35 protein-coding genes are annotated in these 51,719 nt (G+C 76.6%); 20 read left to right on the top strand and 15 right to left on the bottom strand.

Features of this window, described 5'->3' with window-relative positions; genetic code table 11:
- The 7 genes from ACIRBY_RS37520 to ACIRBY_RS37490 all read right to left on the bottom strand — a co-directional run.
- Window positions 1-9,140 (bottom strand): type I polyketide synthase (locus ACIRBY_RS37520; protein WP_403909542.1); only part of this gene is annotated, 9,140 nt, incomplete at its 3' end.
- Between the two features lie 174 nt (window positions 9,141-9,314).
- Window positions 9,315-10,907: a GMC oxidoreductase gene (locus ACIRBY_RS37515; protein WP_403909548.1), complete on the bottom strand. Its 1,593-nt coding sequence runs from the start codon at window positions 10,905-10,907 to the stop codon at window positions 9,315-9,317.
- Between the two features lie 217 nt (window positions 10,908-11,124).
- On the bottom strand, window positions 11,125-11,337 hold the full coding sequence (locus tag ACIRBY_RS37510) for a ferredoxin (protein WP_403909539.1): 213 nt from the start codon (window positions 11,335-11,337) through the stop codon (window positions 11,125-11,127).
- Entirely contained in the window at window positions 11,334-12,512 is a 1,179-nt protein-coding gene (locus tag ACIRBY_RS37505; RefSeq protein ID WP_403909536.1) for a cytochrome P450, read from the bottom strand. The genes ACIRBY_RS37510 and ACIRBY_RS37505 overlap by 4 nt, the downstream gene beginning before the upstream one ends.
- 237 nt (window positions 12,513-12,749) lie before the next feature.
- Window positions 12,750-16,001, bottom strand: a complete 3,252-nt coding sequence (locus tag ACIRBY_RS37500) for an AAA family ATPase (protein ID WP_403909533.1) — start codon at window positions 15,999-16,001, stop codon at window positions 12,750-12,752.
- Window positions 15,998-18,922: an AAA family ATPase gene (locus tag ACIRBY_RS37495; RefSeq protein WP_403909531.1), complete on the bottom strand. Its 2,925-nt coding sequence runs from the start codon at window positions 18,920-18,922 to the stop codon at window positions 15,998-16,000. The genes ACIRBY_RS37500 and ACIRBY_RS37495 overlap by 4 nt, the downstream gene beginning before the upstream one ends.
- Before the next feature lie 441 nt (window positions 18,923-19,363).
- Complete coding sequence (locus tag ACIRBY_RS37490; RefSeq protein WP_403909528.1) at window positions 19,364-22,201, bottom strand: LuxR C-terminal-related transcriptional regulator; 2,838 nt, start codon at window positions 22,199-22,201, stop codon at window positions 19,364-19,366.
- A 368-nt stretch (window positions 22,202-22,569) separates the two neighbouring features.
- Between ACIRBY_RS37490 and ACIRBY_RS37485 the strand changes: the two genes are divergently transcribed.
- Window positions 22,570-23,391, top strand: coding sequence for a 4'-phosphopantetheinyl transferase family protein (locus ACIRBY_RS37485; RefSeq protein ID WP_403909525.1), 822 nt, complete (start codon window positions 22,570-22,572; stop codon window positions 23,389-23,391).
- Between the two features lie 57 nt (window positions 23,392-23,448).
- On the opposite strand, the gene ACIRBY_RS37480 is transcribed toward ACIRBY_RS37485, so the two are convergent.
- Complete coding sequence (locus ACIRBY_RS37480; protein ID WP_403909522.1) at window positions 23,449-23,823, bottom strand: VOC family protein; 375 nt, start codon at window positions 23,821-23,823, stop codon at window positions 23,449-23,451.
- Window positions 23,824-23,856: 33 nt separating this feature from the next.
- Window positions 23,857-24,789, bottom strand: a complete 933-nt coding sequence (locus tag ACIRBY_RS37475) for a LysR family transcriptional regulator (RefSeq protein ID WP_403909520.1) — start codon at window positions 24,787-24,789, stop codon at window positions 23,857-23,859.
- Between the two features lie 149 nt (window positions 24,790-24,938).
- On the opposite strand from ACIRBY_RS37475, the gene ACIRBY_RS37470 reads away from it, so the two are divergent.
- Window positions 24,939-25,991 (top strand): YncE family protein, encoded by a 1,053-nt coding sequence (locus tag ACIRBY_RS37470; RefSeq protein WP_403909517.1) that lies wholly within the window; start codon window positions 24,939-24,941, stop codon window positions 25,989-25,991.
- A gap of 143 nt (window positions 25,992-26,134) precedes the next feature.
- Here the strand turns inward: ACIRBY_RS37470 and ACIRBY_RS37465 are convergent, their stop codons facing one another.
- Window positions 26,135-26,785: a maleylpyruvate isomerase family mycothiol-dependent enzyme gene (locus ACIRBY_RS37465; RefSeq protein WP_403909514.1), complete on the bottom strand. Its 651-nt coding sequence runs from the start codon at window positions 26,783-26,785 to the stop codon at window positions 26,135-26,137.
- Window positions 26,786-26,966: 181 nt separating this feature from the next.
- Here ACIRBY_RS37465 and ACIRBY_RS37460 point away from each other — a divergent pair, with 181 nt between their 5' ends.
- The 9 genes from ACIRBY_RS37460 (at window position 26,967) to ACIRBY_RS37420 (ending at window position 35,022) form a co-directional block, all read left to right on the top strand.
- Window positions 26,967-27,194 (top strand): hypothetical protein, encoded by a 228-nt coding sequence (locus ACIRBY_RS37460; RefSeq protein ID WP_403909512.1) that lies wholly within the window; start codon window positions 26,967-26,969, stop codon window positions 27,192-27,194.
- A 106-nt stretch (window positions 27,195-27,300) separates the two neighbouring features.
- Window positions 27,301-27,975: a hypothetical protein gene (locus ACIRBY_RS37455; protein ID WP_403909509.1), complete on the top strand. Its 675-nt coding sequence runs from the start codon at window positions 27,301-27,303 to the stop codon at window positions 27,973-27,975.
- A gap of 141 nt (window positions 27,976-28,116) precedes the next feature.
- Window positions 28,117-28,335: a hypothetical protein gene (locus ACIRBY_RS37450; RefSeq protein ID WP_403909507.1), complete on the top strand. Its 219-nt coding sequence runs from the start codon at window positions 28,117-28,119 to the stop codon at window positions 28,333-28,335.
- Between the two features lie 135 nt (window positions 28,336-28,470).
- Complete coding sequence (locus tag ACIRBY_RS37445) at window positions 28,471-29,844, top strand: cryptochrome/photolyase family protein (RefSeq protein WP_403909505.1); 1,374 nt, start codon at window positions 28,471-28,473, stop codon at window positions 29,842-29,844.
- Window positions 29,845-30,078: 234 nt separating this feature from the next.
- Window positions 30,079-30,747 carry an RNA polymerase sigma factor gene (locus ACIRBY_RS37440; RefSeq protein ID WP_403909502.1) on the top strand — a complete coding sequence of 223 codons (669 nt, stop codon included), beginning with the start codon at window positions 30,079-30,081 and terminating at the stop codon, window positions 30,745-30,747.
- A 55-nt stretch (window positions 30,748-30,802) separates the two neighbouring features.
- The gene (locus tag ACIRBY_RS37435) at window positions 30,803-32,068 is read left to right on the top strand and encodes an NAD(P)/FAD-dependent oxidoreductase (protein WP_403909500.1); all 1,266 of its coding nucleotides are present in this window, start codon (window positions 30,803-30,805) and stop codon (window positions 32,066-32,068) included.
- Window positions 32,065-32,847, top strand: a complete 783-nt coding sequence (locus ACIRBY_RS37430; protein WP_403909497.1) for a DUF1365 domain-containing protein — start codon at window positions 32,065-32,067, stop codon at window positions 32,845-32,847. Before ACIRBY_RS37435 ends, ACIRBY_RS37430 begins: the two co-directional genes overlap by 4 nt.
- Window positions 32,844-34,148: a class I SAM-dependent methyltransferase gene (locus ACIRBY_RS37425; RefSeq protein WP_403909494.1), complete on the top strand. Its 1,305-nt coding sequence runs from the start codon at window positions 32,844-32,846 to the stop codon at window positions 34,146-34,148. The genes ACIRBY_RS37430 and ACIRBY_RS37425 overlap by 4 nt, the downstream gene beginning before the upstream one ends.
- A 103-nt stretch (window positions 34,149-34,251) precedes the next feature.
- The gene (locus ACIRBY_RS37420; protein WP_403909545.1) at window positions 34,252-35,022 is read left to right on the top strand and encodes a DUF1295 domain-containing protein; all 771 of its coding nucleotides are present in this window, start codon (window positions 34,252-34,254) and stop codon (window positions 35,020-35,022) included.
- Between the two features lie 2 nt (window positions 35,023-35,024).
- Here the strand turns inward: ACIRBY_RS37420 and ACIRBY_RS37415 are convergent, their stop codons facing one another.
- The 3 genes from ACIRBY_RS37415 to ACIRBY_RS37405 all read right to left on the bottom strand — a co-directional run bounded on the left by ACIRBY_RS37415 (window position 35,025) and on the right by ACIRBY_RS37405 (window position 38,171).
- Entirely contained in the window at window positions 35,025-36,077 is a 1,053-nt protein-coding gene (locus tag ACIRBY_RS37415) for a MerR family transcriptional regulator (RefSeq protein ID WP_403909491.1), read from the bottom strand.
- Window positions 36,078-36,218: 141 nt separating this feature from the next.
- Window positions 36,219-36,857 (bottom strand): carbonic anhydrase, encoded by a 639-nt coding sequence (locus tag ACIRBY_RS37410; protein ID WP_403909489.1) that lies wholly within the window; start codon window positions 36,855-36,857, stop codon window positions 36,219-36,221.
- A 177-nt stretch (window positions 36,858-37,034) separates the two neighbouring features.
- Window positions 37,035-38,171 (bottom strand): hypothetical protein, encoded by a 1,137-nt coding sequence (locus ACIRBY_RS37405; protein WP_403909486.1) that lies wholly within the window; start codon window positions 38,169-38,171, stop codon window positions 37,035-37,037.
- Window positions 38,172-38,293: 122 nt separating this feature from the next.
- Here ACIRBY_RS37405 and ACIRBY_RS37400 point away from each other — a divergent pair, with 122 nt between their 5' ends.
- From ACIRBY_RS37400 to ACIRBY_RS37380, 5 genes are all read left to right on the top strand, one after another.
- A complete protein-coding gene (locus ACIRBY_RS37400) occupies window positions 38,294-39,595 on the top strand; it encodes a DUF2716 domain-containing protein (protein WP_403909483.1) in 1,302 nt (433 codons plus the stop codon).
- A gap of 68 nt (window positions 39,596-39,663) precedes the next feature.
- The gene (locus tag ACIRBY_RS37395) at window positions 39,664-40,506 is read left to right on the top strand and encodes a DUF4232 domain-containing protein (protein ID WP_403909480.1); all 843 of its coding nucleotides are present in this window, start codon (window positions 39,664-39,666) and stop codon (window positions 40,504-40,506) included.
- Window positions 40,507-40,593: 87 nt separating this feature from the next.
- Entirely contained in the window at window positions 40,594-41,352 is a 759-nt protein-coding gene (locus tag ACIRBY_RS37390) for a hypothetical protein (RefSeq protein ID WP_403909477.1), read from the top strand.
- A 30-nt stretch (window positions 41,353-41,382) separates the two neighbouring features.
- Complete coding sequence (locus ACIRBY_RS37385; RefSeq protein ID WP_403909475.1) at window positions 41,383-43,350, top strand: hypothetical protein; 1,968 nt, start codon at window positions 41,383-41,385, stop codon at window positions 43,348-43,350.
- Between the two features lie 195 nt (window positions 43,351-43,545).
- Window positions 43,546-44,580: a helix-turn-helix transcriptional regulator gene (locus ACIRBY_RS37380; RefSeq protein WP_403909472.1), complete on the top strand. Its 1,035-nt coding sequence runs from the start codon at window positions 43,546-43,548 to the stop codon at window positions 44,578-44,580.
- Here ACIRBY_RS37380 and ACIRBY_RS37375 read toward each other — a convergent pair.
- Entirely contained in the window at window positions 44,571-45,530 is a 960-nt protein-coding gene (locus tag ACIRBY_RS37375; protein ID WP_403909469.1) for an SDR family oxidoreductase, read from the bottom strand. The genes ACIRBY_RS37380 and ACIRBY_RS37375 overlap by 10 nt on opposite strands.
- A gap of 142 nt (window positions 45,531-45,672) precedes the next feature.
- Between ACIRBY_RS37375 and ACIRBY_RS37370 the strand changes: the two genes are divergently transcribed.
- The gene (locus ACIRBY_RS37370) at window positions 45,673-46,887 is read left to right on the top strand and encodes a glycosyltransferase (RefSeq protein WP_403909466.1); all 1,215 of its coding nucleotides are present in this window, start codon (window positions 45,673-45,675) and stop codon (window positions 46,885-46,887) included.
- Between the two features lie 48 nt (window positions 46,888-46,935).
- On the opposite strand, the gene ACIRBY_RS37365 is transcribed toward ACIRBY_RS37370, so the two are convergent.
- Window positions 46,936-47,631, bottom strand: a complete 696-nt coding sequence (locus tag ACIRBY_RS37365; RefSeq protein ID WP_403909463.1) for a TetR/AcrR family transcriptional regulator — start codon at window positions 47,629-47,631, stop codon at window positions 46,936-46,938.
- Window positions 47,632-47,751: 120 nt separating this feature from the next.
- Between ACIRBY_RS37365 and ACIRBY_RS37360 the strand changes: the two genes are divergently transcribed.
- The 3 genes from ACIRBY_RS37360 (at window position 47,752) to ACIRBY_RS37350 (ending at window position 51,518) form a co-directional block, all read left to right on the top strand.
- Window positions 47,752-49,407, top strand: a complete 1,656-nt coding sequence (locus ACIRBY_RS37360; protein WP_403909459.1) for an ABC-F family ATP-binding cassette domain-containing protein — start codon at window positions 47,752-47,754, stop codon at window positions 49,405-49,407.
- A gap of 62 nt (window positions 49,408-49,469) precedes the next feature.
- Window positions 49,470-50,390, top strand: coding sequence for a virginiamycin B lyase (locus ACIRBY_RS37355; RefSeq protein ID WP_403909456.1), 921 nt, complete (start codon window positions 49,470-49,472; stop codon window positions 50,388-50,390).
- 189 nt (window positions 50,391-50,579) lie between these two features.
- Window positions 50,580-51,518, top strand: a complete 939-nt coding sequence (locus tag ACIRBY_RS37350; protein ID WP_403909453.1) for a phospholipase — start codon at window positions 50,580-50,582, stop codon at window positions 51,516-51,518.
- Window positions 51,519-51,719: the final 201 nt, after the last annotated feature.

Genomic DNA, 51,719 nt, shown 5'->3' with positions numbered 1-51,719 from the left:
CGGAACAACGCCACCTCCACCGCGAACAACGCCGGCTGGGTGAACCGCGTCTCGTCCAGCAGCTCCGCATCCTCCCCGAACACCACCTCCCGCAGAGGCCGTTCCAGGTGGGCGTCCAGGTGGGCGCAGACCTCGTCGAAGGCGTCGGCGAACGCCGGGAAGGCGGCGTACAGCTCGCGGCCCATGCCCGGGCGCTGGCTGCCCTGCCCCGAGAACAGGAAAGCGGTGCGGCCCGGTCCGTGGCCGGTGGCCGGGTCGGTGCCGCCGGTGACGACGTGGGCGGCGGAGCCGGCCGTGTCGTCGTCGGCCAGGGCGTCCAGGCCGCGGAGGAGTTCGGCGCGGTCGGTGCCGAGGACGGCCGCGCGGTGCTGGAGGGCCGCCCGGCCGGTGGCGAGGGAGTAGCCGATGTCGGCCGGGCCGGCCTCCTCGTGCTCCTGCGCGGTGAGGTGGGCGCTCAGGCGCCGGGCCTGGGCGCGCAGTGCGGTCGGGGTCTTCGCGGAGAGCAGCCAGGCGACGGGGGTCCGCGCCGCGGCCGTGGCGTCCGCCGTCTGGTCGTCCCGGGTGTCCTGCGGGTCCCCGGGGGTCTCGGCCGCGGCCGGCACGGGGGCCTGTTCGATGATCACGTGGGCGTTGGTGCCGCTCACGCCGAAGGCCGAGACGCCGCCGCGGCGGACGTGCCCCGGGGCTTCGGGCCAGGCCACGGGGGCGTCGAGCAGTTCGACCGAGCCGGCCGTCCAGTCGACGTGCGGGGTCGGGGCGTCCACGTGCAGGGTGCGGGGGAGTTCGGCGTGCTGGAGGGCCAGTACCAGCTTGATCACGCCGGCGACGCCGGCGGCGGCCTGGGTGTGGCCGATGTTGGACTTGAGCGAGCCCAGCCACAGGGGCCGGTCCTCGGGGCGGTCCTGGCCGTAGGTGGCGAGGAGGGCCTGGGCCTCGATCGGGTCGCCGAGCCGGGTGCCCGTGCCGTGGGCCTCGACGACGTCGACGTCGGCGGGCGCGAGCCCCGCGTCCGTGAGGGCCTGGCGGATGACCCGCTGCTGTGAGGGCCCGTTGGGGGCGGTGAGGCCGTTGGAGGCGCCGTCCTGGTTGATGGCGGAGCCCCGTACGACGGCCAGCACCCGGTGCCCGTTGCGGCGGGCGTCGGAGAGCCGTTCCAGGAGCAGCATGCCGGTGCCCTCGCCCCAGCCGGTGCCGTCGGCCGCGGCGGCGAAGGCCTTGCAGCGGCCGTCCGGGGCCAGTCCGCGCTGGCGGCTGAACTCGACGAAGATGCCGGGGCCGGACATGACGGTGACGCCGCCCGCAAGGGCGAGTTCGCATTCGCCCTGGCGCAGGGACTGGACGGCGAGGTGGAGGGCGACGAGGGAGGAGGAGCAGGCCGTGTCGACGGTCAGCGCGGGCCCTTCCAGGCCGAAGGTGTAGGCGAGGCGGCCCGAGACGACGCTGGCGGCCCGGCCGGTCAGCAGGTAGCCCTCGACGCCTTCGGGGGCCCGGCGCAGGCCCGAGGCGTAGTCCTGCCCGTTGGAGCCGATGAAGACGCCGGAGCGGCTGCCCTTGAGGGTGGCGGGGTCGATGCCGGCGCGTTCGAAGGCCTCCCAGGTGGTCTCCAGCAGGAGCCGCTGCTGCGGGTCCATGGCCAGGGCCTCGCGGGGGGAGATCCCGAAGAAGGCGGCGTCGAACTCGCCCGCGTCGTGGAGGAACCCGCCTTCGCGGGCGTAGGTGGTGCCGGGGTGCTGCGGGTCGGGGTGGTAGAGGGCGTCGAGGTCCCAGCCGCGGTTGGCGGGGAAGGCGGAGAGGGCGTCCTCGCCCTCCGAGAGGATCTTCCACAGGTCTTCGGGGGAGGTCACGCCGCCGGGGAAGCGGCAGCTCATCGCGACGATGGCGATGGGCTCGTCGTCGGCGGGCCGGGCGGCCGGCGCGGCGGCGGGCGCGGCGGCCTGCGGGCTGCCGACGAGGAGGGTGTCGAGGTGGGCGGCGAGCTCGGCCGGGTTGGGGTAGTCGAAGACGACGGTGGTGGGCAGCCTCAGGCCGGTGGCGCCGGCCAGCCGGTTGCGGAGTTCGATGGCGGTGAGCGAGTCGAACCCGGTGTCGCGGAAGGCCCGCTCGGGCTGGACGGCGCCGGCGCCGGCGTGGCCGAGGACCGTGGCGGCCTGGGTGCGGACGAGCTCGACCAGGGCCCGGAGGCGGTCGGCAGCGGGGAGTGCGGCCAGCTGTCCCGCGAGGGCGGGGCCGCCCGCGGCGGGGCCGTTCGGGCCGGCGGGCGCGGCGGCCCCGTCGAGGATCCGGCGGGCTTCGGGCAGGCGGTGCAGGAGCGGGTAGTCGCCCGTGGGGGCGAAGGCGCGGACGAAGCGTTCCCAGTCGATGTCGGCGACGGTGACGGCCGCGTCCTCGTGCTCGATGGCGCGGCGCAGGGCGGCGATGCCGAGGTCGGCGGGCATGGGGAGGATGCCGCGCCGGGTGAGGTGTTCCTCGGCGTGGCGGCCCATCATGCGTCCGCTGCCCCAGGAGCCCCAGGCGATGGCGGTGGCGGGCAGGCCCTGGGCGCGGCGGTGGTGGGCGAGGGCGTCGAGGTGGGCGTTGGCGGCGGCGTATCCGCCCTGGCCCCCGTTGCCGACGATGCCGGCGATGGAGGAGAACAGGACGAAGAAGTCGAGGCGGTGGCCGGCGGTGAGCTCGTGCAGGTGGAGTGCGGCCTCGGCCTTGGGGCGCAGGACGTGTTCCAGGCGGTCGGTGGTCATGGCGTCGAGGACGCCGTCGTCGAGGGCGCCGGCGGTGTGGATGACGCCGCTGAGGGGGTGCTCGGCGGGCAGGGAGCCGAGCAGCTCGGCGAGGGCGGCGCGGTCGCTGACGTCGCAGGCGGCGATCGTGGCGCGGCAGCCGAGGGCGGCGAGTTCCGCGCGCAGTTCCGCGGCGCCTTCGGCGGCGGGGCCGCTGCGGCTGGTCAGGACGAGGTGGGCGGCTCCGGAGCGGGCGAGCCAGCGGGCGACGTGGGCGCCGAGGGTGCCGGTGCCGCCGGTGACCAGGACGGTGCCGTGGGGGCGGGCGAGGGCGTGCTCGCCGGTGGGGGCGGCCGCGTCGGCGGTGGCGCGGACCAGCCGGCGGGCGAGGGTGCCGGTGGCGCGGACGGCGAGCTCCTGCTCGCCGTCGGGGTCGGCGAGCAGGCCGGTGAGGAGGTCGAGGGCGCGGGCGTCGAGGGTTTCGGGGAGGTCCACGAGGCCGCCCCAGCGCTGGGGGTACTCGGCGCCGGCGACCCGGCCGAGGCCCCAGAGCTGGGCCTGGGCGGGGTGGCGGGGCGGGTCGGCGGGACCGGTGGCCACGGCTCCGGAGGTGGCGCACCACAGGGGGGCGCCGATGCCGGTGTCGCCGAGGGCCTGGACGAGGGCGAGGGTGGCGGCGAGGGCGGCCGACACGTGTCGGCCGGGCGCGTCGGCGGGGTCCTCGGCCAGCAGGGAGAGCACTCCGGTGACCTGGTCGGCCTCCAGGGCGGCCTCGGCGAGCCGGTCGGTGAGGAGTGCGGCCGCGGTCTGCCGGTCGGGGTGGGAGGCGGGGTCGAGGGGGATGCGGACGACGCGGGCGCCGCGGGCGGTGAGGGCGTCGTGGACGGCGGTGGCGGTGGCGCCGTCCTGGTGGGCGGCGGTGGTGACGAGCAGCCAGGTGCCGGTGAGCGGGGCGCGGCTGCCGCGCCGGGCCCGGGTCTCGGTGGGGGTCCAGGTGATCCGGTAGCGCCAGCCGTCGATGCGCGCGGTCCGGGTGGAGCGGCGGCGCCAGTCGGCGAGGCGGGTGACCACGCTGTCGAGGGAGGCGTCGGGGGCCAGGTCCAGTGAGCTGGTGAGGGCATCGACGTCGGTGTTCTCGACGGCGGCCCAGAAGCGGGCCTCGTCCTCGCTGTGGGCGGGGCCGGTCTCGGAGGTGGTGGCCGGGGCGGCGGCGTCGAGCCAGAAGCGGCGCCGCTGGAAGGGGTAGGTGGGCAGGTCGGCGGGGCGCGGGCGCGGACCGGCGAAGGCGGCGGCCCAATCGGCGGGGACGCCCCGGGTCCAGGCCTCGCCGAGGGAGGTGAGGAAGCGGGCGGTGCCGCCGTCGCCGCGGCGCAGCGAGGGGAGGACGTCCACGGTGGCGGCGGCGTCCTCGGCGGTCTCCTGGAGGCCGATGGCGAGCACGGGGTGGGGGCTGCATTCGACGAGGACCTGGTGGCCGTCGGCGATCAGGCGGCGGGCGGCGGGTTCGAAGCTGACTGTGGTGCGGAGGTTGGTGTACCAGTAGGCGGCGTCGAGGGCGGCGGAGTCGACGGGTTCGCCGGTGACGGTGGAGTAGAACGGGACGTGCGGGGTGAGCGGGGTGATGCCGGCGAGGGCTTCGGCGAGTTCGGCCTCGATGAGCTCCACGTGGGCGGAGTGGGAGGCGTAGTCGACGGGGACCCGCTTGGCGCGGACCCCGTCGGCGGTGCAGGCGTCGAGGAGTTCGCCGAGCGCGTCGGCGTCGCCGGAGACGACGGTGGAGCGGGGTCCGTTGATCGCGGCGATGCCGAGCCGCTCGCCCCACTGCTCCAGGCGCCGGGTGACGTCGGCGAGGGGTTCGGGGACGGAGACCATGCCGCCGAGTCCCGCGAGGCGGGCGAGGAGGCGGCTGCGGAGGGCGACGACCCGGGCGGCGTCGTCCAGGCCGAGGGCGCCGGAGACGGCGGCGGCGGCGATCTCGCCCTGGGAGTGGCCGATGACGGCGGAGGGCTCGACGCCGAAGGAGCGCCAGAGTTCGGCGAGGGAGACCATGACGGCCCACAGGGCGGGCTGGACCACGTCGTCGGCGCTGTCGAGGGCGGGGGCGCCGGGGGCGCCGCGCAGGACGTCCTCCAGGGACCAGTCCACGTACGGGGCCAGGGCCCGGCCGCAGGCGCGGATGCGCTCGCGGAAGACGGCGGAGGTGTCGAGGAGTCCGGCGGCCATGCCGGCCCACTGGGAGCCCTGGCCGGGGAAGACGAAGGCGACGCGACGGCCGTCGGCGGCCGTGCCCCGGGCGGTGCGGGGCGTGGAGCCGCCGGCGGCGAGGGCGCGCAGGCCCTCGGTGAGTTCGGCTTCGGTGGCGCCGGTGACGACGGCGCGGTGTTCGAAGGCGGTACGGGTGGTGGCGAGGGCGTGGCCGATGTCGGCGGGGCGGGCGCCGGGGTGCGCGGCGGTGTGCGCGAGGAGGGCTTCGGCGCGGGCCGCCAGGGCCTCGGGGCTGCGGGCCGACAGGATCCAGGGCACGTCGACGGCGTCGGCGGGGGTGTCCGCCTCCGGGGCCGGGTCGGCCGCAGGGGGTTCGGCGGGGGCCTCTTCGAGGACGGCGTGGGCGTTGGTGCCGCTGATCCCGAAGGAGGACACGCCGTAGCGGCGGGGGCGGCCGGTCGCGGGCCAGTCCACGGCGTCGGTCAGCAGCCTGACCCGTCCGGCGGTCCAGTCCACGTGCGGGGAGGGGACCTGGGCGTGCAGGGTCCTGGGGAGGACGCCGTGCTGGAGGGCGAGGACGGACTTCAGTACGCCGGCGATGCCCGCGGCGGCCTGGGTGTGGCCGATGTTGGACTTGAGGGAGCCGAGCCACAGCGGCCGGTCCTCGGGCCGGTTGCGGCCGTAGGTGGCGAGCAGGGCCTGGGCCTCGATGGGGTCGCCGAGGCGGGTGCCGGTGCCGTGGGCCTCGACGGCGTCCACGTCGGCGGCCGTCAGCCCGGCGTTGGCGAGGGCCTGGCGGATGACCCGCTGCTGGGCGGGGCCGCTGGGCGCGGTGAGGCCGTTGGAGGCGCCGTCCTGGTTGATCGCGGAGCCGCGCAGGACGGCCAGGACCCGGCGGCCGTTGCGGCGGGCGTCGGAGAGGCGCTCCAGGAGGACCATGCCGGTGCCTTCGGCGAGGCCGAAGCCGTCGGCGTCGGCGGAGAAGGCCTTGGAGCGGCCGTCGGGGGCCAGGGCGCGCTGCTTGCTGAACTCGACGAAGGAGCCGGCCGTGGGCAGGACGGTGACGCCGCCGGCCAGGGCCAGGGAGCATTCGCCGGTGCGCAGCGACTGGGCGGCCAGGTGCAGGGCGACCAGGGAGGAGGAGCAGGCGGTGTCGACGGTGACGGCGGGGCCTTCGAGGCCGAAGGTGTAGGCGAGGCGGCCGGAGGCGACGCTGACGCTGTTGCCCGTCAGCAGGTAGCCGCTGATGTCCTCGGGCGCCTCGTGGAGGCGGGGGCCGTAGTCCTGGTTCATGGCGCCGACGAAGGTGCCGGTGCGGGTGCCGCGCAGGGTGGCGGGGTCGATGCCGGCGCGCTCGAGGACCTCCCAGCCGGTCTCCAGCAGGAGCCGCTGCTGGGGGTCCATGGCGAGGGCCTCGCGCGGGGAGATCCCGAAGAACTCCGGGTCGAAGTCGGCGGCTTCGGGGAGCATGCCGGCTTCGCGCTGGTAGTAGCGGCCGGGCCGGCCGGGGTCGGCGTCGTAGAGGCCCTCGACGTCCCAGCCGCGGTCGGCGGGCAGGGCGGACACGGCGTCGCGGCCCTCGGTGAGCAGCTGCCACAGGGCTTCGGGGGTGTCGGTGCCGCCGGGCAGGCGGCAGCTCATGGCGACGATGGCGACGGGTTCGTCCCAGGCGGCGGTGGTGGTGTCCTCGTCGGCCGGGTCCTCGTGGGTGCCGAGGGCCTCGGCGAGGATCCGTCCGGTCAGGGCGGCCGGGGTGGGGTGGTCGAAGACGACGGTGTGCGGCAGGGCGAGTCCGGTGGCCTCGTTGAGGCGGCCCCGGAGTTCGACGGCGGTGACGGAGTCCAGTCCGAGGTCGCGGAAGGCCTGTCCGGGGGCGACGGCGTCCGGGCCGGGCAGCCCCAGGAGGGCGGCGGTGAGGGAGCGGACGAGGGCGGCGGCGGTGTGCTCGCGCTCGGCCTCGGGCAGCTGGGCGAGCCGGCCGGCCGCGGCCGGGCCGTCGGCGGCGGACCGCTGGAAGGGGTAGGTGGGCAGCTGTGTCCGGCCCGCGGGGGCGGAGGGGAAGGCGGTCGACCAGTCGACGTCGACGCCTTGGACGCAGGCCTCGGCGAGGGCGGTGCGCAGGCGGCGCAGGCCGCCCTGGCCGCGGCGCAGGGTGGCGATGGTGACGGCGTGGCGTCCGGCGGCCGCGGCGGTCTCCTGCATGGCGGCGGTCAGCGAGGGGTGGGGGTTGATCTCCACGAGGGCCTCGTGGCCGTCGGCCAGCAGGGCGTGGGTGGTCTGCTCGAAGCGGACGGGGCGGCGCAGGGCCTCGAACCAGAAGCCGGCGTCCAGGGTGCGGCCGTCGACGATGCCGCCGGTGGCGGAGGAGTAGAGCGGGGTGTGGCCGCCGCGGGGGGCCAGGCCGGCGAGGGCGGCGAGCATCCGGTCGCGGACGGCGTCGGCGTGCGCCGAGTGGGCGGCGGCGCCGAGGCGTACGCCGCCGCAGCGGACGCCGTCGGCCTCCAGTTCGGCGCGCAGGGCGCGCAGGGCGTCGCCGTCGCCGGACACCACCTGGGAGCCGGGTCCGTTGTGGGCGGCGATGACCAGCCGGTCCGCCCAGGGGGCGAGCCGTTCCTGGAGCCGGTGGCCGGGCAGGCTCACGGCGAGCATGTCGCCGCCGTGCCGGGCGAGTTCGGCCAGGGCGTCGCCCCAGGCGTGGATGGTGCGGGCGGCGTCCTCCAGGGTGAGGGCGCCGGCCAGGTGGGCGGCGGCGACCTCGCCGATGCTGTGGCCGGCGTAGGCGCGGGGGCGGACCCCGTGGGCCGTCCAGGTCTCGGCGAGGGCGATCTGGACGCCGAAGGTGGCGGGCACGCTGACGTCGGGGGTGTCCAGGGCGGGGGCGCCGGGGGCGCCGCGCAGCACGTCGGTGAGGAGCCAGCCGGTGAAGGGGGCGAGGGCCTGCTCGCAGCGCAGGGCGGCGGTGCGGAACTCGGTTGAGGAGTCGAGGAGTTCGGCGGCCATGCCGGGCCACTGTCCGCCGATGCCGGACAGGACGAAGGCCGTCGGGCGGGCGGCGGCGGTGCCGCGGACCACGTCGGGGGCGTATCCGCCGGCGGCGAGGGTGGAGAGGGCGTCGAGGAGCCCGGCGGGGCCGTCGCCGAGCAGGACGGCGCGGTGCGGGAAGTGGTGCCGGGTGGTGGCCAGGGCCCGCCCCACGACGGCCGGGTCGAGGCCGGGGTGCGCGGTGAGGTGCTCGTGGAGCCCGCGTGCCCGGGCGCGCAGGGCCTCGGGGCCGGCGGCGGAGAGGATCCAGGGCACCGGCTCACCGATGGCGGCGTCGGCGCCGAGGACGGCGGCTGCGGAGGCGCGTTCGGAGCCCGTGCCGGCGCCGGCAGCGCCGTCGGCGGCGGGTCCGTCCTCGGGGCCGGGGGTGTCGGCGCCGGCGGCATCTCCGGTGGCATGGCAGGTGTCCGCCACGAGGGCGGGGGTGTCGGCCCCGGCGGTACCTCCGGTGGCATGGCAGGTGTCCGCCACGAGGGCGGGGGTGTCGGCCCCGGCGGTACCTCCGGTGGCGTGGCCGGTGTCCGCCGCGAGGGCGGGGGCGGAGCCCGGGCCGAGGTTCCAGCCGAGGTCGGCGGCCGCGGTGAAGCGGCCGTCGGCGCCGAGTACGGCGAGCACGCGGTCGCCGTCGGCCCGGGCCCCGGCGAGGGACTTCAGCAGGACGGCGCCGTAGCCGGCGGGCGCGTCCTGCGGTGCGCCCGGCGGGCGGACGCCGGGGCCGGCGGCCAGGGCGAGGGCGCTCTCGCCCCGGCCGAGGCTGTCGTGGGCCGCGCGCAGGGCGTCGGCGCCGGTGGGGAGGAGGCGCAGCAGCGGGGCGGCCGCGGCGGGGAGCCGCAGGACGGCGCCGACCGCGGCGGCGGCGTCCTCCTCCCCCGGGAGCGGTGCGTCTTCCTCGCCGGGGAAGGCGAGGAAGACGCCGGTGCGCGGCGCCGGGGCGGCGGCCAGGACGACTCCGGCGTCCTCCAGCGCCTCCCACCAGGCTTCCGCCGCGGCCGGGCCGTGCGGCAGGGCGTCGGTCCGGGCGGGGTCCGACGGGTCTCCGGTGGCGTCCGCGAGGAATTCCGCGTCGAACGCCCGGCCCGCGCCGGTGTCCTGCGGCGTGCGGTGCGCCGATCCGATCGCCACGATCACCTCGTGTGCGTCGTTCCCGGATTCCTCCGGCATCGCAACAGACTCGCGCATCATGTGTGCTCCATCGACCCGTTGAACTACTGCTGGTTTGCTGGTTCCGCAGCGCCTCGGGGCGTGCGGGCATGCCGGGGAGGGCCCCCGTGCTGTTCCCCCTGCGTGCCGGACCGGACGGCCCTTCCGGACCGGACGACCCCGCGGGCCCGGCGGACCGGCGCCCGCCGCCGGCTACGCGGCGGTGACGTCCTGGCGGATCACGCGCTCGATGTTCCGTTCGGCCAGGGCGGTGATGGTGACGAACGGGTTCACGCCGATCGAGCCGGGGATGAGCGAGCCGTCGGTGACGTAGAGGTTCTTGTAGCCGTTCACCCGGCCGTAGTCGTCGGTGGCCCGGCCGAGGACGCAGCCGCCGAGCGGGTGGTAGGTGAAGTCGTCGGAGAACGCCTTCAACTGCTTGCCGAAGAGGTCGTAGCGGTACATCGTCGTGTTCGCCTTGTTGATGCGGTCGAACAGCGACTTCGCGGCGTTGACGGCGGGGGTGTTCTGGTCGCGGGTCCAGCGCAGGGCGGCCCGGTCGGTCGCCGCGTCGTAGGCGAAGGTGCCGCGTTCGGGGTTCTTGGTGATCGCCAGGTAGAGGCTGACCCAGGTCTCCACGCCCGCCGGCATGGGGGCGATCTCGGCGAAGACGGGGTTCTGGGGGTTGTCCCAGTCGTCGATGCCCAGGGCGGGGATGGAGGACTGGTTGCCGCCGGTGGGGTTCCACACGTGGTTGGCGCGGGCGGTCATGATGTTGCCGTTCGGGCCCCAGCCCGCGCCGATCTCGGAGCTCAGGTTCGGCAGGGTCCCGGTCTCGCGGGCGCGCAGCAGCAGTTCGGTGGAGCCGAGGCTGCCGGCGCCGAGGAACAGGTGGCGGCAGGAGATCTCCTTGGTGGCCAGCAGCCGGCCGTCGGCGTCCCGCTGTTCGACGGTCAGCAGGTAGGTTCCGTCCTTCTGCTGCCGGATGGTCTTGGCCTGGTGCAGGGTCTCGATGGTGACCTTGCCGGTGCCCAGGGCGGCGGCCAGGTAGGTCTTGTCCAGGCTCTGCTTGCCGTGGTTGTTGCCGTAGATGACCTCGCCGCCCAGCGCGGACTTGGGGGCCTCCCCGGCCGCCTCGCGCCGCATGTGGTCGAAGTCGTAGACGTTGGGGACGTGGACGGTGCCCAGTCCGGCCTTCTGGGCCTGGTCGCGCGAGACCCGGGCGAACTTGTACCACTCGGTGCTCTCGAACCAGCCGGAGTCGATGTGGTTGACGCGGAGCATGGAGTTGGCGCGCGGGAAGTAGCGGGCGTACATCTCGGCGGCGTCGACCCGCGGCAGCACCTCCTCGAAGTAGGAGCGCTTCGGGGCCACCGCCATGCCGCCGTTGACGAGGGAGCCGCCGCCGACGCCGCGGCCCACGTACACCGACATCTGGTCGAAGTTGACCCGGTCCAGGACACCGGCGTACGGGTCGATGTCGCGGTTGGCCAGGTCGAGCCACAGGAAGCTGCCGAGGGGGGCCTCGGTGCGGTTCTTGAACCAGCTGGAGCGCTTGTCGGGCTTGAGCATGCCGGAGAAGACGTTGCCGTCGGGGCCCGGCTGGTTCCACAGCTGGCCCATTTCGAGCATGACCGTGCGGACTCCGGCCTCGCCCAGGCGCAGGGCGGAGACGGCGGCGCCGTAGCCGGTGCCGATGACGACGGCGGGGACGAACGCGACGCCGTCGGCGCGGTCGGCGGCCAGGGCCCGGGGGGCGCCGATGGTGGTGCTGCCCGCGAGGGCCGCCGCGCCGAGGGCCGTCATGCCGAGCAAGCGGCGGCGCGAGAGGTGCTGTTCCACGGTGGGTTCCTGACTTTCGGGATGACGATGGAGGGAACGGGCTGTGGTGCGTGGAGCGCCCTCGCACGGCGGGCGCGGCGGGGCGTCGGGGAAGCGGCAGGCCGGGGGACGCGGGCGGCCGGGCGCGGCGTCGTGGGTGACGCGGGGCCCCGCGCGGGGCGCGGGAGCCCTTCGGGAGGCGTCAGTCGGCGGTGTGCAGGGTGATCGCCGAGCAGGGGCACTGGTCGGCGGCCTCGCGCACGGCGGCGTGCGCGGCGGCGGGCGGGCCGGGGTCGAGCAGGAGCACGAAGCCCTCGTCGCACTGGTCGAAGACCTCGGGGGCGAGCAGGGCGCACATCCCGGCGCCGCAGCACAGCCGCCGGTCGACCCCGACCCGCAGCGGGCCGTCCGTCACCAGGCGACGGGCAGCGCGTACACGCCGTACACCTGCATGTCGTGGCGGAGGCGGATCTCCTCGGGCGGGCAGGCCAGGCGCAGCTGCGGGAAGCGCTCCAGCAGGGCGGTGAACCCGACCCGCAGTTCGATGCGGGCCAGCTGCTGGCCCAGGCACTGGTGGATGCCGTGGCCGAAGCCGAGGTGGCCGGCGGCGCGGCGGGTCACGTCGAAGGACTCGGGGTCGGGGAAGCGTTCGGGGTCGCGGTTGGCGGCGGCGAGGGAGACCATCACGACCTCCCCCTCCTTGATGAGGGTGCCCTCGATCTCCACGTCCTCCAACGCAGCCCGGGTGGGGCCGTGGTGGACGATGCTGAGGTAGCGCAGGCTCTCCTCGACGGCGCCCTCGATCAGCGAGGGGTCGGCGCGCAGCGCGGCCAGCTGCCCGGGGTGCTCCAGCAGGGCGAAGGTGCCGAGGGCGAGCTGGTTGGCCGTGGTCTCGTGGCCGGCGACCAGCAGCAGGAAGGCGATCGAGGTGAGTTCCTCGTCGGTGAGGTCCGGGTCGGCCGTGACCAGTCCGCTGAGGATGTCGTCGGCGGGTTCGGTGCGCTTGAGGCGCACCAGGCCGCCGAGGTAGGCCCCCAGTTCCAGGAAGGCGGCGGTGACGTCCTCGGTGGACTCCCCGAAGCTGCTCCAGACGTGGGTGTGGTGCTGGAAGGTGGCGCGGTCGGCGTAGGGGACGCCGAGCAGTTCGCAGATGACGAGGGAGGGAATGGGCAGGGCGAAGTGCTCGAAGAGGTCGGAGGGGGAGCCGAGGCGCTCCATCTCGTCGAGCCGCTCCGCGGTGATCTTCTCGATCCACTCGGTGAGCAGGCGCATGCGGCGGACGGTGAACTGCCCGACGAGCAGCTTGCGGTAGCGCTGGTGCTCGGGGTCGTCGTGCTGGATGAACATGCCGGGGGGCGCCGCCGGGGCCTCGTCCAGGGTCGCGGCGCGCGGGACCGGCGGGTGCTTGAGCTCCCCGCGGGCGCTGAACCGGGCGTCGGCGAGGACGGCCCGGGCGGCGGAATATCCGGTGACGAGCCATCCGAGGTGGCCGTCGGCGAATTCCATGCGCGTCAGCGGTTCGGTCCGGCGCAGCGCACGGGTCGCCGGGGGCGGGTTGAAGTATCCGTCCCGGACAGTGGTAAAGGTCACCGGTAAACCCTGGCTCATATATGCCCTTCCTTGGCTGGCCCTATCGCGGCCGAACCCCCCGGAAACGCGGCCTCAATACGGCGTCAACGCGTTCTTAACACGGCGCTCTGCAATTCGAACTCCGCAGTGCGCGCAGTTCGATCAGCGCCACCACGACGGTATGGAGACGCCGTGAAAGGTGTCAACGAAATCAATCCCCGGCGCACTAACCCTGTGGGCGCGGGCCGGGGGGTACGGTTACGGGCGGTACCGGGAGGCTTCGGTTCGGTACGGTGCGGACCCCCCGCCGGACCCCCGCCCCTGCGCCGTCCGCCTCCGGGCTTCGGGACACTCCTCGGCGAGCAGCCGTGCCATCGGGACGAGTGCGGCGCGGCCGTCGATGCGCAGCTTGCGGTAGGCCTGGGTGAGGTGCTTCTCGACCGCCCGGGCGCTGACCTCCAGCCGTTCGGCGATGGCCCGGTTGGAGGTGCCGCCGGCGGCCAGTGCGGCCACGCGGCGTTCGGTACGGGTCAGCGCGGCGACCGCGTCCGCGCCCCGGGACCCGGCGATGGTGTGCAGCGCCCGGCCGGCCCGGTCGGCGATCCAGGGCGCCCCGCAGGCCAGGCCCTGCTCCCGGGCCCGGGTCAGCCGGTGCTCGGCCTCGGCCTCCCGGCCGACGGCCAGCAGCCGTCTGCCGAGGAGCAGGGAGGTGCGGGCCTGTTCGAGGACGTGGGCGGTCCGTTCCAGGGTGGCCGCGGACTCGCGCAGCAGGGCGAGTCCCCGTTCTCCCCCGGTGATCGCGCCCCGGCCGCGCTGGGCGCGGCCGATGGCCACCGGGCTTCCCCAGCTCACGGCGCGCGCGTACTCCTCGTCCATCAGGTCGTGGGCCTGGCCGGGGCGGCCCGTGCGGTAGTGGAGCGCGGAGACCCAGGAGCGCCAGGGCGCGACGGCCGGGTTGCGCCAGTGGGCGCGTTCGGCCGTGCGGCCCCAGTCGAGGTAGCAGCCGAGGGCGGTCGGCAGGTCGTGGCGCAGGGCGGCGGCCGTGCCCCGGATGAGCAGCCGCAGGGAGGGCAGGTGGCCGTGCGCGGCGTCCGGCGCGGAGCCGGACAGCAGCCGTTCGCACAGGGCGGTGTCCCGGGCTTCCAGGGCGGCCAGGACGACGGCGGCCAGGGTACGGAGCGTGGCCCAGCCGGTGGCGTCCAGGTCGAGGGCCTCCGCGGCGTGGGTGCGGGCCAGTGCCAGGTCCCCCCGGGCCAGGGCGAGGTGGGCCAGCTCGACGGCGATCAGGGCGCGCGGGACGGTGGCCCGGTCGCGGCGGGCCCGGTCGTAGGCGGTGTGCAGCCAGGGGCCGATCGTACCGAGGGAGTCGGCGGCGACCAGGACGTCGGTCAGCAGGGGCAGGGCGGTGTGGACGTGGTCCGGGGTGGCCGGCTCGTGCTGGAGCAGCCGCTCGGCGAGGGGCACGGCCTCGGCGGCGGTGACCCGTTGGGCCAGGACGGCCCCGTGCAGCAGGACGGTGACCCGTTCGCGGTCCGCGGCGCTGTCCAGGCAGGGGACGGGGCCCAGGGCCCGCAGCCGGTCCGCGGAGGCTGCCAGTTCGGCCGGCGCGGCCACGGCGGCGTGCCGGAGCCGGGCCTCCAGCCGCAGGGCGCTGCGGCGGGCGGTGCCGGTGAGGCCGACCGCGTCCCCCAGCCCGGCGGCCGTCGCGGAGACGGTGTCAAGGACGGCGGGCGGGCAGTCGTCGAGGAGGAACGGAGGTATCCGGCCCGCCACCCGGGCGCGGCGGGCCGGGTCCGGGAGGAGGAGCAGGGCCTGGGTGAAGTGGCGCAGCGCCGCTCTGGGGGCGAAGTCCCGCTCGACGGTGGCGAGTTCCACGAGGAGCTCGGCGCGGGCGGGCCCGTCGGGCGGACTGAGCAGCAGGGCGCGGCGCAGGTGGCGGGCGGCGGCCTCCGGATCCGCGCGGCGCAGGGCGGCGGTGGCGGCGGCCCGCAGGACCTCCTGCGCCCAGGGCTCCCCGCAGGAGGAGACGGCGAGCAGCTGTGCGGCGGCCCGCTCGGCGGGGTGGCCGCCCTGGTGCAGCAGGAGGGCGGCGCGCAGCCGCACGTCCTCGGCCTCGGCGGGGTCCATCGCCTCCTCCACGGCGTCCGCGACGACCGGGTGGACGAACCGGGGTACGGGGTCCTCCGCCAGCAGGCCGAGCCGGCGCAGCGCCCGTACCGCCTCGGCGCGGCCGGTGGCGTCGAGGCCGGCGAGCCGGGCGGCGGGGTCCTCCCCGGGCTCGGCGTCCTCCGCGTCGGCCGCTCCGGGGGCACCCGCGTCCGCGGTGCCCCGGGCGGGGCCGGTGCCCCGTGCGGGGCCGGTGCCCCGTGCGGGGCCGGTGCCCCGGGCAGAGCCGGCGCCCCCGTCGGGGCCGGTGTCCCGGGCGGGGCCGGTGCCCCCGTCGGGGCCGGTGCCCCGGGCGGGGCCGGTGTCCCGGGCGGAGCCGGCGCCCCGGGCAAGGCCGGTGCCCCCGTCGGGGCCGGTGTCCCGGGCAAGGCCGGTGCCCCCGTCGAAACCGGCGCCCCGGGCAAGGCCGGTGCCCCCGTCGGGGCCGGTGTCCCGGGCAAGGCCGGTGCCCCCGTCGGGGCCGGTGTCCCGGGCGTCCGCGGCCGCCCAGGTGTCCTCGCCGAGCACGGCGAGGGCCTTCGCGAAGCGCCACACCGGCGGCCGCTGGCCGCGCAGGACCACCGCGAGGCGTTCGCGCAGGCCGTCGGGCCGGATCCCGCGGATCACCCGTGCGTCGGGCAGCCGTCCCCCGCGGTCCTGCGCCCCGGCGGCGGTCAGGGCGTCGAGCGTGGCCGTGAGCAGCAGGGGGTGACCGCCCGTCGCCTCCTGGCAGGCGCGGGCGCAATCCTGGTCCACGGGCCGGCCCAGGCGGGCGGCGACGAGGTCGGCCGTGGCCCCGATGGACAGCGGGCGCAGCCGCAGGACGGCGGCGGCGCGACCCGTGAGGTGGTGCAGGCGGGGTTCGTCCTCGCCGGGGTCCCCTTCGCGCAGGGCGGCGACCAGGGTGACGCGCATCCGGGGCAGCCGTCCGGCCAGCCGCGCGAGCCAGCGCAGCGAGGGGGCGTCGGCCCACTGGAGGTCGTCCACCAGCAGGAGCAGGGGTTTGCGGTCGGCGTGTCCGGCGACCAGGGCGAGCAGCTCGGCGTCCTGCCCCGAGCCGTCGGGGGCGTCGGCGGGGTCCTCGGGCGGGGTGACGGCGCCGCCGTCGGCGGGGAGGAGCGGGGTCAGCAGCTGGCTGAGCACGCCGAAGCCGAAGGCCTGTTCGTGCGGGGATCCGCTGGCGGTGAGGACGCGGACGCCCCGGCGTTCGGCGAGATCCGGCAGGGCCCTGAGCAGGGCGGTCTTGCCCATGCCGATGCCCCCGGTCACGACCGTCAGGGACCCGCCTCCGGCTCCGCGGCCGGTGGCGTCCAACGCCGCCGTGATCAGGTCGAGTTCCTGCTGCCGGTGGAGCAGGTGCGTCATATCGGTTCCTCCGTCGCTGTTCGTTCCAGTGCCGCGGCCAGCTGGGGTCGCCCTCGGATGCCGAGCTTCCGGTAGGCCTTCGTCAGGTGTTGTTCGACCGTGCGGGGGGTGACGGCGAGTTCCCCGGCGATGGCCCGGTTGGGCAGGCCGCCGGCGGCGAGCGCCGCGACCCGGGACTCGGCGTCGGTCAGCAGGGCGGCCGCCGCTCCCGGAGCCGGAGCCGCGCCGCGCCGGGGGCTCTGCGGGCCGCCGTGCGCCGGGGCGGGCCGCGGCCGTTCGGGCCGCGCGCCGAGGTCCGCGTCCGGTGCCGGATGCCCGGCCCCTGCCGGTCCCCCTGCCGCTCCCCCTTCCGGTGCACCCGGGTCCGGTACGGGGCCGGCCGCGGACCGGTCGTCGTCCAGCAGGGTGTCGACGGTGAGGTGGCCCGAGAAGGGGGCCGTGCCGAGGGCCACCAGCGCCTGCCGGTACTGCCAGCCGGCCGCGCGCCCCCGGGCCCGCGCCGCCGCACCGGGTGCGCCGGCTCCGCCGGGGCGCGGGGCCAGCGCCGTGGCCAGTGCGACGGGCGAGCCCCAGAGCAGGGCCCGGCGGCGCTCCTCGGCCAGCAGCCGCACCGCCAGGGGGTCCTCGGGGTCGCGGGTCCGCGCGGCCGCCGAACGCCAGGGCAGCAGGGCGGGGTTGACCGCCTGCCGGGCCAGCAGCCGGCGCCCGCACTCCAGCAGGTCGGCGAGGGCCCCGTCCGGCTCGCCGGCCGCGAGCCGGACCCGTCCGCGCGCGTAGAGGAGGTAGGCCCAGGCCAGGCCTCCCTCGGCGGCGGGCGGGAGCCGGGTCTCCAGGATCCGCGCGGCGGCGTCCGCGTCCCCCCGGCGCAGGTCCAGCAGGGCCCGCAGGGCGAGGGGGCCGGGCGCCATGAGGGGGTGCCAGAGGCGGCCCGGCATGACCTCCTCGCACCGGTCCAGTGCCTCGGAGGCGGCCGCGTCCCGTCCGCCCCACAGCTCGGCGAGGCAGGTGACGAGCAGGGCCGCACCGGCCACCGGCCGGGCGTCCCGCCGTCCGGCGCACACCAGGATCCCGTCGAGCGCGCCGCGGGCCTCCTCCGTGTCCCCGCTCAGGACGAGCGCGTACGCCGCGGCGGTCCGGACGGCCGGCGGCACGTGCGTTCGGGCCTCCGGTGCCAGGGCGGCCCGGGCGAGCGCGCGGGCGCGCGTGATGTCCAGGCCCCGCTGCGCGGTCCGCCAGGCGGCCACGGCGGCCTCGGCGGCCTGCTGCGGCCGGGCGGGCCAGGCGTCGGGCAGCGGCGGCCCGCAGCCCTCCTCCGGGTCGGGACGGCCGTGTTCGGCCATCCAGTGCAGGGCCCTCAGCGCGGAGTGCTCGGCGGTGCCCGGCTCCGCGTCGGCGGCGGCCCGGGCGATACGGGCGGCGGGGGTGAGGACGTCACCGCGGGCCACGAGGAGTTCGGCCGCGCGGAGCCGGGCCCGGACCGTGCCGGGGTCGGCGGGCGCGGACGGGTCCGCGCCCGCCGGGGGGTCCAGGGCGCGGTACAGGTGGCGGCTCGCGGCCTCGGGCGAGGCGGGGAGCGTGGCGGTGCCCAGTTCGGTGAGCAGCCGGACCCGCAGGGCCTGCGGCACCGGCTCGCGCAGGGCCCGCTCCAGCAGCCGGGCGGCCCGGGCGTGGCGGCCGGCCGCCCGGTGCTCCGCGGCCCGGCGGCGCAGCGCCGCCACGGCCCAGGGGGCGCCGATCCGGCCGGCGCCCAGCAGCATCCGGGCCACGGCGCGGTCGGGCAGGGCCGCCCGGTGGGCCCAGGCGGCGGCCCGGGCGTGGAGGTCCTCCCGCTGCCCGGTGTCGAGGTCGGCCAGTACGGCCCGGGCCGCGGCCCCACTGCGCAGGGCGGGGCGGGGGCCGTCGGCGAGCAGGCCGGTGCCGGACAGCAGGGTCAGGGCCCGGGCGGTGCCCGGGGTGCCGGGGCCGGCGGCCAGCGCGTCGATCAGGCCCGGGGTGCAGTCGGGGCCGGCGACCGCGATCGCCCGCAGTACGCCGAGGAGTTCCGCGGGCAGCAGGGGAAGGGTGCGCACGGTGCGTTCCCTGACGGCTTCGGCCGTGCTCTCCGCGAGGTGGTCGAGGTGGCCGGTCCGGGGGGTCCAGCCGTGCCGGGTGAACCGGGCGACGACCGAGCGCAGGAGGGCGGGGTTGCCGTCGAGGCACCGGGCGGCCTCCTGGTGGAAGGCCGCGTCGATGCCGTCGGGCCAGGCGGCGTCGAGGACCCGGCGGACGGCTGCGGTGGACAGCGGGGGCAGGTCGAGGGCGTACCGGGCCACGGAGCGCCCGTCGGCCAGCGGGCAGGGCTCGATCCGGTCGTGGGGGTCCGGCCGGGCGGCGCTGTTGCGGGAGGTGAGCAGCATCAGCGGCACCCCGGCCTGCCGCCGGGCCAGTGCCTGGAGCAGGCGCAGTGACGGGGGGTCGGCCCACTGGGTGTCGTCGACGACGAGCAGCAGGGGGTGGCTGCGGGCGGCGGCCAGGAAGGGGCCGCAGAGGTCGGCGGGCGGGCGGGCCCGTACGCCGCCGGGCCGTGCGGGGCCGGGCGGGAGGTCCGGTGCGGCGGTCCCGGGGAGCAGCTGGGCGTGGAGCTGGGCGGCGATCCCGTGGTGCAGGCAGGTCTCCGCGGGCGAGGCGGCCGCGGCGGCGACCCGTACGCCGGCCTCCTCGGCGAGGGCCGCCGCATGGTCCAGCAGCGTGCTGCGTCCGATGCCGGGCGGCCCCTGGACCGCGACGACCGCGGGCCGGCCCCGCCGCAGGTCGGCCAGCAGGCCGCGCAGCAGCCGGTCCTCGGTGTCCCGTCCGATGGGCACCGCCGGGCAGCCCGGGCCGGGGTGCGGGCCGGGCGGGCCCGCCGCGGGGCCGGGCGGGGCGGCTGTCGTCCGTGGCATGGCTGTCCGTCCTCCTGGGTGTCGTGTCGGTGGGTCTCCCCCGCCGGCCCCGTGCGGCGCTCCGCGGGGGCCGGCGGGCCCTGCGCCCTCCGGTCGGGCGGCGGGCCCGGGCGGCGGCCGTGCGCCCCCGTCCGGGAACGGTCCCGGACGCGCCGTCAGAGCCCGTCGCCGAAGCCCCCCGCCGCCGAACTCCCTCCCGCCCCGCGGCGACGGGCGCGTGCTCCCGGCGCGCCGGGCGTACGGCCTCGTGGCCGCGTACGCGGTCGTGCGGCCGGTGCGGCGGGAGTGCGTGCCCGGGGGCACCTCCCAGCGGTGGCCGGGAGAGCGTCGCGGGGCGGGCGGGATTGCGGCGACGGTCCCCAGGCCGTGTCGTTCGGATCGGGCCGGACCCCCCGGCGTCCGGCACCGCGGGCTGATCCGGCCTGATCCGAAGGACACGGCTCAGGGCGTGGCCGACACGCCGTCGGCCGGGTGGGGCACGGTGGAGCGGACGGCGGGGCGGGCGCGGGAGCCGAGGCCGTGCGGCAGGTCGCCGCGGCCCCGGACGTCGAGCTTGCGGTAGACGTTGGTCAGGTGCATCTCCACCGTGCGCGGGGTGATGAACAGCGCCTCGGCGATCTTCTTGTTGCTGTGGCCGCGCTGGGCCAGGGTGGCGATCCGGCGCTCGCTGGGGGTCAGCGAGTCCACGGGGGCCGCGGCCAGCTGCGGCATCCGTCCGCCCGCGGTGACCAGCGTGTGGCGGGCGGTGGCGGTCAGTGCGTGGGAGCCGCAGCGGGTGGCGTGTTCGATGGCCTGGCGCAGGTGGCCGCGCGCCCCCCGGGCGTCGCCGAGGGCGAGCAGCTCGCGGCCCAGCTTGTACTCGGCCCTGGCCAGTTCCAGCCGGGCCGGCGAGGCGGCCAGCGTCTCCACCGCCTCGGCCAGCAGCTCCGTCCGGTCCCGGCCCCCGACGACGGAGGCCGCCGCGACCAGGCCCAGCCCCAGGGCGCGCGGGGTGCCCCAGCTGCGGGTCCGCTCCAGGGCCTCCTCGACGAGCCCGGCGGCCTCGGCGCCGCGGCCCAGCCGGCCCAGCGTGGTGGCGGTCGGCAGCCACCAGGGGGCGAGGACCGGGTTGGCGATGCCCGCCTCCTCCTGGCTGCGCCCGCACCGGCGCCACAGTGCGAGTGCCCCTTCGAGGTCGCCCCGCTCCCGGCGGACCTCCCCGGAGGTGTACAGGAAGAGGTGCCGTTCCCAGACACTGCGGTCCAGGTGGCGCGCGGTACGGGCCAGTCCGTCGAGCACGGCGCCGGCCCGGGCGGCCTCTCCCTGGGAGAGCAGGACGGAGCTCAGTGCGAGGTGGGCGAGGGGCGGTGCCCCGGCCGGGCCGGTGATCTCGGTCGCGGCCCGGGCGTCGCGCGCCGCGGCGGCGACGTCGCCGATGCCGTGCAGGATCAGGGAACGGCCGGCGAGCGCGGCGCGCCGGGGCCACAGCGGGGGGTGCTCCTGGGCCGGCGACAGCGCGCGGTCCAGGGCGGCGAGGGCTTCGTCCACGCAGTCGGCGAGCGCGAGGACGGCGGAGGAGCAGAACACCCCCCAGCCGGCGGTGCCGGGTTCGTCGGCGCGCAAGGCCTGGCGGGCGAGGGCGGAGGCCCGGGCCGCCGATCCGCCGTCCAGGGCGGCGAAGGCGCTGAGCGCCGCGAGCAGACGCCGGTCGGCCGGGCCGTGCCCGGTCGGTACGGGCAGGGCGGCGGCCCGGGCCCGGGCGGCGGGCAGCGCCGTCCGGTCGTTGACGGCGGTGGCCAGCAGGGCGGATTCGACGGTCGTGCGCAGGTCCCGGTCGGCGGGGCCGGCACCGTCGGCCGCGGGGCAGGCCAGGCCGTCCAGCACCTGCTCCAGTAGCCGCAGGCCTTCGGGGGCCCGGCGGGTGCCGAGCGCCATCATGGCGTACTGCACCGCCACGGGGGCCTGTCCGCGCGCGTCGGGGGTGAGGGCCAGGGCCCGGCGCAGGTGCCAGAGGGCGTGGGCGGGGGTGACGACGGTACGGCTGGCGGCGCGGGCCAGTTCCACGTGGAGCCCGCCGCGTTCGGCGTCGGTGAGGGCGCGGCCGGCCTCGCCGCGCAGCCAGCGCCCGGCGGCCCTGACGGTCGCCCGGGTGGGGGCCTCGGCGGCGGCGTCGCGCAGGACCGCGAACATCCACGGTTCGTCGATCCGGTCCAGCGGGGCGAGCTGCTCGGCGACCTCCGGGGCGGGCCGGCCGGCGTCGCTGAGGACCCGGGCGGCCCGGATCCGCAGGTCCCGCAGGTCGGGTGCGGGCAGGCCGGCGAGGACCCCGGCGCGGACGCCCTCGCTCATGTGCGGCGGGGAGCCCGGTTCCACGGCCTCGATCCGGCGCAGCGCCGTCAGCGCGCCCTCCACGGCCCGGACGTCCAGTCCGCAGAGCGCCGCGAGCAGGTCGGGAGCGGCCCGGCCGAGGACCGCGAGGGCGGTGGCCACCTGCCGGGCGCGGGACGGGCCGGCGGCCAGCAGCTCGGGCACCCGTGAGGCCCGCACGCACTGGTGGACGGCGTCCAGCCGGTGGACGGCGTCCGCGACGGGCGGGATGCCGAGGGCGTGCAGGGCGGTGAGCATCCGGTCCAGGAGCAGCGGGTTGCCGCCGGTGAGCTCGGCGCAGCGCCGGACGAACCGCTCGTCCGCCGGCCTGCCGTGGATCCGGGCCGCGAGGTGCGCGATGGCGGGGGCGGCGAGCGGGGAGGGTTCCAGCAGGGTGCAGCGGCCCCGGGCGAGGATCTCGGCGAGTACGGGGGTTCCGGGGCCGGGGGCGTCGGTGCGCTGCGCGAGGACCAGGAGCAGGGGCCGGGCGGCGGCGTGGCGCAGGATGAACTCGGCCGAGCGCAGGGAGGCTTCGTCGCACCACTGGGCGTCGTCGACCACCAGGGCCAGGGGGCCGGCGGCGAGCAGGTCGAGGGCCCGGTGGTGGACGTGCCGGTCGTGGCAGAGGTCGCGGAGCCCGGTGGCGGGGGGCGGGGAACCGGGCCCGGGCGGCAGCAGGGTGTCCACCGCACGGGTGCGGGCCGGGCCGTCCTGCGGGGCGGCGGCATGGCGCACGGCCCAGCCGCCGGCCTCCAGGTGCCGCCGCGCGAGGGTCAGCAGCCGGGTCCTGCCGATTCCGGCGGGGCCCCTGACGAGGACGGCCCGCGCGGTGCCCGTACGGGCCTCGGCGGCGTGGCGCAGCAAGGTTTCGAGTTCAGGGGTGGGGACGTCCGGGGTCGGCACCGGGCCCCGCGCCATTCCAGCGGTGAACACCACTGCATTTCCCTCTTCCTTCGTGGAACCGCCTCTGGTCATCCGGCGATACGACGCCGGAATGTCCCTGCGTGACCAAGATCGTAAGGGATGTGCCGTCGGAACTTGCGGACGATCAGCTCGATTTGAGCCAGAATGGACTGGACCTTGGCCGGGGCACATGCCACCGCGAGCCGCCTGCCGGCGGAGAAGCGCACGGATTTCAGCCTTTCCTTGCACCCGAATTCCCTTATCCCCGCGGTGCGCAGGGCGCGGGGCAGGGGTCCGCCGGAACGGTTCAGCCGATATTCGGCCATCAATTCCCGTTTCCCCGGGCTGGGTTATCGTGCCGGGACAGGAGTTGGCCGCCGAACCCACCGGAGTGTCGCGTGCTGTCCCACCTGGAGCCGTCCCGCCCGCCGTCATGCCCGCCACCGGGATGGCCGCCCGCACCCTGGCCGGGGCCCCGCTCCCGGCCGGCCGGGGACTCGCTGGACCTGTGGCTCTTCCACGTCCCGGACGCGGGGCTGCGCTCCGTCGTCCTCGACCGGTCCCCGCTGGACGCGCAGGAGCGCGCCCGGGTCGCCGCCTTCGTGTACCCCCTCGACCGGAGCCGCTACGTGGCCGCGCACCTCGCGCTGCGCCGGGTGCTCTGCGCGTACGAGGGTGTCGCTCCCGGGGAGTTGCGCTTCGTGTCCCGGTCGTGCCCCTGCTGCGGCGGACCCCACGGGCGCCCGGCCCTGGACGGCTCCGGCGCACCGCACTTCTCCCTGTCCCACACGGGCGGACTGGTCCTGATCGGGGTCGCCGGGCGGCCGGTCGGCGTGGACGTGGAGGCGCTGCCGGCGCCGCACCGGGCGACCACCGTGGCCGAGGCCCTGCACCCCGCCGAGCAGCGGGCCATCCGCGCCGCCCAACCCGCCCTGCGGCCCGCCGTCTTCGCCCGGCTGTGGGCCCGCAAGGAGGCCTACCTCAAGGGGCTCGGCACGGGGGTGGGCCGCAATCCGAACCTGGACTACCTGGGCGACCCCGGCCTCGGGGCGCCGGCCCGGCCGCCCGGGTGGACGGTCCGGGACGTGCCGGTGGGGCCGGAGCACGCGGCGGCCGTCGCCCTGCGACGGGCGCCGGGCGCCGACCCCGGGATCACGCTCCGCACCCACTACCTCGGGGTGCTGGACGAGACCGCCGCCGACGCCCTGTCCGGCCGCTGACCCCCCGCCCGCCGGAGGCCCGGGCCGGCGCCGGGCCCGCTCCGCCGGAGCCCGACGTCAGTGCAGGCAGAGGCAGAAGGGGTGGCCGGCCGGATCCGCGTAGACCCGCCAGTTGGCGTCCGCGCGGAGCTGGTCCGTCCGTTCCAGCAGGGTCGCGCCGAGGGCGAGCGCCCGCTCCTCCTCCCCGTCGAGGTCGTCGACGTCGAAGTCGAGGTGGATCTGCTGCGGGCGCTGCCGGCCGGGCCATTCGGGCGGCCGGTGGCCGTCCACGCGCTGGAAGGCCAGCGGCGTTCCCTCGAATCCGTCCACCACGACCCACTCGGGATCGTCCGGGTCGACCACCACCCGGCCGCCGAGCAGACCTGCGTAGAACTCCGCCAGCGACACCGGATCGGCACAGTCCAGCGCGACCGCCTGCAGCTTTCGAATCACTTCCGACACCCTGTCCCTCGGACGCTCCCGTGATCACCCGTACCCGGGGGTCGTACCCATCTCCGCGGCCGCCATGCCCGGCGGAACACCGACGGCGGCCGCGAGGTGCTCGCGGAACCAGCGGTGCCCCGGATCGGCCGAGTTGCGGGGGTGCCAGGCCATTCCCAGGTCCAGGGGCTCCAGGTCCAGGGGAACGGGGAACGTCCGCAGGCCCATGGCCTCGACGGTGTCGGGGAGCCAGCCGGCGAGGCTGAGCGCGACGAGGTCGCTGTCCCGGGCGAGCATCATCGCGCTCGTGTGGCTGGGTACGACGACCGCGGTCCGGCGGCGCAGCCCGAGCTCCGCCAAGGCGCCGTCGATGGGTCCGAGGCGTTTGCCGAGCCGGGAGATGCCGATGTGGTCGGCCTCGGCGAATCGGCGGGCGTCGACCGGTCCGTCGAAGAGGGGATGGCCGCTGCGGGCGATCCCGACCAGCGGCATCCGGGCCAGCGGCCGGGTCCGGATCTCCGGGTCCAGGTGCCCGAGGACCCCCAGTTCGACGTCCACCCAGCCCTGCCGCAGCCCGGGACCTCCCTCCACCGCCTCCGGCAGGAAGACCACGTCCACCTGCGGGGCCTGCGCGTGGATCCGCTCGATCAGGCTCCCGGCCAGCCCCACCAGCAGCAGGTCGGCGGCCTGCACGGTGAAGGTGCGCTGGAGGTGCACGGCGTCGAACCCCGCGCCGGGCCGCAGCACGCTGTCACAGCTGCGCAGCAACACGCCCACCTCCTCGCGGAGTTCCACGGCGCGCGGGGTGGGGACCAGCCCCTGGCCGGCCCGGACCAGCAGCGGGTCTCCGACGGTGCGGCGCAGCCGCGCCAGGGTCCGGCTGACCGCCGCGGGCGAGGTCCCGAGGCGCTCCGCGGCGCGGGTCACGCTGTTCTCCTGGAGCAGGGCGTCCAGCACGCGCAGCAGGTTGAGATCCATCGACACACATCTCCTGAACTGCGTTCTTACGTTCACGGCAATGATTAGGTGTCAATCTTTGCATTGCTGCCCCACCCCCCGGCACCGGACAGTGGGCATGCCCGCGAAAACGCGCGGCATCCCCGTTCCGCCCCGTTCAAGGAGCCGCTGTGCAGCAGTCCCCCCGTGCCGGTCGAGAAGGCGACGTGCTCGCCGTCGTCAGCCAGAGCGGACCGACGGTCTCGTTCTTCGACGCCGCCTCCGACCGGCACCTCGGCGACGTCCTCGTCCCCGCCGAGCCGCACGAGTTGTGCTACGACCCGACGCAGCGGCTGCTGTGGTGCACGCTGACGTACCACTCGGGCTACTACCACGCGAACGGCGGCCGCCGCACCGAGCTCGCCGTCATCGATCCCGACAGCCGCCGCATCGTCGACATCGTCGACCTCGCACCGGAACACGGGCCGCACGGCCTGGCGCTGGACACGGTGCGCGGGCGGCTCTACGTCAGCGTCGAGAGCGGGGAGGACCGGCCCGGCGGCGTCGTGGTCGTCGACACCGCCTCCCGCCTGCCGCTGGGCAGGATCGACACCGACGCGCCCGGCCCGCACTGGTTCGCGATCGATCCGGCGGGGCGGACCGGCTTCGCCACCAACAAGGAGGCGCCGTTCGTGTCCGTCGTGGACCTCGAACGGGGCGTCCTCACCGCGAAGGTCGAGGTCCCGGGCAGCGAGGGGCTCGCGGTCTCCGCCGACGGCACGCACGCCTTCGTCGCCGCGCCGTACGGCAACTTCGCCGGCGGCGCCGAGGAGCGGCCGGCCACCGGGATCCGGGTCGTCGACGCCCGGACGGCGTCGGTCGTCGACACCCTCCCCACGGAGAACGTCGTCCTACCGGTCCACCTGACGTCCACGGGCAAGCTCCTCGCGGGCGAGCTGCGCATGACGGCCGAGCCGGGGGCGCAGCTCGGTCGCCACGCACCGGGCCTCCTCACGGTGTTCGACGCCGGCACCCGCAAGCGGCTGGGCGAGGTCGAGGTCGGGCTCTTCCCACTCACCATCACCTCCTCCCCCGACGGCCGGCTCGGCTACGTGTCCTGCGTCGTCTCCTCCACCGTCGACGTCGTCGACCTGGAGACGCTGGAACGCCTGGCCCGGCTGGACATCGCCAAGCTCGCCGAACCCGGCGCCCACGGCCTGGCGTACGTCCCCCGCCCCGCGTAACCGACCGGGACCGGCGGGCACGGCACGGCAGGCCGGCGCGCGCGGAACAGGCCCGCGCCCGCCGGCCTGCGGGGATCAACCCCGGGCGGCCGCTCTCGGGCGCAGGGGGACGGAAACGACGTACGGGGGCCCGGTCACGGCGGTCACCGGCGGGTGAAGCGGTCGGCGGCTCCGCCGTGGAGGCGGCCCGGCGGCAGGCGGCGGCCGAAGGTGACGAGGAGGAGGTCCTGGGCGGCTCCGTACACGGGGGCTCCGGCGCCGTAGGACCAGTCCGCGTCCTCGGCACAAAGCCGCACTCCGGTGAGGTCGACGCCGAAGAACCGCAGGCCGCCGGGTCTGACGGCGTCGAGCAGGACGGGCAGCCGGTCCTCGGGGACGCGCCGGTCGAGCCCGAGGGCGGTGGTGACGTCCAGCCCGTGGACCACGTCGTGCCCGAGGGCGGACGTGAGCCCGCCGACCGGCGGGGTCCACGGATGGTCGGCGTTGTCGCGCAGGAAGCCGCTGAGCTCGGCGGCGGAGTGGGCGGCCGCGTCCCGGCGGGCGACGCGGCCGGTCATGCGGTGCAGGTTCCCCCGGGCCTTGACCAGTTCGGCCAGGGTGGCGGGCAGGGAGAGCCGGAACCCCATGGACATGTGCGCGACGACCTCGCGGACCGACCAGCCTTCACAGAGGCTGGGCGCGTCCCACTCGTCCTCGCGCAGGCCGTCGAACAGGTCGGCCAGTCGGCGGCGTTCCGCGGCAATGACCGCCTTGAGGGCGGTCCGCCCTTCTCGGGGATCCGTCACGTTTCGCATGCGTTCCAGCCTGGCGGCAGCCGGCTCCCGTGGCCAATAGAGGGTCCTGCTGCCGTCCAGCACCAGGGGTTATGGCCCGGCGCCGGCCACCGGTCCCGGTGGGCGACTGCATCCTTCGGCCTACCGCGCTTTCGGCCCTGCGGAGGACGATCTCGCGGCGCCGCCGTAGGAGGGTTGGTCCGTGCGAACAACCATCGGATACACCGTCGAAAGCATCGGGTACGTCGTAGGGGCCCAGGGGCTCGTCGGCTTCGTCTCACAGACCTTCTTCGGCACGGAGTGGGGCTGGCTCCACAAGGTCGTCGACCTTCCGTCCGGCGCCCACCTCGGCGTCGCCGTCGTCGGGCTGGCGCTCGTCCTCGGCGGAGTGCGGACGCGGAGGGCGCCCGGGCGCCAGGAGGCCGCCTGACCGCCGGCCCGGGGCCCGGGGGTCCCGGAGACCGGGACCAACCTCCCGCGCAGGGCGGGCCGTTCGGCCCTGCGTCCGGGTGAGCGGGAATCCGTAGGCTCGTCCCATGGAAATGATCAAGAAGGTCCGGCTGGTCCCCCTCGTCTGCCTGGCTCTGGGCGGCGTGCTCGTCCCCGTGCCCGCTGCCGCCTCGGCCGCCGCCCCGGGGGGCACGTCGATGGCCCCCGCCGGGCACCGGTTCGACGCCGTCACGGACGGGCCCGTGACCTTCGAGGCCGGGCCGATCACCGTCACCTGCGCCCGTTCCTCCTCCTCGGGCAACACGGTTCCCTCCGGCTCCGCCGCGACCAATCCCGCCGGCCCGGTCTCGCTGCGGATCAGCCCGCCGGTCTTCAAGGAGTGCAGCACCGACGCGCCGGGGCTGCGCGTGGCGGTGGAGACGAACGAGGACCGCGGGCCCTGGGAGGTACGGCTCCAGTACGCGGCCGCGGGCACCACCGGGCGGCTGTCCATGCCGGCGGGCGGCTTCGTCCTGCGGACCAGCGGCCTGCTGTCCTGCGCCGTCACGGCCGCCCCCGGCTCCGCCGCCCTCCTCCCGGCCCGCTGGGACGCCGGGGCCGCCGACCCGGCCCTGGGACTGGCCGCGGCGCCCGTGCCGATCAGGCTGGAGGGCGGCTTCTTCTGCCCCGCCTCGATCACCTCGGCCACCATCTCGGCCACGTACACGGTCCACGACACCACCGATCCGGGCCGGCGCATCACGGTCGGCCCGGCCGCCTGACTCCCCCGACCGCCCGGCGGCGGGCACGGCCCGAAGACGGCGCAGGAGCGGCAGGGGCCCGGCGCCGTGAGGCTCCGGCGGCGCGTGCGCCGACCCGGCCGGCGGGCGGTGACCGTCGGGGCGGCCGGGCGTTGTGACGGCATGGACGAAGACTTCCTGGACGTGCTCCTCGACGCCACGGCCGAGACCCGCCTCAAACTGGTGACCGCGGACGAGGCGCGGGCGATCGTGGTCCTCCTCGGCGTCCTGGAGGACGCCGACTGCTCCCCGGACCAGCGCCTGGCCGCCCGGGAGATGCGCCTGCGCCTCGGGTCGCGCCTGTCTCCCCCGCAGGCTCCGCCCGCCCCCCGGGCGCTCTGAGCGAGGACAGCGGTCCGCGCGGGCGGCCGCCGGTGCATCCGCCGGGCGGCGCAGGACGGAATGCACTGCGTCAGTCGTCCTGTCCTGCCGGCACCGCCCTGCGCGTGGCCGCGGGCCGATCACCGGGAGTGGCCCATGGCCGTCGCCGTCGTCCTGTTCACGTCCGACCTGCGGGTGCACGACCACCCGCCGCTGCGCGCCGCGCTGGAGGGCGGCGGGGAGATCGTGCCGCTGTTCGTGCGCGACCCGGCCGTGGACCGGGCCGGCTTCGCCGCGCCCAACCGGCTGGCCTTCCTCGCCGACTGCCTCACCGACCTCGACGCGTCCTTGCGCAGCCGCGGCGGCCGGCTCGTCGTGCGCACGGGCGAGACGGTGGCGCAGGTGTGCCGGGCGGCGCACGAGGCGGGGGCCGTCGAGGTGCACACGGCGGCCGGGTACACGGCGTTCGCCCGGGCCCGGGAGACCCGGCTGCGGCGCGCCCTGCAGGCGCAGGGCTGTCGTCTCCTGGTCCACGAGGCGGTGAACACCGTGGTGCCTCCCGGCGCCCTCACCCCGCAGGGCTCCGACCACTTCGCGGTCTTCACCCCGTACTTCCGGCGCTGGAGCACCGAACCGCTGCGCACTCCGTGGCCCGCTCCCCCGGTGCTGCGGGTCCCGGCCCTGCTGCGGTCGCAGGACGTGCCGACGCGTTCGGCGCAGGCCGGCCTGTCGCCGGGGCTGGCCGCCGGCGGCGAGCGGGAGGGGCGCGGACTCCTGCGGTCCTGGCTGTCGCACCACGTCGGGGGGTACGAGGAGCGGCACGACGACCTGGCGGGGGACGCCACCTCCCGGCTCTCGGCCCACCTTCACTTCGGAACCGTGTCGGCGGGCGAGGCGGTGTACCGCGCGCACGGGCACGGCGGCGCCGGCGCCGCGGCGTTCATCCGCCAGCTGTGCTGGCGGGACTTCCACCAGCAGGTGCTCGCGGCCCGCCCCGACTGCGCCGGCCGGGACTACCGCACCCGCGACGACCGCTGGCGCCGGGGCCGGGAGGCCGAGGAGGACCTGCGGGCCTGGAAGGAGGGCAGGACGGGGTACCCGGTGGTCGACGCCGCCATGCGGCAGCTCGCCCACGAGGGCTGGATGCACAACCGCGGCCGGCTGATCGCCGCCTCGTTCCTGGCCAAGACGCTCTACGTGGACTGGCGCGAAGGAGCACGCCACTTCCTGGACCTGCTGGTGGACGGCGACATGGCCAACAACCAGCTCAACTGGCAATGGGTGGCCGGCACCGGAACGGACACCCGGCCCAACCGGGTCCTCAACCCGGTGCTGCAAGGCCGCCGCTACGACCCGGACGGCGCGTACGTCCGGCGCTGGGTCCCCGAGCTCGCCGGACTCGACGGCGCGGCGGTCCACGAGCCCTGGCGCCTCACCGGACTCGAACGGGCGGCCTACGACTACCCGGATCCCCTGATCGCCCTCACGGACGGGCTGGCCCGGTTCCGGCACGCCCGCGGGATCCACTGATCCGGATCCGCCGGAAGGCGGAGGGCGGAAGGAGAGGGGGGAAGGGGGAAGGGGGGAAGGGGGAAGGGGGAAGCGGGAGTTTTCGATGCACAACCGCTGCGAGTTGATAGGGCTGCCGTGGTCCCGGGAGGCTGACCCCATCGCGTCCACCGGCTCCGGAGGCACCTCCTTCCGTGCGCGGGGGACCCCCGCTCCGGCGGACGCGACCCATCGCGGACCGGAGGAGGAGGCGTCATGGCGGTACCGACGGCTCGCACCGGGAGCACCGGGAACGCCGTGAGTCCGGCCCGCCCGGCGGGTGCCCGGGCGGACGGGGCGCTCTCCGACGCGGCGATCGCCGCGCTGCTGGTCCAGGACGACGAACGCTGGCTGCCCCTCGCCCACCAGCGCTGGAGCCGCCTGGTCCACGCCCAGGCCCACCGCGCCCTGGGCGACTGGCGCGAGGCGGAGGACGTCGCCCAGCAGGTGTTCGTCGCGGCGTGGCGCGGACGGTCCGGGTTCCGCCCGGACCGCGGCACGCTGCCGGCGTGGCTCCTGGGGATCACCCGCCGCAAGACGGCGGACGCGCTGGCCGCGCGGACCCGGCGCCTGGACCTGATGGCCGCCGCGACCGCCCTCCCCCTCCCGGACGACCCGGACGCGGCCCCCGAGCGGGCGGTCGACCGGATCGTGGTCGCCCGGGAGCTCTCCCTCCTCCCCCGGCTCCAGCGCGAGGTGCTGGCCCTCGCCTACTACGCCGACCTCACCCAGGTACAAATCGCCGATCGCACCGGGATGCCGCTCGGCACCGTCAAGAGCCACGCCCGCCGGGGCATGCGCAGGCTCAGGCTCCGCGCCGCCTCCGCCGCCGGGGAATCCGGCACCGACAGCGGCCCCGTCCCGGCGGGCCGCGACACCGCATAGTCCGACGCACACCGGGCCCGGCCGCAGGCGTTCCCCGGGCCCACGACACCAGGGGGTGGAGAGGTTGGAGCGACCCGGCATCGCAGTGGTGGGAGCCGGAGTGTCCGGGCTCACGGCCGCGTACGTGCTGTCCCGCACCCACGACGTGGTCCTCTACGAGGCCGACGGGCGCCTCGGCGGCCACGCGCACACCCACCGGCTGCCGTCGGCGGGCGGCGGGACGGTCGGCGTGGACACCGGGTTCATCGTCCACAACGAGCGGACCTACCCCAGCCTGCTGCGCCTCTTCCGTGAACTGGACGTGGCCACACAGGACTCCGAGATGAGCATGTCGGTCCGCTGCGACGGCTGCGGCCTGGAGTACGCCGGTGCCCGGGGCCCGCGCGGGCTGCTCGGCGGCGGGAACCTGCTGCGCGGCCGCCACCTGCTGATGCTCGCCGACGTGCCCCGCTTCCACCGCGCCGCCCGCCGCCTGCTGGCCTGCGGCGACACGACCGCGACCCTGGGCGGCTTCCTGCGCGGCCACCGCTTCCCGCCCTACTTCGTCAGCCACTTCGCAGTCCCCCTGGTCGCGGCCGTCTGGTCCTGCGCGCCCGACACCGCCCTGCGGTACCCGGCCGCGTACCTCTTCCGCTTCCTCGACCAGCACGGCCTGCTGTCGGTCACCGGATCCCCCCGGTGGAAGACCGTGACCGGAGGTTGCGGAACCTACGTGGAGCGGGCCGCCAAACCCCTCGCCTCCGTCCGGACCTCGACGCCCGTCCGCAGGGTCGTCCGCGGAGCCGACGGCGTACGCGTGGTCACCGAGGACGGGGAGGCGTCCGCGCACGCGGCCGTCGTGATCGCCGTCCACCCCGACCAGGCCCTGCGCCTGCTGGCCGACCCCACCGAGCGGGAGCGCCGCGTCCTCGGCGCCTTCACCTACTCCCGCAACCCGACCGTGCTGCACCGGGACACCTCGCTGCTGCCCCGCGGCCGGCACGCCCGTGCCTCCTGGAACTACTGGCTCCCCTCCTGCTCGGCCCGTCCCGGCTCCGTGCAGGTCAGCTACGACATGAACCGGCTCCAGCGCCTGCCGGACGGCGAGCCGCACCTCGTCACCCTCAACCCCGGCGACCGTATCGACGAGACCACCGTCCTGGCCCGGATGACGTACGAACACCCCGTCTACACGCCCGAGTCCGTCGCGGCGCAGCGCCTGCTGCCCTCCCTGAACGACCGGGTCACCGTCTACGCGGGCGCCTACCACGGGTGGGGGTTCCACGAGGACGGCTGCCGCTCGGGCGTCGAGGCGGCCAGGTCCCTCGGGGTGACCTGGTGAGCCCCCGACCCGCCCCCGCCGCCCGGACCCGGGCGGCGTCCCGGCTTCCCGCCCTGTACGCCGTCGAGGTGCGGCACACCCGCGTGACGCCCTTCCGGTACGCGCTCGCGCACCGGACCTACCTGTGGCTGGTCGACCTGGACCGGCTCCCGGTACTGCCCCGCGCCCTGCGACCGCTCGCCCGCTTCGACCCACGGGACCACTTCGCGGGCGACGCCCCGACCCTGCGCGCCGCACTCGACGCCCACCTCGCCGCGCACGGCGTGCACGGCGCTGACGGGCAGGTGGTCATGCTGGCCCACGCGCGCGTCCTGGGACACGTCTTCAACCCGCTGACCCTGTACTGGTGCCACGACCGGGCCGGCCGCCCCGTCTGCGTCGTCGCCGAGGTCCACAACACCTACGGGCAGCGCCACTGCTACCTGCTGCGCCCCGACGGGCACGGCCGTGCCGACGTCGCCAAGGACTTCCCCGTCTCCCCGTTCTTCGGCGTCGAGGGCGGCTACCGGATGAGGCTGCCGCTGCCCGGCGACCGGCTGGACCTGACCGTCCAGCTCTGCCACGGCGACGGCTCGCGCCCCCTGACCGCGACCGTCCGCGGCACCCGCCGCCCGGCCGGAGCCGCCGGCCTGCTCGCCGCCGTCCTGCGCCACCCCTGGTCGACCCTGGGGGTGTCGCTCGGCATCCGGCGGCACGGGATCCGCCTCTACCTCAAGGGCCTTCCGGTCCTGCCCCGGCCGGCCCCCGCGGCCCATCCCGTCCAGGAGGACGCGCCGTGACCCTCACCCTGCCCCCGCCTCCCCACGACGGGAGCCGCACCGGACGCCACCTGGTCGACGCCGCCGCGTGGCCGGACGTCGCCCGCCTGCCGCGGGCCTCGGCCCTGCGGACCGCCGTCGCGCGGCGGATCGTGGAACGCTCCCTCGCCCGCCTGCCGCTGCGCGTGCGCACCCCCGGCCGCGCGCCCGTGCTCCCCGGACAGCCGCGCGCGGCGGCCGCGCCCGCCCCGGTCCTGGTGCTGCACGACCCCGCGGCGTTCCACCGCCGGATCGGCGCGGACGGGCTGATCGGCTTCGGCGAGTCCTACATGGCGGGCGAGTGGGACAGCGACGACCTGGTCGGCGTACTGACCGTCCTCGCCCTCCACGTCGACGAGCTCGCGCCCCCGGCGCTGCGCCGGCTGCGCCGCGCGTGGAACCACCGGCGGCCCGCCTCGGACCTGAACACGCCCGGCGGGGCCCGCCGCAACGTCCAGCGCCACTACGACCTGTCCAACGAGCTCTTCGCCGCCTTCCTCGACCCCACCCTCACCTACTCGTCGGCCGTGTTCGACTCCCTGCCCGCCGACGCCGGACACCTGACGGCGGCCCAGCACCGCAAGATCGACCGGCTCCTCGACCTGTGCGGGACCGGGCCGGGCACCAGCCTCCTGGAGATCGGCACCGGCTGGGGCGAACTGGCCGTCCGGGCCGCCCGGCGCGGCGCCCGCGTCCGTACCGTCACCCTCTCGCGGGAACAGCGCGACCTCGCCCTGCGGCGCGTCGCGGACGCCGGTGTCGCCGACCGGGTGCGCGTCGAGCTGTGCGACTACCGCCGGATCGACGGGGTCCACGACGCGGTCGTGAGCGTCGAGATGATCGAAGCCGTGGGCGCCGCGTACTGGCCCGCCTACTTCGGCGCCCTGCGCAGCCTGCTGGCCCCCGGCGGCCGCGCCGCGCTCCAGGCCATCACCATGCCGCACGCACGGATGATGCACACGGCCCGCACCCACACCTGGATCAGCAAGTACGTCTTCCCCGGCGGCCTCATCCCCTCCCGGGAGGCCCTCGTACGCGAGAGCGGGCGCGCCGGGCTGCGGATCGTCCAGGACAGCGGCTACGGCGACCACTACGCCGAAACGCTCCGGCTGTGGCGGGAGGGCTTCCTCCGCGAGTCCGCCGCGGTCACCGCCCTCGGCTTCGACCGGACCTTCCGCCGGATGTGGGAGTTCTACCTCGCCTACTCCGAGGCCGGCTTCCGCTCCCGCTACCTCGACGTCCGCCAGCTCGCCCTCGCACACACCGGGCCGGGGCCGGCATGACGGCCGCACACCTCCACCCGAAGGGGCCGCCGCCGTGAGCGCCGTCGACGCCGGAGCCGTCACCACCGTCCTGGCCGCGTCGGCCGCCACGGCGCTGGCCGTCATGCTGCTGACGTTCGCCGTCGCCACCGTCAAGGGCGTCCACCGGATCGTCGACACCGCCTGGGGCCTGGCCTTCGCGGCCGTGGCCGTCGTCGCCTGGTTCCTCTCGGCCCCCTACGGCGACCCCGCGCGGCGCACCGCCGTGGCCGCCGCCACCCTCGTGTGGGGGCTGCGCCTGGCGGTGCACATCGCACGCCGCGGACGCGGGCACGGGGAGGACCCGCGGTACGCCCGCATGCTCGCGCGGGCCCCGGGCAGCCCGACCCTGTACGCCCTGCGCACCGTCTACCTCCTCCAGGGCGCCCTGGTCTGGCTGGTGTCCCTGCCCGTGCAGGCGGCCGTGCTGCTGCCGCGGCCCCTGGACGCCACGGCCGTCCTGGGCCTCGTCGTGTGGGCCTGCGGGCTGTTCTTCGAAGCGGTCGGGGACCACCAGCTCGCCCGGTTCAAGGCCGATCCCGCGCACCGGGGCCGCATCATGGACCGCGGGCTGTGGGCGTGGACCCGACACCCCAACTACTTCGGCGACTTCCTCGTCTGGTGGGGCCTCTACCTCACGGCCTGTGCCACCTGGCAGACGGCGGCCGCCACCCTCGTCTCCCCGCTCGTCATGAGCGCCCTCCTCGTCAAGGGCAGCGGAAAGCGGCTGCTGGAGGCCCATATGGCGGACCGCCCGGGGTACGCCGCCTACCGGGCCCGCACCAGCGGATTCCTCCCCCGCCCTCCGCGCCGGCCGACGAGCGGCGGCCCGCGGCCGGGCCGGCCGGCGGACTGACCTCAGGGGCCCGGCGGCACGCCCCCGCCGGCGCCCGCCACGACGCCCGCGTCCCCGTAGAGCGCGGCGATGGCGTCCAGGGCCTCCCGCAGCCCGTGGGGACGCGCCATGCCCGCGGTCAGGGCCCGTACGGACCAGCCGGGGCCCGCGAGCAGGACCAGGGGCGCGGTCCGCGCCCCCTTGAGGCCGAAGGCCGTGGCCGCCATGTACCGGGCCAGGGCGGTGTCCGCGGTCGAGCGGGACTGCGACCACAGCACGACCGCCGCCGGACCCGACCGGTTCACCGCCGCGCGCAGCGCCTCCGCGGGCACGGCCGCGCCGAACATCCGCGTCGGCAGCCCCCGCTCGGCGAGCCCGGCGGCCAGGGCCTCCAGCGGCAGCGTGTGCTGCTCACCGGGCACGCAGGCCAGCAGGACGGGGGCGGCGCAGTGGGCCGAGGGGCTGGGCGCCGTGACCGCGGCCCGCCTCAGCGTGGTCGACACGTGCCAGGACAGCAGGTGCTCCACCTCGACGTAGCGGTTGTCGGTGGATTCCCATTTGCGGCCCACGGCGTGGAGCGTCGGCACCATCACCTCGTTCCAGGCGGTCACCAGCCCGTGGGTGTCCACCGCCTGCTGCAGCAGGGCCTCCATGGCGGGCCCGTCGAGCCGCACCGCCGCGCGCGCCAGCCCCCGGCACTCCTGGCGGACCTCGCCGAGGGGCAGCCCGTTGCCCGAGCCGGGCTGACGGGCCCGCCGCGGGCCGCCCGGCGGCGCCTGCGCGGCCTGCGGCTCCCGCGGTGTGCGCGGCGGATCGGGGCGGACGTCCTCGTCGAGCCTGAGGCGCACGGCCAACGCGGCGCGGGCCGCCTCGGCGGGCGGTATGCCCGACGAGGTGAGCCGGCACATCTCCTCCAGCATGGCGACGTCCTCGGGCCTCCAGCGCCGGTGCCGGCCGTCCTCGCGCACCGCGGGCCCGATCCCGTACCGCTGCTCCCAGGAGCGCACGGTGGTCGGCGAGACTCCCAGGCGCCGTGCCACGGCACCCGTCGAGACACCGAGGGCCGCTCCGGACATGCGCCCATCCTACGATGCGCGATCGATGCGAGTCCGGAAACGGCCGACCCCGGGCAGCGGTCCTCCGGGGGCGCGCCCGGGTGCGTCCGGGCGCAGGGCCGGGCCCCCGCACCCCCGGCACCGCCGTCCCGGCGGCGGGGGTCAGCCCGCGGCGCCCGCCGGTGCTTCCAGACCCCGGGCGGTGATCAGCTGGGCGGTACCGTCGGCGAGGCGGTAGGAGAGGCCCACCACCGCCACCTCGCCGGCCTCGACCCGCTCGGCGAGCAGGCGGGAGCGGTCCAGCAGCAGGTCGACCGTGTGCCGTATGTGCTCGGCGATGAAGTCGCCGTCCTCGCTGTAGCCGGCGGCCCTGGCGGCCAGCACGCTCGGGGTCACGCGCTCGATCACGTCGCGCACGAAGCCGCCGGCGGTGGCGCCCTCCTCCACCGCCGCCCGCGTCGCCGCGACCGCGCCGCAGGCGTCGTGGCCGAGGACCACGACGAGCGGGCAGCCCAGCACGCTCACGCCGTACTCGATGCTGCCGAGGACCTCCGTGCCCACGACGTGGCCCGCGGTGCGCACCACGAAGAGGTCGCCCAGGCCCCGGTCGAAGATGATCTCGGCGGCGAGCCGGGAGTCGGCGCAGCCGAACAGGACGGCGAACGGCGTCTGCGCGGGCGCGATCTCCGCACGGCGGGCCGCGTCCTGGTTGGGGTGCACGGGCGCACCGGCGACGAAGCGCTCGTTGCCGGCCAGGAGTGTCGCCAGGGTCTCCTGGAGATTCATTCGATCAGCGGTCATGGCCGCAGACTACGCGGAATCGGGCCGCCCAGCCGTGTGAGGAAGATCCCCCCGGCGATGGGCGGCGCCCGACCCGCCGGGACCGTCGGCTGTCGGAGCGGAAGGCCCCGTGGACGCGGCGGTGTCCCGGCCCCGCGCCCACGCGGGTCAGGGTGCGTCCACGTCCGCCGCCGCGGGTCACCGGCCCCCGGTCAGGGCCTGCGGCAGGGTGTGCAGCAGTTCGAGCCGGCGTTGCACGGCTTCCGTCGCGCCCGGCCGCCGCCCCGGGACCCGGCGGCGCAGGCCGACCAGGCGCGGTCCGAGTTCCCGGGCTCGCGCCGCGTCGCGCACGGCCTGCCACTGGTGGTGGGCCCGGTCCACCGCGGCCTCCACGTCCGGGTCGTCCGGGGCCTGGCGGCGGGTGAGCCGCGCGTCGACCGCCGCCATCCACAGCTCGCAGCTGCCGGCCGCGTCGCCCGCGATGCGGGCCAGGTCGGCCCGCACCTCCAGCCACTGGACCGCCTGGGCGGAGCCGCGGCCGTAGCTCTGCACCGCCCAGCCCTCCCACCGCGCGGCGAGCGACGCCGCGTGGTCGTGGTGGCCCGCGCGTGCGGCGGCGAGGATCGCGGGGAGCGGGTCGGCGGCCGTCTCGGCGTCGGGCTGCTCCCTGCGCGCCGGGACCGGGGCGGACACGGCCTCCGCGGTGAGGAACAGCGCCCCGGGCCGGCCCACTTGGGCTGCGGCCTTCGCGTGGAGCTCGGCCAGCGGCGGTGTCAGACCGCTCCGCCAGATGCTCGCCACGGCCTGGAGGTAGACGGGGTCCGTGACCCGCTGGCGGCGCGGTGGCGGGGCGATGCGGCCGTAGAGCGCGATCCCGGGGCCGAGGGTCAGGCCCTCCGCGCCGATCCGCTGCCAGGTGTCGGCCGTCGCGACCAGGTCGACGAGGAGGGTCGTGCTCCCCGGCCGGCGCGGCTTGAGCTCGCTCGCCAGCCAGGCCCACGGAAGTCCCGTGTAGCGCACGGTGGACGGGGTCGTTCGGGCGAGGGCCATGTGGATCGCGCCCTGTCTGGTGTCGAGCTGGAGCTGGCCCGCGAGGAGCAGGGTGAGGGGGCCGGGGGTGGCCGCGGCGGCACGGATGCGGGTGAGGACGGTCTGCTGATCGGTGGGATCGGCCAGTTCCACGATGGTCCCGGCGGCCGTGCGCGTCAGGGAACCGGGCGGGCAGGCCGCCAGCGTGGACAGGACGCGGGCGGCGTCGATCAGTCGGCCCTTGCCCACCGGGGCGGCCGCCAGGAGCAGCGCGGTCCCGGGTGCGTTCGTCTCGCCTGTGCTCACACCAGCACGGTACGCCCTCAGGGGCAGCGCCGTGGCATATGAAGATGATCACATGGGATGCCGAAGTCGCCACCCCGTCGCACCTCTTCGGACGACCGGCCCGTCTGGCTAGGCTCCCGGGCATGGAGACGGGCGAGCGGTGGACGCGGTGGAACGGACTGCGGGGACGGGTCCCCGCGTGGCATCCCGTCGGCGTGGTGGTCGAGTCCGACGGGCCGGTCGTACGCCGGCACTACGGGACGCACGGCACGGTCGAACACGCCCCGCTCGTACCCGGTACCGATCCGGCCGCACTGGTCGGGCGACAGCAGGACGCCTTCACGGAGCGCGGCGAGCCGGTGGAGTGGAAGGTGTACGGACACGACTCGCCGGACCTGGCCCCGGCACTGACGGCGGCGGGGTTCCTCCCGGGACCGGAACGCTCCGTACTGGTCGCCGCTCCCCGGCGCGCCGGGGAGCCCGGGCGCGTGACCGGGCCTCACCTGCCGGACGTGCGCCACCTCCACGCCGTGCGGGAGCAGGCCGAGCGGGCCTGGAAGCTCGCGGTCGGCTCCCCCGGCCCGCACGCGCTGCCCTATGCCGAGATGAGCGCGGACGGCGCCTCGGACGACGGGGACGTGTACACCGAAGTCCTGCTGGAGGACGGGCTCGTCGTCGCCGTGGCGTGGATGCACGCCGACGCGGGCGCCCCCTTCGCCACCGTCGGCGGCCTGACCCGGGACGACGCGGATTTCGTGACGGCCTGCACCGACGAGTGGCGCGGCCGCCGGCCGCGTACGGCCCTCCTCGCCGAGGCCGGGGGCACCCTGCGCACGGGCCTCCTGGAGGCCGGCTTCACCGAGGCCACCACCGTGCGCTCCTACCACTGGAGTCCGCCGGGCACGCCCGAACCCGACCGGCCCGCGCAGTTCCTCGACTGGCTCCACGACGATCTGCCGCTGTGGGACCGCTTCTGCGCGGACTTCGACTTCACGCCGAGCATGACCCACCGGCCCGCGATCACGGAGCCGTCCCCGTCGGCCGTCTGGAACCTGCACTCCCACCACCGCATCGTCGCGGACCTCGCGGCGGAGCTCGACGCCGTCGTCCAGCGCGGACTGCTCGCCGCCACCGGGCCCGGGGAGTCGGTGTACTGGCTGGACTGGCAGCACGACGGCTACCGCTACGACCCCCGCCGCACCGGTGTGCCGGGCCGGCCGCCCCGTCCGGGCCCGGGCACCTACCCCGACGGCGACTACTACCTCCACCTCACCCACGACCTGCGCCTGGGCACCTTCGGCCACCCCTGGGAGCAGACCCTCACCATCTGGGGGCCCGCGCTCCTCGCCGCCGTCGAGGACGAGCTGACCGCACTCCTCGGAGCACCCGTCAGACGCCGGGACGCGGTGCGGCGCGGGCCGGACCGCTCGGCGGGGCGGCCGTGACAGCCCTGTGACCGCAATTGTGGCTTCGGTCACTGGCCCGGCACACGCGCCGCTGGTGGAGTGGCCCGATGCGGAAAACCACTCCCCTCCTGCCGGCCCTCGCCTCGGTCCTGCTCCTCACGGCCTGCGGGACCCAACGGGCGGGCGCCCCCGGGGCGTCCGTCACGGCCCCGGCGACGGACGGTGTCCGGATCACCTCCGTGACCGCCCCCTCCGGCGCTCGCGACTCCGGGATCTCGGCCGCCTACGAAGTCACCAACGGCGGTACCCGGCCACTGACCTACACGATCCTCTTCGACTTCACCACGGACGCCGGGGAGGTCATGGGCAACACCCTCGAAACCGTACGCGCGGTCGGCCCCGGCGCGACGGTGCGCGGCTCGGTCCGGCCGGCCCCGGGCCCCGGATCGTCCCGGGCGACCCGGGTCAAGGTCTCCCGGGTGACCAAGGTTCCCGCCGCCGAGGCACCGCCCGCCTCCGGGGAGTGCCCGCCTTCCGGCATCCGCGTCACCACGGACGACGGCGACGCCGCCATGGGGCTGCGCGTGGTGGGCCTGCACCTGGAGAACTGCGGGAAGAGCGACTACCCGCTCGACGGCTACCCGTTGCTGGAACTGCTGAACGAGGACCGTGCCCCCGTCCCCGGCATCCGGATCGTGCAGGGCAGCGGCGGCATCACCACCGGCACCGGGTTCGACGACCCGGCCCGCCCCCTGGTCCTGAAGCCGGGCGAGAGCGCCGTGTCGGGCCTCATGTGGCGCAACACCACCGAATCCGGGGACCCCGTGAACGTCCCCTACGTCAGGGTGCGGGCCCGGGAGGGCGCCGATCCGGTGACGGTGACGCCCCACCTCGATCTCGGCACCACCGGCAGACTCGCCGTCCGCGCCTGGACGCGTCCGCCGAAGTAGGTTCGGAGCGGCCGGTGCCGGCCCGGAACGGTCCCGGAACCGCCGGGTGGCGGGGAGCCTGTCAGTGCCGGGTGGCACCCTGGGCGCGTGCTGATCGACGGATACGACGACGCCCCCCTCGTCGCGGCGGAGGACCTGCCGGCCCTGCCGGGGTTCTGGGCCGCCTACCTGCTGTGGATGTGCCAGACCGAGGAGAACGAGCCGGATCCGCTGTGGTTCGGCGCCGACGAGGCCGACACGGACGCGGCGTACGAGGCCCTGACCGCGGAGGAGCACTGGCCGGTCTTCCGCATCCCGTTCGCCGACGGCCACACCGCGGTCGTCGTGGGCCGCAACCTCGAGGACGATCCGGGGACGGAGTACTTCGTCTCCCACCCCGAGTGGGACCGGCACGGCCACCTGGCCACCATCGACGGGCACCAGGCCGGACCCGGGCTGTCCTGGCGCGAGCTCACGCACATCGCCGGCACGCCCGACCCCGGGGCTCCCGGCGTCCAGGCTCAGCCCGTCCGCCTGCTGCTCCTGCTTCCGGCCCTCGGCGACCGCGACCTGCCCGCCGACGCGGTCGAACGGGTCGGCGAAGCGCTCGTCGCGGTGGGCGTCCCCGAAGACGGAGCGCACGGGGTCGCGGAGGCCCTCCTGCACGACCACCCCCTGTGGGAGCCGGCCCAGTGGTCCCTGCCCTCGCCCTCCCCGCTCTCGGGCACCGCGCAGCGGTTCCCCGGCATCCTGTCCTGCGACGAGTCCGGCAGCCCGCGGTGCGGGGTCCGCCTCGCCCAGGGAATCAGCCGCGGACACAGCGACCGCCTGGCCCACGCCCTCGGCACCTGGCCCCCGCGCATGTGACCACATGATGATTCCTTCGTTGTCCGCAGCGTGGGACAACGTCAAGGTTCCGGAGCCGGGCTGCGCCAGGCCGAGGCGATCATCGTCGAGCGCTACCCCCAACTGCTGCGTCTGGCCTACCTGGTGCTGCCGCCGGACCTCGACCGGCACACGCGGCTGCTGCGCGCCCACCGTGCCGTCCAGCACTCCCTGAGGGGCGCGGGGCGCCGGGCGCGGCAGGGCGGGGACCCGCTGGTGGCCGTGCGGGCCGAGGTGGTGCGGCACGCGGCCGGGCGGCGGCGCGGGCCGTTCCCGCCGTGGGTGTGGGGGCTGCGGATGTGGCCCACCGCCGAGGGGCTCGACGAGGCGGCGCGCGGGCTGGCGGGGCTGTCCCCGTACGCCCGTGCGGCGCACGTGCTGTGCCGGTACGACGGGCTGGACGAGGACACCGCGGCGGAGGTGCTCGCGCAGGCCGGAGCCGGCGATCCGGGCGGAGGGGTACGGGCGGCCCTCGCACCCGGCGCCGGACCTGGAGCCGCGGCGGGGCCGCGGGAGGGGGCTCCCGGGGGAACGGGCGCCGGTGCCGGGCCGGGCAGGGAAACGATCTTGCACCCGGCGGACGTCCACACCCGTCCCACCGACCTGCTGCTGCGCCGCACCCGCGTCCGCGCCGCCTGGGGCATCGCCGCCGTCCTGCTGCTGGCCGCCGCGCTGACCCGGGCCACCGTCGCCGGGCCGGACTCCGGGCTCCCCGCCACCTACGCCGGAGCACCCGCCGCCCGCGCCGCCCTCGATCCGGCGCTCCTGGTCCGGGTGCCCGCCCAGGCCTGGGCCGACACCGGCCGGGTGGACTTCACCGCCTGGCCCGCCCGCGGTCCGCGCACCGGGGACCGGGCCCTGCTGGCGCGGGCCCTGGGCACCTGGGCCGCGCCGCCCTCCGGGACGGCCGTCACCTTCGCCCCCTCGGCCTCGGCCGAACCGCCGGGACACCCGCCGCAGCTGCTGTTCGCGGGCGAGCCCCGGCCGGGAACGGCCGTGGTCGTGTTCCTCGACGCCGACCGGGTCGTGCGCTACACGGAGCAGGGCGGCCGCCGCAGCCTGGACATCGCCCGGACCGACGACGCCGGCGTCACCACCGCGGCCGCCGTCACCCTGACCCGGGACGGGAGCACGGCCCGTCGGCTCCTCGCGCCGTGGATCGCCACCGCCGGGGTCCGGGACCTCGCCGCCCCCGCCACCGCCGCCCGGCCCCTGCCGATCGGCCCCGACGGGACGGTCACGACCGGGTTCGCGCACGAGGACGCCGGCCGGCAGGAGCCGGATGCCGACGCGGGCGGCGGCGCGGGGGGCGGGGGCTGCGGGCCGCGTCCGGTCCTGGAGGTCGCCTCCTCGCCGCGCATCGTGGAGAAGCACGCCTTCCTCCTCGCCGACCGCGGCGGGCTGCTCCCCGTCCACCTCACCTACACCCCGCCCGCGGAGGGCGCCGACGCGCCGCCGGCCCGCCAGCCCCGCGAGGCCACGGGGCCCGCCGCCTCGGCCCGCTGGGCCCAGGAGGCCTGCGCGCTGGACGCGGTGGACGGGCGGACGGTCCGGGCGGTCAACCTGTGGGACTTCGCCGTCACGGAACTCCCCGAGACCCCCGGCCGGGCCGTCTGGTCCTGTACCCGCGCAACCCGCTGGACCGGGCAGGGCGACGTCCAGATCCGGCTCCGGCCGCCCGCGGGTGCCTCGGTGGCCGTGGCCCGGGCCCAATCCACGGCCGCCTGCGGACGCTTCGGGCAGCACCTCCTCGCGACGACGCTCTGGCGGGCCCCGTCCGGCCGCGCCTACCAACTGGCCGCGGGCAGCCGGGAGGTGGCGGAGATCGACGCCACGGGATCCCTGCACTCCCGTACGCCCGGCCGCACCCTCGCCGTCCCGGCGCCGCCGGCCCCCGCTCCCCCGGCCGCCCTGACCGCGACTCTGCGCAGCGGCGCGGTGATCACCGCCCTGGACTCCCGGGGCGGCGGCCGGGACTGAAGAGGACACCACCCGCCCGCCGTCGGCGCCGCGGCGGCACACGCCCGCCCCCCCCTGACTGCGGTCTGACCCGTGCGGGGGCCCCGGGCGGGGCCGGACTGCGGGTGGCGGACCGTCACGGGCTGGCGCGCCACGGCACGGTGGCGGCCGGGCTCCGCTGACCGGGAGGGCCTGCGGATGCCCGATCCTTGAGGCATGCGCGCCGCCCGCCTGATCCGCATGGCCCTCCTCGTCCAGTCGAGCCCCGGCCTGACCGCCGCCGCCCTGGCCCGGGAGCTGGGCGTCTCCGAGCGCACCGTGATCCGCGACGCCCAGGCGCTCCAGGAGGCGGGGGTACCCGTCCGGTCCGAGCGCGGACGCACGGGCGGCTACCGTCTGGCGCCCGGCCACCGCACGCGGCTGACCTCCCTCCACCCCAGCGAGGCGGAGACGCTCTACCTGTCCGGTCTGCCCGAGGCGCTGCGCGACCTCGGGCTGTCGGGGCCGGCGGACACGGCCCGGCTGAAACTGTCGGCCACCCTGCTCCCTTCGCTGCGTGCGGCGGCCGAGTCGTCGGTGCGCCGGTTCCACCTCGACGCCCCGGCCTGGTTCCGCGAGCCGTCGGCGCCCGAGCTGCTGCCGGAGCTGGCCCGCGCCGTGTGGTCCGACCGCACGGTCGGGCTGGAGTACGCGCGGCCCGGCCGGGACGGCGCGGCGCCGCACGGGGTGAGCCGGCTGCTGGAGCCGTACGGGCTCGTCCTCAAGGCGGGGGTGTGGTACGTCGTGGGCCGCGTCCCGCAGGAGCGGCCGGGCCGGGCCGGCGCCTGGCGTACCTACCGCGTGGACCGGGTCACGGCGCTGTCCCCGGCTCCCGGCGCCGCCGAGCCCTTCGTCCGCGACCCGTCGTTCGACCTGGCCGCGTACTGGCAGGAGCACGCCGCCGGGTTCGCCCGCGCGCTGCTGCGCGCGACCGCCACGGTACGTCTGACGGAGGCGGGTCTGCGGCGCCTGCCCGCCGTGGCGGATCCGGCCGGCGTGGACGGGGCGCTGGCGTCCGCGACCGCCCCGGACGCGGCCGGACGCGTCACGCTCGACCTGCCGGTGGAGTCGGAGGAGGTCGCCTTCGCCCAGCTGGCCGGGCTGGGCGCGGACGTGGAGGTGCTGGGGCCGCCGGGCCTGCGCGCCCGCTTCCGTGAGAACGCGCGGGCCCTCGCCGCCCTGTACGTCACGGAGCCGGAGGATCAGCGGTAGTCGTCGGGCGTGCCCTCCTTGCCGCCGTACACGACGTCCTCGAAGTACGCCCAGGCGTCCGGCCGGCTGCCGTCCACGTCCCGTACGCCGTAGACCCTGGCGAGCTCGCCGCTGGAGGCGGACTTCCCGTTCCAGCGGGCGGCCCGGTCCGGGTCGGCGGCGAGGGCGGCGACCGCGCGGGCGAGGTAGTGCGGCGACTCGGCGATGCCGAAGGCCGGCTCCCGGGCGATGGCGTCGCGCCAGTTGTCCTCCGTCACGCCGAAGTGGGCGAGCATCTGCTCCGAGCGCAGGAAGCCCGGGGTGACGGCGATCGCCGTGCCCCCGTACTCCTCCAGTTCCCGGCCCAGACCGAAGGCGATGCGGATCGGGGCGTTCTTCGCGAGGTCGTAGTAGAGGTTCTCGCGGTAGCGGCGGTTGGAGCGTGCCGTGCCGTCAGTGACCTCCACGTGCAGGGGCGCCTCCGAGCGGACCAGGAGGGGGAGGGCGAGCGCGGCGGTGATCACGTGCGAGCGCACCCCGAGTTCCAGGACGCGCAGTCCGTCGGCGAGGGGGGTCTCCCAGCTCTTCTTGCCGAAGATGGAGCCGGCCATGAGGTGCTCGCCGCCCCAGAGGTCGTTGACGAGGATGTCGAGGCGTGCGTGGTCGCGGTCGATCCGGTCGACGAGGGCCCGTACCCGGTCCTCGTCCAGGTGGTCGGTGGGCACGGCGATGCCGGTGCCCCCGGCGGCCGTGACCAGCTCGGCGGTCTCCTCGATGGTCTCCGTGGTCCGGCCGACCTCGCTGACGTGCTCGCGGGTGGTGCGTCCGGTGACGTAGACCGTGGCACCGGCCCGGCCGAGTTCGACGGCGAGGGCGCGTCCCGCGCCGCGGGTGGCCCCGGCGACGAGGGCGATCCGGCCGGCGAGCGGGCGGTTCCGGTCGGGGTGCTGGGTGTCGGTGTCCTGGTTCATGTCACTACCGTGCACTCCAAAGGTGACAGTTCATGGCACCTTTTCCCGCGACTTCCCACGACTTTCCTTCCGGCCCTTCCATGCCGCCATTCCGTGCAGCCCTTCCGTGCAGCCCTTCCGTGCGGGCCGGGAGAATCGCCCCATGCGCATGGTGATCATCACGACCGGTTCACGGGGGGACGTAGCGCCCTACACCGGACTGGGGCGGCGTTTGCTGGAGGCAGGGCACGAGGTGGCTGTGGCCGCCCATCCGTCGTTCGCCGCGCTCGTCGCCGGCTGCGGGCTCGGCTTCCGGCCCGTACCGGGAGACCCGCGGGGGCTGATCCGGGAGTGGGCCCGGGCGGCCTCGCGGGACGAGGTCCGGGCGCTGACGCGGGCGTATGCGGACGGCATCGCCGACGGGGTGGCCGGGGTGGTGGCCGGCGGAGCCGACCTGCTGCTGACGGCCTCCGGTCCGGCCCCCCTGGCCCGGACGGCCGGCGAGGCGCTCGGCGTCCCGGTGATCGGCACCTACCTCGTCCCGGCCCACCCCACCGGCCGCTTCGCTCTTCCCCCCGCGCGCAGCTCCGGCCGGACGGGGCCGGAGGGCAACCTCGCCGCGGGGCGGGAGGTGGTGAGGCGCGCGGAAGACGTCTTCTCGGGTGCCGACACCCGGCTGCGGGCCCTCCTCGGGCTGCCCGCCCGGGCGCCCGCGAGCCGGCCGGAGGTCCGGCCGGTCTTCCACGGCTTCAGCCCGCTGGTGGTGCCGCGGCCCGCGGACTGGCCGTCCTGGGTGGGGGTGGCGGGCTACTGGTGGCCGGCCCGCCCCGCCGGCTGGCAGCCCCCGGCCGACCTGGCCGACTTCCTCCGGGCGGGCCCGCCCCCGGTGTTCATCGGGTTCGGCAGCATGGCGGTGGGGCAGGGGGAACGGCTCGGCGAGCTGGTGGCCGGGGCGGTCCGGCGGGCCGGGGTGCGGGCGGTGGTGCAGGCCGGGTGGGCCGGGCTGGACGGGCGCGGTGCCGACGTCCTGGCCATCGGCGACGTCCCGCACGACTGGCTGTTCCCGCGGACCGCCGCCGTCGTCCACCACGCCGGGGCGGGCACCACCGGGGCCGGGCTGCGGGCGGGCGTGCCCGCCGTGCCCGTCCCGGTCATGGCCGACCAGCCGTTCTGGGCGTCGCGGCTGGTCGGGCTGGGGGTCGCACCCCGGGTCCTGCCCTTCCGGGAGCTGACGGCCGCAGCCCTCGGGGCCGCGATCGCGGACTGCCTGTCCGATCCGGCCCACCGCCGCCGCGCGTCCGCACTCGCGCGCGGGATCGCCGCGGAGGACGGCGCCGCCCCGCTGCTGGCCCATATCGGCTCGGCCTTCCCCGGCTGACCTGCGCGGCCCGGACGGCCGGGACCCGCTTCCCGGGAGCCCGGGAGCTCAGCGGGAAGGGGTGGCCCCCGTCGGCGGGGCGGGCGTGCGGAAGACGCCCGCCCGCCCCGCCGCCGCGGCGCCCGCCGCGGCCCGGCCGGGGAGGGCCGGGTCCGGGGCGGCCCGCAGGAGCAGCAGCTCGTGGTAGAGCGGGGCCGTCGCCGCGACCAGGAGCGCGCGGGCGTCCACCGGGTCCGGGAGCTCACCCCGCGCGGTGGCGCGGGCGACGACCTCCGCGCAGCGGGCGTAGCGGTCCTCCCAGAAGCGGGACAGGGCGCCGGCCGCCTCGGCCGAGCGGAAGCCCGCGGCGATCAGCGCCGTGGTCAGGCCGGTGGCGCCACCGGCCAGGGCTTCGTAGACCTCCCGGTTGAGTGCGGTGAGGTCCCCCTCCAGCGATCCGGTGTCGGGCGGGCTCCACGCGTCGTCCGACGCGGCGTCGAGCAGGTCCGCCAGCAGACCGCCGACGTCGCGCCAGCGCCGGTAGACCGTGGTGCGGTGCACGCCCGCGCGTTCCGCGACCGCGTCGACGGTCAGCCCGTCGTACCCGCCCTCCACCAGCAGACCACCCGTCGCCGCCAGGACCTGTGCGCGGACCCGGGCGCTGCGGCCGCCGGTCCGGCGCCGCGGCGGGGCCGGATCCCGATCGGCCGGATCCCGCTCGTTCCCGTGGCCGAAATCTTCGCTTGCGTGTGCCGAGGCATCCATGGAACGATCTTAACGCAACTTCCGTCGCAATAAGGAGTCCTCTGATGGTTCTCACCCGCACCTCCCTCCCCTTCTCCCCCGCCGTCCTCCCGTCCTCGGCCGACCACCCGGAGCCGCAGCATGACCGCACAGCTCACCGCGCTTGACCTCTGCATGTCCTACGAGGGCCGCCCCGTCCTCGACTCCGTCGACTGCTCCGTCCCCGACGGCACCCGCCTCGGCATCGTCGGCGAGAACGGATCGGGCAAGTCGACCCTGCTCCGGCTGCTCGCCGGGGTCGAGCGCCCCGACCGCGGCTCGGTCACCGTCCGCGCGGACGGCGGAATCGGCCACCTCGCCCAGGAGGAGGCCCTTCCAGCCCGGCTCACCGTCCGGCAGGTCGTCGACCGCTCCCTCGCGGCGCTCCGCGCCATGGAGGACCGGATGCGCGGGCTCGAAGCCCGCATGGCGGACGGCGACACCGGCGCCGAGGTCCTCACCTCCTACGCCGAGCTGCTCACCGCCTTCGAACTGCGCGGCGGCTACGACGCCGACGCCCGGACCGAACGCGCCCTGCACGGCCTCGGACTGCCCGGACTGCCCCGCGACCGCACCGTGGGCGAGCTCTCCGGCGGGGAACGGGTCCGGCTGCGGCTGGCCGCGCTGCTGGCCTCCGCCCCCGAGGTCCTGCTCCTGGACGAACCGACCAACCACCTCGACGACGCCGCCCTGACCTGGCTGGAGGAGCACCTCCGCGCCCGCCGCGGCATCACCGTCGCCGTCTCCCACGACCGGCGGTTCCTCGAACGCGTCGCCACCTCCCTCCTGGAGGTCGACGGCGACCTGCACCGCACCGTCCGCTACGGCAACGGCTACGCCGGCTACCTCGCCGGGCACGCCGCCGACCGGCAGCGCCGCGCCCAGGCCCGCGCCGCGTGGTGCCGGGAGGTGGCCGGGCTGCGGGAGTCCGCCGCCGTCACCGCCCGCCGGGTCGCCCCGGGCCGGGCCATGAAGGACGGCAACAAGATGGCGTACGACCGCGCGGCCGGCCGGGTACAGCAGTCCCTGGCGAGCCGGGTCCGCAACGCCGAGGAGCGCCTGGCGCGGCTGCTGGCCCGCCCGGTCCCGGCACCGGCCGACCCGCTGCGCTTCACCGCCGTGCCCCTCGCCACCGCCACCGTCGACGACGGCGACGGCGACGGCCCGGGCGGTACGGCCCTCGCGGCGTACGGCGTGTCGGTGGCGGGCCGACTGGCACCCGTGGACGTGACCGTGCCGGCCCGCGGCCGGATCCTGGTCACGGGCCCGAACGGAGCCGGCAAGAGCACCCTGCTCGGTGTCCTGGCCGGCACCCTCGCCCCCGACCGCGGGCAGGTCGTCCGCCGCGCCCGCACCGGACTGCTGGCCCAGCACACCGCCGTGGCCCGTCCCCGGCGGACCCTCCTCGAGGCCTTCGCCGCAGGCCGCCCGGGCACACCCGAGGAGCACGCCGAACGGCTGCTGTCGCTCGGCCTGTTCGCCCCCGAACGGCTCACCGCCGAGGTCGGCGCCCTGTCGGCCGGCCAGCGGCAGCGTCTGGCCCTGGCCCGGCTGGTCACCGAACCGGCCGGCGTCCTGCTGCTGGACGAGCCCACCAACCACCTCTCCCCCGCACTGGCCGAGGAACTGGAGGAGGCGCTCGCCGCGTTCGCGGGCGCCGTGGTCGTCGTCAGCCACGACCGCGCGCTGTGCGGCCGCTGGCAGGGCGACAGGATCGTCCTCCGCGCCCCCGACCCGGCCGTCGCCGCCTCGGCGTGAACCCCTCCGCGCGACCCCGTCCGCCCGCCTCCTCCCTTCCCCCTCCCCGCAAAGGTCTCCGCATGCCCTCCGTCAGCCCCGCCCGCCTGATCCACACCTACGACCTCCCCACCGGCGGCGCCGGCCCGTACGCCCTGGCCGTCGGCCCCGACGGCAACCTCTGGTGCACCCTGGTGCACGCCGGACGCATCGCCCGCCTCACCCCGGACGGCCGGATCGACGAGTTCCCGCTGGACTCGCCCGACTGCGGCCCGACCCTCATCACCGCCGGGCCGGACGGCGCCCTGTGGTTCACCCGGCACCGGGACCACCGCATCGGCCGCATCACCACCGACGGCCGGGCCCGCTCCTACGCCCTGCCGGGCACCGCCCCCGGACCGTACGGGATCACCGCGGGGCCCGACGGAGCGCTCTGGTTCACGCTGCTCAGCGCCGGGTCCGTCGGCCGCATCACCCCGGACGGCGAGATCACCGAACACCCGCTCCCCGTCAGCGGCTCCTTCCCCTCCTTCCTCGCCGCCGCCCCCGACGGCGCGCTGTGGTGCACCCTCAACCAGGAGCACGCCCTGGCCCGTATCACCCCGACCGGCGCGTCCCGGCTGTTCCGGCTGCCCACCGCCGGCGCCGCTCCGGTCGGCCTGGCGGCGGGGCCGGACGGTGCCCTGTGGTTCGCGGAGATCGGGGCCGGCCGGATCGGCCGCCTGGATCCGGACCGGCCGGGGTTCACGGAGCACCCGCTGCCGGACGCCCGGTGCCGGCCCCACGCGGTGGCGGTGGCACCGGACGGCGCCTGCTGGTTCACGCAGTGGGCCACCGGCCGCATCGGCCGCATCGCCGCCGACGGCCGGCTCACCGAGATCCCCCTGCCGGACCCCGCCTGCGAACCCCACGGCCTCGCCTTCGGCCCCGACGGCACCCTGTACGTCGCCCAGGAGACGGGCGACGTCACCCGCTGGGACGTCAGCGCGGCCGCGCACGGCTGAGCCCCGCGCCCCGCACACGCCCTCCGCGCCCCCCAGTGCGGGTTCGGCCGAATTCCATTCATCATGCACGCACCGCGTGCCACGATGGCGGACGAGATCGACCACCTGCCCAGCGCAGCGACACGAAGGAGTCCGCCCGTGACCACCCACCTCAGGCGGGGTGCCGGCCCGCGGTTATGCGCGGCCCTGTTGGCCGCCCTCTGTACCGTCATCGGCACCACCGCGCTCGGCGCGAGCCCCGCGGCGGCCGCCGACCAGCGCCGCCCGGTCTACGCCATCGCGCACCGCGTCGACACCCTGGCCGGCGTGGACGCCGCGCTCAAGCACGGCGCCAACGGCATCGAGATCGACGTCTGCGCCTGGTGGAACCCGAACGAATGGCGCGCCTACCACGACTGCTCGTCGGCCGGTGACAACCGGCTGGGCCCGAGCTTCGACAGCATGGTCGACCGCATCGTCTCCCAGGCCGGCGCGGGACACCGGCTCGCGCTCGTCTGGCTGGACATCAAGGACCCGAACTACTGCGGGGAGCAGGAGAACCGCGGGTGCAGCGTCGCCGGACTGCGCGACAAGGCGCAGCGGCTGACGGCTGCCGGGATCCAGGTGCTCTACGGGTTCTACGAGTACCACGGCGGCAGCACCCCGGACGTCGGAGGCCGGGGGTGGAAGAGCCTGGAAGGCAGGCTCGGCCCCCTGGAGGGCATCACGACGACCGGCACCCGCGACCGGGTGCAGGGCGCGTTCGACGGTTCCGGCTCCGGGTTCCCGGCCGGGCACCGGGTGATGGACTACGGCGACAGCGACATCACCAAGGGCTTCGGCAACTGCACGGAACCCACCTACTACACCTGCGCGGAACTGAAGAAGGGCGCCGCGGACCGCGACGCCGGGCGGCTCGCGGCCACCCTGTCCTGGACCACCACGTACAACGACCCGTGGTACGTGGACAAGCTCCTGGGCGACGGGCGCGTGGACGGCATCATCGCGGGCTACGGGGCCTTCACCGGAGTGCGCGAGTACGACGACGCCTGGCAGTGCGCCAACGCCGTCGGCCTCGTCCGCGACTGGGTGAACCGCCACGCCGGCACCCACCGCATGGCCACCCCCGGTGACCGCCTGTTCCGGTAGCGCGGCACGCGCCAACGCGAGGACGCCCGGCCGGGAGGTTCCCGTCGGGCGTTCCGATGCGTCAGCCGTACTGCCGTGCTGCTGCTGTGCCGTTGTGCTGCCGGTGGCTTAGACCGTGTCCTATGTGGTGAGGCGGACGAGTCGTTTGTAGCAGCAGATGGCGGCGGCGAGGCCGAGGAAGGCGAGGTAGTTGCGGGGGTG

It is taken from the genome of Streptomyces sp. NPDC096136 (assembly GCF_044763325.1).
Lineage (GTDB): Bacteria > Actinomycetota > Actinomycetes > Streptomycetales > Streptomycetaceae > Streptomyces.
This window is presented reverse-complemented; position numbering and strand designations above follow the sequence as displayed.

Coding starts and splice junctions, on each gene's coding strand:
- ACIRBY_RS37515 (WP_403909548.1), bottom strand. CDS start 10,907: ATGACGGCCCTCGGCGCGGCGGCCCTCGCGGGCAGCACCACCATCGGC.
- ACIRBY_RS37500 (WP_403909533.1), bottom strand. CDS start 16,001: ATGACGCACCTGCTCCACCGGCAGCAGGAACTCGACCTGATCACGGCG.
- ACIRBY_RS37495 (WP_403909531.1), bottom strand. CDS start 18,922: ATGCCACGGACGACAGCCGCCCCGCCCGGCCCCGCGGCGGGCCCGCCC.
- ACIRBY_RS37475 (WP_403909520.1), bottom strand. CDS start 24,789: ATGGATCTCAACCTGCTGCGCGTGCTGGACGCCCTGCTCCAGGAGAAC.
- ACIRBY_RS37465 (WP_403909514.1), bottom strand. CDS start 26,785: ATGCGAAACGTGACGGATCCCCGAGAAGGGCGGACCGCCCTCAAGGCG.
- ACIRBY_RS37455 (WP_403909509.1), top strand. CDS start 27,301: ATGGAAATGATCAAGAAGGTCCGGCTGGTCCCCCTCGTCTGCCTGGCT.
- ACIRBY_RS37450 (WP_403909507.1), top strand. CDS start 28,117: ATGGACGAAGACTTCCTGGACGTGCTCCTCGACGCCACGGCCGAGACC.
- ACIRBY_RS37445 (WP_403909505.1), top strand. CDS start 28,471: ATGGCCGTCGCCGTCGTCCTGTTCACGTCCGACCTGCGGGTGCACGAC.
- ACIRBY_RS37440 (WP_403909502.1), top strand. CDS start 30,079: ATGGCGGTACCGACGGCTCGCACCGGGAGCACCGGGAACGCCGTGAGT.
- ACIRBY_RS37420 (WP_403909545.1), top strand. CDS start 34,252: ATGCTGCTGACGTTCGCCGTCGCCACCGTCAAGGGCGTCCACCGGATC.
- ACIRBY_RS37415 (WP_403909491.1), bottom strand. CDS start 36,077: ATGTCCGGAGCGGCCCTCGGTGTCTCGACGGGTGCCGTGGCACGGCGC.
- ACIRBY_RS37410 (WP_403909489.1), bottom strand. CDS start 36,857: ATGACCGCTGATCGAATGAATCTCCAGGAGACCCTGGCGACACTCCTG.
- ACIRBY_RS37400 (WP_403909483.1), top strand. CDS start 38,294: ATGGAGACGGGCGAGCGGTGGACGCGGTGGAACGGACTGCGGGGACGG.
- ACIRBY_RS37395 (WP_403909480.1), top strand. CDS start 39,664: ATGCGGAAAACCACTCCCCTCCTGCCGGCCCTCGCCTCGGTCCTGCTC.
- ACIRBY_RS37380 (WP_403909472.1), top strand. CDS start 43,546: ATGCGCGCCGCCCGCCTGATCCGCATGGCCCTCCTCGTCCAGTCGAGC.
- ACIRBY_RS37375 (WP_403909469.1), bottom strand. CDS start 45,530: ATGAACCAGGACACCGACACCCAGCACCCCGACCGGAACCGCCCGCTC.
- ACIRBY_RS37370 (WP_403909466.1), top strand. CDS start 45,673: ATGCGCATGGTGATCATCACGACCGGTTCACGGGGGGACGTAGCGCCC.
- ACIRBY_RS37365 (WP_403909463.1), bottom strand. CDS start 47,631: ATGGATGCCTCGGCACACGCAAGCGAAGATTTCGGCCACGGGAACGAG.
- ACIRBY_RS37360 (WP_403909459.1), top strand. CDS start 47,752: ATGACCGCACAGCTCACCGCGCTTGACCTCTGCATGTCCTACGAGGGC.
- ACIRBY_RS37355 (WP_403909456.1), top strand. CDS start 49,470: ATGCCCTCCGTCAGCCCCGCCCGCCTGATCCACACCTACGACCTCCCC.